Genomic DNA, 57,671 nt, shown 5'->3' on the forward strand with positions numbered 1-57,671 from the left:
CCACGTTCGGCGGCGTGGCCGATCTTTTCGGTCCGATGGACGAACCGATCGGCCGACGGCGGCGTGGCCGCACTCGCGACGACGATCGCGTCTTCGACGTCGCTGTCGTCGAGTTCCTCCGGCGTGCCGTACCCGACGTCGACCAGCGGTGCTTCGACGGTCGCCTCCGGACAGTACGGCAGCGCCCGGGCCTCGAAGGTCCGCTCGCGGTCCCGGCTGTGGACGTGGACTAGAAGTGACGTCTCGCCGCGCGTCCACTCTGGGATCGCGAACGACTCCTGGCGGACGTCCTCGACGCCCACGTCGACGAGTTCGTCGCTCAGGAACTCCGCCGCGCGTTTCTCGCCCGGATGCCCCCCGAGTCGGTCCTCGAACTCCGCCAGCGTGGTCAACACACGCCAGGGTCGGTCGGACTGCCAGACCGTCCCGAGAGCGCGCGCCACCCGTTCGTCCATGGAGGGTGCGTCGAGCGGGGGGACCAAAAAACTCCCCTGGATTCCGAAGCACGTGATAGCGAACCAGCGTGACAGCCCCGGCGTTCACGCGGACTTCAGGATCTCTCTAAGCGCTTCGGTGACACGCTCGACGTCGTTCTCAGTCGTGGCTCTCCCCATCGAAAACCGGACGGCACCGAGCGACAGCTCCGGATCGATGCCCATTTCCAGGAGCACCCGGGACGGGGACGGATCGCCCGAGTGACAGGCTGATCCGCCCGATACAGCGATGTCTCGCTCGGCCAGCGCGTCGATCAGATCCGAACCGGTCCGATTCGGGAAACACAGCATCGCGTACCCCGGCAGTCGCCGTTCGGGGTGGCCGATCAACTTCGCGTCCGCGAAGCCGGTTACTCTCGCGACGAACTCCGCTCGCAGATCGGTCAGCCGCTCGCGACGCTCCTCCAGATCGGCAACTGCGAGATCCGCGGCGGTTCCCATGCCGACGAGCCCTGCGACGTTCTCGGTACCGCTCCGGAGGCCGAACTCCTGGCCGCCGCCGTGGATTAGCGGTTCCAGTTCGACACCGTCCCGAACGTAGAGTGCACCGACGCCGTTCGGGCCGTAGAACTTGTGTGCGCTCAGACTCGCCATGTCGAGGCCGAGGTCGTCCACGTCGATCGGGATCTTGCCGGCCGACTGGACCGTGTCTGAGTGAAAGCGCACGTCGTACTCGTCGGTGATCTCGCCGATAGCCTCGAGCGGCTGGATCACGCCAGTCTCGTTGTTGGCGTGCATGACCGATACGATCGTCGTCTCCGGCCGGATCGCGTCTTCGACGTCGGCGGGATCGACGCGGCCGTCTTCGCCCGGCTGAACCCGAGTGACGTCGACGCCGTTCTCTTCGAGCCAGTCACAGGTCTCGATCACTGCCGAGTGCTCGATCGTCGTCGTGACGACGTGCTCGCCATCGGCCGCGTCGATAGCTCCCTTGATCGCGAGGTTGTCGGCCTCACTGCCGCCGCCGGTGAACACCACGCGTTCGGGAGTCGCTCCGAGCAGCTCCGCGACCGATTGACGGGCGTTCGCGACGGCACTCGTCTCTTCGGTGGCGTAGCTTGCGGATGGGTTGTGGTAGTGCGTCTCAAGGTACGGCTGCATCGATTCGCCGACATCCCGGTGTGGGTGCGTCGTCGCTGCGTGGTCCAGGTAGATCATGTTCTCTGTTCGGCGGGATTCGCGCGGTGACATCCTCCGCGCCGTTCACGGCGCGGCTTCCCCTCACCGCCGAAAGCGGAAGCGTTGGGAACTTACGTTCGCACACCGACGAGTGCAGGGAGTGCCACGCCCCCGTTACTCCTATCCCGTAGGGGATTCGGAGGTACCTTGTTGTTTTCTGTCGGTATCCTCGCCGCTCCCGCAAGGGATACCTTGCGAGAGTCGGGCTGGAATCCCGAAATTGTCCAATTGTCTCGACATGGGGGCGGCCGTGCCGCCTCGGTTGGGTGTGCAAACGGGCGCGGCAGGCAAAAATGTGCCGCTGTGACGCGATTCACGCCCGGCGTAAACGCCGGGATTCTCTCGCTGTTGGAAGATAGACTGCCCTCTTGCTCCTCTAGCTCGCGGAGAGCGACTGCCTGTGTCATAGTGACTGCTGTAACAATTTACCGCTGCGATCGCCTGCAGTCGGGCGGTTGATCCGGAACAGACTTACAGCAGTCACTATCAAACGGGGCGGGAGTGATCGTCTTCACGCTTGTCGCGGCGGCGACCTCGATGGGCAGTCCTCGTAGCGTCCACGTGTTTCTGAGGCGACAGCCGGCAGTATTAGGGGCCCGCCGTCCTAAGGCGGGGTCATGAGTTCGGTACCGGAACGAAGCGACGTCGACACGGAGTACACGTGGGACCTCGAAGCGCTGTATGCCGACGACGACGAGTGGGAGGACGCCTTCGAGCAGGCAAGCGAACTGATCGGCGACCTGGCCGCCTATGAGGGACGAGCTACCGAAGACGCCGCGACGCTGCTCGACACCCTGGAGACCTTCGAGACGGTGATGCGACAGGTCGAGAACGTCGTCGCCTACGCCCGGATGCGCCGCGACGAGGACACCCGTGACAGCGACTATCAGGCACTTTTCGCCCGCTCCCAGTCGCTGCACTCGCAAGCCAGCAGCGCCGCGAGCTTCCTCGACCCGGAAATCCAGAGCTGTACCCGCGAGGAGATCGAGGCGATGATCGCGGAAGAGCCGGATCTCGAAGAGTACGAACACTACTTCGACGACGTTCTCCGGATGAAAGACCACACCCGCTCGGCAGAGGTCGAAGAGTTGCTGGCGGACCTTGGCGAGGTTCTGGGTGCACCGTCCGAGGTGTACAACATGCTGGCCAACGCGGACATGTCCTTCCCGAGCGTCGAGGACCCGCAGGAGGACGAGCCAGTCGAGATCACGCTCAACAACTTCACGACCCTGCAGAAACGCCAGGACCGTGCGTTCCGCCGAGAGGTCTACGAACAGTTCTACGACGAGTGGGAGACGCTCCGCAACGCCGTCGGTGCGGCCCACAAGAACAGCGTCAAGACCGACGTCAAGACCGCGCGGGCGCGGAACTACGAGACCGCTCGCGAGGCCGCGCTGGACGGGCCGAACGTCCCGACAGAGGTCTACGATACGCTCGTCGAGACCGTCCGGGACAACCTCGATGCACTACACCACCACGCTGACCTCAAGCGGCAGGTGATCGACGGCGACGGGTTGCGGATGTGGGACCTGTACGTCCCGCTGACGGAGACCGAGAGCCCCGAGATCGAGTACGAGCAGGCCTGCGAGTACGTCACCGAGGCCGTCGCGCCGCTGGGCGAGGACTACCAGTCGCGACTCGCGGAGGGACTCGAATCCCGGTGGGTCGACGTCTACGAGACCCGCGGCAAGCAGTCGGGGGCCTATTCCGGCGGCACTTACGAGTCCCAGCCGTACATCCTGATGAACTACCAGGACGACGTCGAGTCGATGTACACGCTGGCCCACGAACTGGGTCACTCGCTGCACAGCGAGTACACCAGCGACGAGCAACCCTTCGTCTACGCCGACTACGAGATATTCACCGCCGAGGTGGCCTCGACGGTCAACGAGACGCTGCTGACCCACCACCTGCTGGAGACCGTCGACGACGATCGGTTGCGCCGGCACGTCCTCAACGAGTACCTCGAACGGTTCCGTTCGACGCTGTATCGCCAGACGATGTTCGCGGAGTTCGAGCAGCGAACCCACGAACTCGCCGAGGCTGGCGAGGCGCTGACCGCCGAGCGACTCGACGGGATCTACGCCGACCTCAAAGGCGAGTACTACGAACCCGCGGAGCTCGACGACCGGATCGCTCGCGAGTGGATGCGCATTCCGCACTTCTACCGGGCGTTCTACGTCTACCAGTACGCCACCGGCATCTCGGCGGCGGCCGCACTGGTCGAGTCGATCCTCGACGGGGACGACCCCGACGCGGCCGACCGCTATATCGAGTTCCTCTCGCAGGGATCGCGGGCCTACCCGCTGGAACTGCTGCGCGACGCCGGCGTCGACATGGCCGAACCCGACCCGGTCGAGGCGGCGACCGACATCTACGCCGAGTACCTCGCGGAGATGGAATCGCTGCTCTAGGCCTCGGGCCACCGTGCCCGAGGCTGTTCACTCGCGGTTGCGGTATCGATACTGCAACCGCGACCCAAAGGCACTTTTCCCTGTATCGAATAGATCCACTACCAGATGTCTCGCAGTCCCTCGCTCCCGGACCGACCTACCCTGGATCTCGATCCCGACATGTCGCCGTCCGAACGACTGGCGGCGCTGCACGAACACTTCTCAGAGGTCCAGCGGGTGAACCGTGAGCTCCAACAGCAACTGACCGCGGCCAAAGAGCGCCAGGACGACCTGATCGAGCAAGTCGACAAACTCGAGCGCCAGAACGAGACGCTCAAGACCTCGTCGCTGTACATCGCGACGGCCGAGGAGTTGCTGGACGATGGTGTCGTGATCAAACAGCACGGGAACAACCAGGAAGTGCTGACAGAGGTGTCGCCGCAGTTGCGCTCGGAGATCGACGCCGGCGACCGGGTCGCGATCAACGACTCGTTTACGGTCAAACAGACCCTCGAAAGCGAGACTGACGCCCGCGCGCAGGCAATGCAGATCGATTCGTCGCCCGACGTGACCTACGACGACATCGGCGGGCTCGAAAGCCAGATCCGCGAGGTTCGGGAAGCCGTCGAGGAACCGCTACTCAACGCCGAGCAGTTCCGTGAGGTCGGGATCGACCCGCCCAGCGGCGTCCTGCTGCACGGCCCGCCCGGCACGGGCAAGACGATGCTCGCCAAGGCCGTCGCCAACGAGACCGACGCCACGTTCATCAAGATGGCCGGCTCGGAGCTGGTCCAGAAGTTCATCGGCGAGGGCGCGAAACTCGTCCGGGATCTGTTCGAGCTTGCTTCCGAGCGCGAGCCAGCGATCGTCTTCATCGACGAGATCGACGCGATCGCGAGCAAGCGGACCGAATCGAAGACCTCCGGCGACGCGGAGGTCCAGCGGACGATGATGCAACTCCTCTCGGAGATGGACGGTTTCGAGGACCGTGGTGAGATCCGGATCATCGCCGCCACCAACCGCTTCGACATGCTCGACCGGGCGATCCTCCGGCCCGGCCGCTTCGACCGCCTCATCGAGGTGCCAAAGCCCGACTTCGAGGGCCGCGAGCGGATCCTGGAGATCCACACCCGCGAGATGAACCTCGCCGATAGCGTCGCCCTCGCCGAGTGGGCCGACGAAACCGCCGGGTTCACCGGCGCGGAACTGGCCAGCCTCACGACCGAGGCCGGTATGTTCGCTATTCGAGACGGCCGCATCGAGGTCGAATCCGAGGACTTCGCGGACGCCATCGAGAAGGTCGAAGCCGCCGACGGGGACGTCGGCATACCGGTCGCGTTCTACTAACGCCTGGGTGGCCTGGCCGCAATCTATTGTCTGTTCGGTTATAGTTTCCCCGAACGTTGACGGTCCCTCCGTGTGAATACTCAACTATGGGCAAGCACATTTTGATCCCGGTCGACGGGTCCGAGCAGGCCCACAGAGCGTGTGAGTTCGTCGCCGAGGACTACCCTGACGCCGACGTGACGCTGTTGCACATTATCAATCCTGCGGAGGCCGGCTACAGCGTCCAGGCGGGGCTCCCGACGTTCTCCGAGGAGTGGTACGAGCGCCAGAAAGAGCGCGCCGAGGAGATCTTCGAGGAGGTCGAGCCGGACCTGGAGGGTGGAGGCGGTTCGGTCGACCGGGAGACCGAGATCGGCAAGCCCACCAACACGATCGTCGAGTTCGCCGAGATGAACGACATCGATCAGATCGTGATGGGCAGCCACGGTCGGTCGGGCGTCTCGCGGATCCTGCTGGGTAGCGTCGCCGAGACGGTCATCAGGCGCTCGCCGGTTCCCGTGACCGTCGTTCGGTGACAGCCGTGCGGTGACGTTCGGACTGCCTGCGAACCGAACCCGTCACGCTAATACCCGACGCCGGAAAACGGGGAGATATGTTACTCTCCCTGCGCGCGGAGGTCGAGGACGCCCTCGCGACTGCCTTGGCGGCGCTCGATCTCCCGTCCGACGATCTGGGTATCGAGACGCCCCCCGAGGACGTGCCGGCCGTCCTGGCTTCCAGCGTGGCCTACCGACTGGCGAGCGAAGCCGGCGCGCCGCCGCCCGAGATCGCCGCGAATATCGTCGAGGCGATCGACGCCGCCGACTACGAGTACATCGGCGCGCTCCGCCAGCAGGGGCCGTACGTCAACGTCCTGCCGAGCGACAGGTACCTCGAAGCCACCGTCGAAGCCGCACAGGACGAGGCGTTCGGAACCCTGCCCGACCGGGAGACGAGCGTCGTCGTCGAACACACGTCGGCGAACCCGACGGGGCCGGTTCACGTCGGCCGCGCCCGAAACCCGATCATCGGCGACGCTCTGGCGCGCGTGCTCGAGTACGCCGGCTACGACGTCGAGCGTCACTACTACGTCAACGACGCCGGCCGCCAGATCGCCGTGTTCACCTGGGCCTACGAGACCTTCGACGAGTCGGACCTGCCGGAACCGGACCGTGATTCTCCCGAGTACGAGATGGTCCGGTACTACCGCAAGGGGAACACGTACCTCGAGGAGGCGGCTGATGACGCCGTCGAGGATGCCGAAGCCGAGATCCAGGCGATCCTCCAGGGACTGGAGGACGGCGACGAGGAGACCTACGAACGCGTCTCGGAGGTCGTCGACACGGTCCTCTCGGGGATGACCGCCACGCTGGAGCGGCTCCCCGCCGAATTCGACGAGTTCGTCAAGGAGACGCGGTTCATGCGCGACGGCACGACCGACGACGTTGTCGACCGGCTGCAGGACCTCGAAGCGGCGGTCTACGAGGAGGACGCCTGGCAGCTGGATCTGCCCGAGATCGAGAAGAACCTGGTCTTCCTGCGCGCGGACGACACGTCGCTGTACACCACGCGTGATCTGGCGCATCACGAATGGAAGTTCGACAACTTCGATCGTGCCGTGACGGTTCTGGGCGAGGACCACAAGCTCCAGGCCGAACAGCTCGTCGCCACGCTCGATCTCCTGGACCACGACACGGAGCAGCTCGAGCAGGTCTTTTACTCGTGGGTCAATCTCCCGGAGGGCGGGATGAGCACGCGCGAGGGGACCGGCGTCGACCTCGACGATCTGCTGGACGAGGCGATCGACCGCGCTCGTGAGGAGGTCGAGGACCGCCTGGACGATCGCCTGCGCGACGACCACCTCGAGGCGGACGACATCGAGCGGATCGCCCACCAGGTCGGGATCGGTGCCGTCCGGTACGACATCGTCGCCAAACAGCCCACGAAGGGGATCACCTTCGAGTGGGACCGGGCGCTTGACTTCGAGGCCCAGTCGGCCCCGTACGTCCAGTACGTCCACGCGCGCTGCTGTGGGATTCTCGGCGAGGCTGCATCGGCCGGTCACGAGGTTCCCGGGGAGGTCGACATCGACGCGCTCGAAACCGACGCGGCTCGCGATCTCGTCAGGGAAATCGCCCGCTTCCCGGCCGTGATCGAGGAGGCGGCCGACGACCTGCGTCCGCACGTCGTCGCGACCTACACGCGCGACCTCGCCGAGGCGTTCAACACCTTCTACCGGGAGTGTCCGGTGCTGACCGCGGACGATCCCGAAACGCGCGCCGCTCGGCTGGCCGTCGTCGCCGGGTCCCGAAACGCGGTCGCAAACGCGCTTGACGCGCTCGGCGTGGCTGCCCCCGATTCGATGTAATCCTCGGCAGTCGACTCGTTGTCGAAGTCACTGGAGGCGATCGTCTCGCGCTGATCGGCATCACTGGGAGTCGTCGACTCGCTGTCGGCACCCGTCACGTTTTCGGCGGTCGTGTACGGGCCCTGGTACACTTCGCTCAGCTGTATCGGCGTTCCGCACGCGTTACAGGCGTCGAACTCTTGCAGCTCCGTCGACGGCTGGACGGCAGGTGTGATCGTTGCCGGAGTCAGCCCCAGAACGAGCAAGGCGAGCACCGACACCAACACGACTTCGTAGCGCTGGTCCGGGCCGACGTCCATGCGCGTTCCTACCGGCTCCGGTTCGGTAGGTTTCCAGCCCCGATATCGGGGGCCAAGTGTTCGCAGCCGGTCAGAACGGTGCGCGAGTCGTCTGGATCGTTTCCACACCCGGGAGACCACTCACCCGGACAACACGAACAGTGGTCCTACTTGATTCGCTCTCGAAGGTCGTCGAGTTCGGCCTGCAGCTTGTCGATTGCCTCCGTGGCCTCGGCTTTGGCGCCCTCGCTCAGTTCCGTCGTTTTCGCCCGGAGCGTCTCTATGCTGTCTTCGAGGTCGTCGAACGCTTCGTTCGCCTCGTGTCGCAACTCTTCGCTTGTCTCCTTGGATTCGTCGAGCACCTCGTCGAGTTCGTCTCTTGTCCGGTCCTGCAGTGCGTCGAGTCGATCGTCCAGCCGGTCGATCGTCGTTTGCACCTCCGTGCGGAGTTGCTCGCCGGCCCCCTGGGACTCGTCGACAGCCTCGTTCACTTCCTGGCGCACGCGATCGATACGCTGTCGGAGCCGCTGTGCAATGCTGCCATCACTCATGGGTCAGTTACAATTCGTCCGAGCGAGCTAATAAATGAGGGGGCGATTCACGCCTTGATGTCGGCTTGCCAGTCGCGGATCTGGTCGGCACTCACGCCCCGGACCTGCTCGGCGATCGCGTCGGGTTCGACCCCGGCAAGGTCGGCTGGCGATTCGACGCCGGCCGCGGAAAGTTTCTCGGCGGTCTTCGATCCGACGCCGTCGAGGTCTTCCAGGTCTTCGACGGCGTTGCGAGCCTGATACTCCTCGTAGTTGCAGATCGGACAGCCCAGTTCCCAGGGCTCGTCGTCCCCGTCGACGACGTGCAAGTGCGGGAGATCGTGCTCCTCGCAACGCTCGTCCTGGATCTCGATCTCGCCGCGACGGGGCAAGGGCAGCGAGTACTCACACTCCGGATAGCGGGTACAGCCCACGAGTCGCGAGCCGGACCGGAGGTGCTTGATCGCCAGTTCGCCTCCGTGTTCCGCACCACATTCAGGACAGTCACCGATGATACGGTCCTCGTTCTCGTCGGCGGCTTCGGCCTGACAGCGCGGACAGCCGTGGACGAAGGTATCGCTGCCGGCGAGCATCTTGACCTTGTGGGTGTCGTGTTCTTCACAGACCTCGTCCATCACGAGCGGTTCGCCCTTCGAGGGCAGCGGGAGCGTGTACTCACACTCGGGGTAGCCGTCACAGCCGACGAAGTACGACCCGTATCGCGACTGGCGGATCACCAGATCCGAGCCGCAGTTCGGACAGGAGCCGATCGTCCGGTCTTCCTTGAGCGACTCCTGGAGGTGTTCGCCGACCGCCTCCCGGGAGTCGTGCAGTTCCTCGAAGACGCGTTCGAGCATCTCCCGGGACTCGTCGGTCACTTCATCGAGCGTGGCCTCGCCGTTGGCGATGGCAGTCATGTCTTTTTCCAGCTGGGCGGTCATCTCCTCGCTGACGATCAACTCGGCGAAGGCCTCGGCGGCGTCGACGACCGCCTTCGCCAGCGCGGTCGGCCGCGGTGGATCGCCGTCGATATACCCCCGATCGTAGAGTTTCTCGAGAGTTCCGTGGCGCGTCGCCTTGGTGCCGATGCCCATCTCCTCCATCCTGGAGATGAGCCGTGACTGCCCGTACCGCCGTGGCGGCTGGGTCTGCTTGGCCTGGAGTTCGACGTCTTCGATCGCCAGTTGCTCGCCCTCCTGTACGTCGGGAACGTGGGTCTCGCTGGCGCTGGAGTAGGGGTAGACCTCGTGATACCCCGCCTCGATCAGGCGCTTGCCGTTGGCCTTCAGCCGCAGTCCCTCGGCGTCGGCCACCACCCGCAGGTGTTCCCAGGTCGCGGGCCGGGCGACCGTCGCGAAGAAGCGCCGGACGACAAGCTCGTAGATCTCCCACTCGCCATCGCTGAGTTCGTTCCGATCGGGGAACTCGCCGGTCGGGTGGATCGGCGGGTGATCGGTCGACTCGGTGTCGCCGCGGGTCGGCTCGATGTCGCCCTGCCCCAGCAGTGCCGTCGCGTCCTCGCCGAAGGGGCTCGTCCCGGTGAACGACTCGAGCAGCTCCGCGGGATCGAGGTCGTCGGGATAGACGGTGTTGTCCGTCCGGGGGTAGGTGACGTACCCGGCGGTGTACAGCTCCTCGGCGATCGACATCGCCCGCTGGGCCGAGTAGCCGAGCGATCCGGCGGCCTGGATGAACGCGGTGGTGTTGAACGGCGCGGGCGGGGCGTCCGTCCGGGTTCGCCGGCGGACGCTCTCGACCGTGGCAGTTTCCTGGACGCGCAGGTGCCCGAAGACCCGGTCGGCCTCGCTCTCCTCCCAGATGCGTTCGGCCTCGCTGCCGTCGTCGTCGTAGAAGTACTGCGCCTCGAAGCCGGATCCGTTCTTCGCCAACTCGGCGACGATCTCCCAGTAGTCGTCGGGGTCGAACGCCTCGATCTCGCGTTCGCGATCGACGATCAGCTTCAGCGTCGGCGACTGCACCCGGCCGACAGAGATGAAATCGTCACCCAGCTGCCGAGCCGAAAGCGAGAGGAACCGCGTCAGCGCCGCCCCCCAGATGAGATCGATAACCTGTCGGGCCTCGCCCGCCGCGGCCAGGTCGAAATCCAGATCGTCCGGATTACCGAAGGCCTGCTTGACCTCGTTTTCGGTGATCGAGGAGAACCGCACCCGCTGGATCGGGACGTCGGTCTCCTCCCGGATGAGTTCGTAGGCCTCCTTGCCGATCAGCTCTCCCTCGCGGTCGTAGTCGGTCGCGATGACGGCTCCGTCGGCCTCCCGAGCCAGGCTCTTCAGCGTCGCGACGATGTTCTCCCGCGTGGGGGACTTGACGACCTCTGCGTCGATCAACTCGACGGGCTGGACGTCCCGCCAGTCGTTGTACTCCGGCGGGAAGTCCACGCCGACGACGTGGCCGGACAGCCCGATACAGCGCTTGCCACCCCACTTGTAGACGTTGACGCCGTTGCGTCGCTCGGCGTCGGCCCCGCCATCGCTCAGGATGTCGGCGATCCGCCGCGCGGCGTTGTCCTTCTCGGTAATTATCAACTGCACCGTCGATCACCGTCTCGAACGCGAACACTCATTGTGAGTCCTTACGCAACGACCCGCTAATCAGTCTTTCGCCGGAAAATCGCAAGACGAGAGTCGGACAAGGCGCGCGCACGATGCGCGTGCGTGACGACTGTGCGAGAGCGTACCGAGGACGAGAGACTGGATCGCGAAATCAGCCTTCGAGTTCCTCGCGCAACAGGCCGTTGACCTCGCCGGGATCCGCCGAGCCGCCGGTCTTCTGCATGACCTGCCCGACGAGGAAGTTGATCGCGCCGTCCTCGCCGCTATGGTAGTCCTCAACGGCGTCGGGGTTTTCCTCGATCGCTTCTTCGACGGCTTCCTGGACCGCGTCGCCGGAGGTCTTGCCCAGCCCCTCCCGGTCGACGATCGTCTTCGGATCGTCGCCGTCGTCGAGCATTCCCCGGAGGACGGTCTCGCGAGCGTTTTTGGCCGTGATCTCTTCCTCGGCGACCAGTTCGACCAGCGTCGCGATCTCCTCGAGGCGGTCCTCGATGTCGGTCACGTCCATGTCGCGGTAGTTCAACTCGCCCAGTAGGTTGTCGGCGACCCACGTCGCCACCAGATCGGCGTCGTACTCGCGTGCGAGTTGCTCGTAGAAGTCCGCGACCTGTTTCGTCGAGGTCAGCTTCGAGGCTGCCTCCGCGCTGAGTCCGTACTCCGCCTGGAAGCGCTCCCGGCGGGCGTCGGGCAGCTCCGGGATCTCGATTTCGTCTTTCCAGTCGCTGACCTGTAGCGGAGGAAGATCGGCCTCCCGGAAGTAGCGGTAGTCTTTCTCCTCTTCCTTCGAGCGCATCGCGACGGTGTTGCCGTGAGTCTCGTTGAAGTGTCGCGTTTCCTGTGCGACTGCACGGCCGGACTCGAGTAGCTTCTTCTGGCGCGAGGCTTCGAAGGACAGCGCCTGCTCTGCGCCCTTGTGACTGGAGATGTTCTTGACCTCGGTGCGGTTTGCTTCCTCCAGCACGTCCTCGTCGATCTCGCCGTCGGCGTCCACGTCCTCGGCGTCGACGACCGAGAGGTTCGCGTCGATCCGCAGGCTTCCGTCACGAGTGGGGTCGAACACGCCCAGATACTCCAGGACTTCCTCGAGCTTTTCGAGGAACGCCCGCACCTCGGCCGGATCGCGGAAGTCCGGCTCGGTGACGATCTCCATCAGCGGCGTCCCCGCGCGGTTGTAGTCGATCAGCGTGTAGTCGGCTCGATCGATCGAACACGTCCGGGCTTCCAGGCTCTCGGTCCCCTCGCGGACGTGCTTGATCGAGCCGGGATCCTCTTCGAGGTGGGCGCGCCGGATCCCCACCGATCGGCGCTCGCCCTCGTGGCCGAACTCCAGAACGCCGTCCTGGCAGATCGGGGCGTCGTACTGGGTGATCTGGAAGTTCTTCGGCAGGTCGGGGTAGTAGTAGTTCTTCCGGTGGAAGGCCGTCTCCTCGGGAATCGAGGCGCCGATCGCCTTGCCGACCTTGACGGCGGCCTCGACCGCCCCCTCGTTGAGCACCGGCAGCGCGCCGGGGAGCCCGAGACAGACGGGACAGGTGTTGGTATTGGGTTCCTCGGCGGGTTCGGTCGAACAGCCACAGAAGATCTTCGTGTCCGTCTCCAGCTGGACGTGGACCTCCAGACCGATGACGACCGCCAGGTCGCGTGATTCGGCGGCTTGCGCAGTCATTACACCCGATTCGGGGTCGTGGGGCTTATGGGTAACGAACAGTGTTCCCGCATCGATTCGGCAGCGCCTGAACGGATCGACGGCCCGCTCGCGGCGATCGAAGGCGGTCGATCAGCGAACGAGCACGAACGCGTCCTCGCCGTCGTCGTAGTAGTTGGGGATCGTCCGTAGGTGTCTGAACCCGAAGCGCTCGTACAGCGACCTGGCGCGCTCGTTGCCGGCCCGGACCTCCAGCTTTACCGAACTGACGCCCACGTCGTCGAGGGTAGCAAGCGCCCGCCCGAGTAGCAGTGAACCGACGCCCTCTCCCCGCCGGTCGGGGTGGACCGCCAGATCCTTGACGTGACCCAGCGGCTGGCCGTGATTCGGAACGGTGTCGGCGACGACGTAGCCGACGATTCCGGACTGACCGGGTTCGTCGGGACCGCCGACTTCCGCCACCAGGAAGCCCGGCGAGGCGAGGAACTGCTCGAACGCCGAGTAAGGCCACGGCTGGGGAAACGACGCCTGTTCGATCCGGAAGACCGCGAGCAAGTCCGTACGCGCGGCCTGGCGGACAGTCGGCTCCAGCGCGTCGGTCGGTGCCGTCGTCGTCACAATCTCGATTTACGAATCCCGCGTGTTTATGTCTAACGACCGTGAAAATAGCAGAATAGCCGACACCCTGGCCACAAAGTTCTTGAATACCGCCGTCCAAGCCGAGCGTGCACCCAGTTTTGGGTGCCACCCCCCACCCCCCACCCCCTCTTTCCGTTTTCTCTGTCCGTATGCAGCGCGTCGCCCGCACCCACCGGCTACGCTGAACTGTCTGGCTCTCCGTCCCGAGTCGCTACCTTCTCCAGCTCACCGTTCAGGGCGCGGGCGTCGAAGCTGTGATCGGGCCGGATATTGACGAAATCCAGAAAGTCTTCGGCGGCCAACAGCGTCTCATCATCACAGACGGCCGCAGCTGCCGCGACCGCGTCACTGGCTCCGATGATCGGCTCCAGCACCGCCAGTGCACACGCGACGTCGTAGGCGCGCGCGTCCTGGATCCGCCGCTCGTCGACGGCCGTCGCGTCGATAAAGTACAGTTCGCCCCGCGAGAGGAGGACGTTCTCCGCCCGGAGATCGCCGTGGGCGAAGCCCGCTTCGTGCATCTCTGTCAGCCACTCGAACAGCGGCGCCGCGTGGGCGCGCACGTCTCCGACCGGAGCGTCGTCCAGCGTGATGAACTCCGGGAGGTACTCCATGACGACGACGCCCAGACCGTCGTGTTCGAACGCTTCGATCGGGCGCGGGACGTTGATCCCGAGTTCGCGCATCTGCCGAGCCGCGGCCAGTTCGTGGTCAGCCATCTCCGCCGGCGTCGAAAAGTGCTCGAAAAAGCCCTCGGAACCGCTGGAGAACGCCCCGAGGTTGCGCCCGGCTGTCAGCAACGCGTGTACCAGCGAGTGCTGGCGGGAAATGGCCTTGACGAAATACTGATCGTCGAGCACGAACGGTGCCGACAGCCAGTTGTTCCCGTCCAGCAGCTCGATGTGACCGACCGACTGTCCGTGGCGCTCGGCGACCGCCTGTGCGACCGATTCCAGTCGCTCCCGGTCGATCTGTCCACGCAACAGCCGGCGAAAGGCCATACGTGGTCTGGGTGTTCGAACCAATTAGCAGTTGCGTCCTCGCGCGAGAGCGTGCCGATTAGAACTCCTCGGCTAACAACCCGTACCGGATCACGTCGATGCGCTCCCCGCGTACGTACGCCTGCTCGCGCAGGACGCCCTCCTGCTGGAACCCGACCTTTTCGAGGACGCGCTGGGACGCGGGGTTGTTCTCGTAGACGTTCGCCATGATCTTGTGGAGGCGACGGTCCTCGAACCCATACTGGACCAGCCGGCGGGTGGCGTCGGTGGCGTAGCCGTTGCCCTGGGCCTCGGGATCGATCATGTATCCGAGTTCGGCCAGGCCCCACGTCTCGTTGAATCGGTTGAGCCCGATCGTCCCGACGCGCTCGCCGTCGGCGCAAACGATGAGGTCGACGCTGTCCTTGTCGGTGTCTTCGATCCATTCGCGCTCTTCGGCCTCGGTCAGCGGCTCGACGCTCGCCAGCGACGGCCAGACGTCGGGATGATTGATGAGCCGCTGGAGGAACTGTACGTCGTCTTCGCCCTGCGGATGCAGCGTCACGTCCTCGCCACGGAGGAATACGGGACCGGGCATACGTCGACAGTCGGCGGCGACCCCCTTCAGGATTGTCCGGGACTGTGACACTGTCGCACGGGCCGATGTATACGACACCCACACGCTTTTTCTCGTGCCGTGCAACCAACAGCTATGCTCGAAGCGGGCGATCCAGCGCCGGACTTCTACTTGTCGGCGGCCAACGCTCCGGGTGCGGAGTACATGCTCTCGGCCGCGGCGGACGCCGGACCGGTAGTGCTGGCCTTCGTGCCCGATGACGAATCGGCAGCGCGGCCGCTGCTCGAAGCGCTCGCCGGCGTCGACTGGGCACAGGTCGTCGATCGCCTCAGCGTCTTCGGGATCGGTACCGATCCCGACGCGCTGGCCCGACTCGCCGAGGGGCTGCCGTTCCCGGTACTCCACGATCGCGGCGGCTACGTCACCGACCTCTACGGCGTCGGTCGAACGACTGGCGGACTCCGGCGGGCGCTCGTGGTCGCGGACCCGAGGTGTGTGATCCGCTTCGCGTGGGAGGTCAGCGACGCCAACGATCAGGTGCCACTCGACGAGCTTCAGTCGGCAGTCGTCGAGGCGACCGAGGGTTCATAGCGACGGGACCGGCTCTTTTTGTAGTTGCCTGTGAAGGGCACGTATGAACACGGTCGACCTTCCCGAGCCATCGAGCGGGGCTTCGACGAGCGTCGAAGCGGCGATCGCGACGCGTGCGAGCCGGCGCTCGTTCGCTGACGAGGCCGTCTCGCTGGACACCGTCGCGCAGTTGCTGTGGGCGGTACAGGGCGTCACACACGAACGGGACGGCGTCGACATGCGGGCTGCCCCGAGCGCGGGGGCCACCTTCCCGCTGGTCGCCGACCTCGAAGTCGCCCCGGGCGGCTGTGTGGATCTCGACCCTGGACTGTACCGCTACGATCCGGATCAGCACGCGCTCGAGCGCCGCCTGGACGGGCCGATCCACGACGAACTCGCGGCGGCTGCGCTCGATCAGCCGGTCGTCGTCGATTCGCCCGCGGTCGTCGCGCTGTCGGCGGACTACAGCCGCACCACAGGCCGGTACCCCGACCACGGCGAGCGCTATGTCCACATGGAGGCCGGCCACGCGGCACAGAACCTCCACCTGGTCTGTGAGGCCCGCGGACTGGGCAGCTGTCCGGTGGGTGCGTTCGACGACGAGGCGCTTGCGGACGTGCTGGCGCTCGAAGCGGTGTTCGAACCGCTGTACCTGCTGCCGTTCGGCCACCGGCCGGCCGACAGCGTCTAGCCGCTTTCGAACCTCTCAAGCCTCGGCCGTCCAAGGCCCTCCCATGGGCGAGCCACTCGATTCTCGCGAGGCACAGGCGGCCGAGGTGATCGACCGACTCCACGAGGAGTACCCCGATTCGACCATCTCGCTGAACTTCTCCGACCGGCTCGAACTCCTCGTCGCGGTCGTGCTCTCGGCACAGTGCACCGACGAGCGCGTCAACGAGGTCACCGAGGACCTCTTCGAGAAATACGAGACCGCCGAGGACTACGCCGAGGCCAGCGAGGAGCAACTCGCCGAGGACATCTACGGCGTCACGTTCCACAACAACAAGGGCGGGTATCTCAAGGGCATCGGGGAAATCCTGGTCGAGGAGCACGACGGGGAGGTCCCGGATACGATGGCCGAGTTGACCGACCTGCCGGGCGTCGGGCGCAAGACCGCGAACGTCGTCCTCCAGCACGGCCACGACGTCGTTGAAGGGATCGTCGTCGACACGCACGTCCAGCGGATCACTCGCCGGCTCGGCCTTACCGAAGAGGAACGACCCGAAGCGATCGAGAGGGATCTCGCTTCTATCGTCCCGCGCGAGGAGTGGCAGGCGTTCACTCACCTGTTCATCGACCACGGCCGGGCCGTCTGTACGGCACGGAGCCCCGACTGTGAAGTCTGCGTGCTCGAAGATATCTGCCCATCCTCGAAACTGGACGGAGCAACTGATCTGGCGAGCGGCGAATCCTGGACGTGAGCGAAAAATAGCGTGATCGAGTAGTAACGCCGGTCGTTACAGAAGGGCTTCGATAGCGCTCGTTGCGTTCGCGTCGTCGAGGTCGACGGTCACCTCAGCCATACCGATAGCCAGGTAACTGTCCGTCATCGGATCGACCGTCTCGGCATCTCCGTCAGCGTCGGGGTGGAGCCCGACGACGAGCGTTCCGGTTTCGGCGAGCGGTTCGTCGACCGTCATCGTCAGCCCGCTCGATTCGGGTTCGCTGACTTGCTGGAGACCGATTATCATCATGTCGCTGGAGGCGTTCGTGCCGTATACGGCGACGTAGAACGGTGGTTGTTCGTAGAACGCGTTCGCGACGGCGACAGTCGATCCGTCACTGGTCTGGTCCTCGAAGGTGATCGACGCTTCGGGTGGCTGTTCGACCGCTTCGACAGTCACGTTAGCGGTGTCACTGGCGAGGATTGCCTCGGTGATCGGGTCAACCGTGCTAGCGTTGCCGTCCTCGTCAGGGTGGACGGCGGCGACTAGCATCTGATTCTCTTCGATCGGTTCCTCGAAGGAGACCGTGAGGTTACTCGTTTCGTTGTCGCTGACCTGCGCGGCACCGAGCAGCGTCTCGGGTTCACCGGTCTCGTTGTTCACCGTCCAGACAGCCCCGTAATAGGGCGTCTCATCGTTCGAGATATTTGCGATCGTGACGCTAGTGCCATCACTGGTCTGGTCCTCGAAAGTGACCGAAGCCTCGGGCGGCTGTTCGACCATCTCGACAGTCACGTTGGCCGTGTCACTGGCGAGAATTTCGTCAGCAACTGGATCGACCGTGCTGGCGTTACCGTCTTCGTCAGGATGGACGGCGGCGACTAGCGTCTGGTTCTCTTCGATCGGCTCCTCGAAGGAGACCGCGAGGTCACTCGTTTCGTTTTCGGCAACCTGTGTCGCCCCGAGGAGCGTCTCGGGTTCGCCAGTCTCGTTGTTCACTGTCCAGACAGCTCCGTAGTACGGTATCTCGTCGTTCGAGGCGTTCGCGATCGTAACGCTGGTGCCGTCACTGGTCTGGTCCTCGAAGGTCACCGACGCTCCGGGCGGCTGTTCAACCATCTCGACAGTCACGTTGGCCGTGTCACTGGCGAGAATTTCGTCAGCAACCGGGTCAATCGTCTCTGCGTCGCCGTCTTCGTCAGGGTGGACGGCAGCCACGAGCGTCTGGTTCTCTTCGATCGGCTCCTCGAAATCGACCGTGAGGTCACTCGTCTCGTTGTCGCTGACCTGCGCGGCACCGAGGAGCGTCTCGGGTTCGCCAGTCTCGTTGTTCACCGTCCAGACAGCCCCGTAATAGGGCGTCTCGTCGTTCGAGATATTTGCGATCGTGACGCTGGTGCCGTCACTGGCCTGGTCCTCGAAGGTTACCGACGCTTCGGGTGGCTGTTCGACCATCTCGACAGTCACGTTGGCCGTGTCACTGGCGAGAATTTCGTCAGCAACTGGATCGACCGTGCTAGCGTTGCCGTCCTCGTCAGGGTGAACGGCAGCCACGAGCGTCTGGTTCTCTTCGATCGGCTCCTCGAAGGATACAGTGAGGTTACTCGTTTCGTTGTCGCTGACTTGAGCGGCACCGAGCAGCGTCTCGGGCTCTCCAGTCTCGTTGTTCACCGTCCAGACAGCCCCGTAATAGGGCGTCTCGTCGTTCGAGATGTTTGCGATCGTGACGCTAGTGCCATCACTGGTCTGGTCCTCGAAAGTGACCGAAGCCTCGGGCGGCTGTTCGACCATCTCGACAGTCACGTTAGCGGTGTCACTGGCGAGAATTTCGTCAGCAACCGGGTCAATCGTCTCTGCGTCGCCGTCTTCGTCAGGATGGACGGCGGCGACTAGCGTCTGGTTCTCTTCGATCGGCTCCTCGAAATCGACCGTGAGGTCACTCGTTTCGTTTTCGGCAACCTGTGTCGCCCCGAGGAGCGTCTCGGGTTCACCGGTCTCGTTGTTCACCGTCCAGACAGCCCCATAGTAGGGCGTCTCGTCGTTCGAGATGTTTGCGATCGTGACGCTGGTGCCGTCACTGGTCTGGTCCTCGAAGGTTACCGACGCTTCGGGTGGCTGTTCGACCATCTCGACAGTCACGTTGGCCGTGTCACTGGCGAGAATTTCGTCAGCAACTGGATCGACCGTGCTGGCGTTACCGTCTTCGTCAGGATGGACGGCGGCCACGAGCGTCTGGTTCTCCTCGATCGGTTCCTCGAAGGAGACCGTGAGGTTACTTGTCTCGTTCTCAGTAACCTGTGTCGCCCCGAGGAGCGTCTCGGGTTCACCAGTCTCGTTATTTACCGTCCAGACAGCCCCATAGTAGGGCGTCTCGTCGTTCGAGATGTTTGCGATCGTGACGTTGGTGCCGTCACTGGTCTGATCCTCGAAGGTGATCGATGCTTCGGGCGATGTCGCCTCGCCGAAGATCGCCACTTCGCCACGCATCCGCGTCTGCACGCTGATGATACTATCCTCGCTCACCTGATCGGACCCGACGTCGAAACTGATCTGCTCCGTCTCTCCCGGGTTGAGTGCCCAGGGTCGATACTCGATCAGTTCACCGTCAATACGGAGTTCGACCGCCTGGATCGCTGGCTCCGCTCCGGGATTGTCGATGTCGGCGGTGACAGTGACGTTCTCACCGTCCTCGACGCTCAAATTCGAGACGTTGAACGAGTCGTTCGTCTGATTCAATGCTGTCTGGGCTGCGTTCTGCTCGCTGGCGACGTCCGCCGCGAGTACAGTGCCCGTCAGTGTCGCTACTCCGATCGCAAGGAAAATCACGACTGCTGATGTGCGTTTTACTCTGTCTTCTATCACTATTTACTCACCCTCGTCAGAACCCCACAATTCCTGCGTATGTAAAGGGTAGAGACGCTTTAGAGAGAGTTTTACACCGAATCAGATGCGTACTCACGGTAAGCGACTAGTAGAGAAAACATCGAAAAGTGGATACGTTAGTACGGGCAGCTTTCGGGAATGCGGGCCGCGCCACTCATCTCTTTGGCCCTCTGTCGCCGCCAATCGGGGTGCTGCTTCGGTGTCTTTCCGTCAGTAGTACTCACGTATGTCGTATTTCGGGCAGGATACTCTCTGATATGGACGCCTTTCTCCCGGGCGGGTCCTCGCTCGATTCGGTCTGTGGAGGTCCGAGTCCGATCTAGTCGTGCCCGTCGACGGTTTCCCATCGAGAGTATCGTCGCCGGTCGGGGGATTCCAACCCCAGACTGAACGGTGGAACGCAACTCTCATGGCGAAACCACCGGATTCCTCCGATAACCTCTCACAGTCCTTGACTCGACACTGAACTGGTCTTCTCAGAGCGCAAGAATCTATATCTATTTTTAATGTTCTTTGTATTCCTTTTCTCAGTATGGCCATACGCAGCAGTGACAACGGCCAGACCAGGCGAAATTTCTTGAAGCTCGCTGGCACGATGTCTGCCGGAGCGGTCGTTTCCCGCCACACCGGCGAGATCGCGCAGGCGCTTCAGCAGGCGACAGACGGGCCGGTCGAGGTCGCCTGGCTGCAAGGACAGAGCTGTTCGGGGTGTACGATATCACTCCTGCAGGGACAGTATCCGACTCTGGAGGAGACCTTGAGCGAGTTCCGGATGGAGTTGACGTTCCATCCCACGCTCATGGCGGAACACGGCGAGGCAGCTATCGAGTCGATGAGCAAGTCGCCGGACATACTCGTCCTCGAGGGGTCGGTGCCGACCGATATTCCGTCCGCCGCGACGGTCGCCGAGAAGCCGGTCTACGACTGGGTCACGGAGCTGGCCCCCGAGGCCGAGTACGTGATCGGCGTGGGCAACTGTGCAGCCTTCGGCGGCTGGCCGGCGGCCGAGAACAAAAATCGGCTCCACGACGTCGGCAAGAACGTCACGGGAGCGAAGGGGCTCCAGTTCGAGCAACGTTCCCAACCCGGCGTACTCGGACCGGATTTCGAGGCCGGATCGGGGCTTCCGGTCGTCAATCTCGGAGGCTGTCCCCCTCATCCTGACTACATACTGTTGACGATCGCGACTGTTCTCAACGGCCACATACCGGAGCTCGACCGGTACAACCGGCCGAAGCCGTTCTACGAACCGCTCGTCCACGACAACTGCAAGTGGCGAGGCTACTTCGACCGCGGCGAGTTCGCGGACAAACCTGGCGAGGAGGGGTGTCTGTACCAGGTGGGGTGTGCCGGACCCTACACGCACTGTGACGACCAGACTCGGCTGTGGAACGACGGGACGAGCGTCTGTCTCAACGTGGGCGCGCCGTGTATCGGCTGTATGGAGCCCGGGTTCTGGGACCGCTTCCAGCCGCTGGACAAGTCGGTCGAACGCCAGAATATCTTCGGCGTCGACGTCGAGACGGCCGGGCTAGCCGCGGTCGGCGCCGGCGTGGTCGGCATCGGTGCTCACGCCGCCCGGAAGGTCACCGGATACGGGAAGTCCGAACAGGACGGCAACGGAGGCCAATCGGAAGACGCCGACGCGGAGTCCACGGCGTCAGACGCTGGCCAGCAGTCGGATGCGGAGACCGGGGACGACAAACCGGTGTGATTTATCATGGTAGAAGTAAAAATCGATCCGACGACACGTATCGAAGGCCACCACGGGATGGAGCTGGAAGTAGAGGACGGTCAGATAGCGGAGGCCAGAAGCACGATGAAGATGTTCCGGGGGGCCGAAATCATCACCGTCGGCAGGTCACCTCGGGACGCGGCACAGCTCACGGGAAAAGTCTGTGGCGTCTGTTTCATCTGTCACCGGATCGGCTCGTCGCGGGCGACCGAAGACGCGGCGATCAACGCCGGTGCCTTCGATGGGATTCCGGAGCACGCCAAGATTCTCCGGGACGCGGTCGAGGGCATCTTCTTCCTGTGGAACCACGCGATCCACCTGTTCGCCCTGGTCGGTCCCGACTACAGCGACGCAGTCGCCGACACGGGATTCGAGCGGCTGGACCCACTCGAAGGCGACGGGTATCAGGGAGCGCTCGAAAACCAGCGCAAGCTCATGCAGGCGCTGGCGGAGTTCGGCGGGCGTGCACCCCACCCGCTCGCGTTCGTCCCTGGCGGGGTCGCGACGAATCCGGATGTTTCGACGGTACAGACCGTCAAGTCCCGCGTCCGGGAAGTCAGCAACTGGCTCGGGCCGACCGAGGCGGTTCCGGACGTTCTTGCGAACGTCCAGAACGGCGAGTTCGACCCACAGCTGGGCGAGGGGCTCCACGACGTCGTCTCGATTCTCGTGGCCGCCGCCAGGGAAGGCGCTGCCGACCTCGGATCGGGACCGAACCGCTACTACAGCAACGGGCTGTTCAGGGAGCCCGAGTCCGACGAACGGATTTTCAAGCGCGGCGTGTATCGCGACGGATCCGTCGAACTGATGACGAAAGACGAAATCGTCGCTGCCATCTCCGAAGACACGGAGTACTCGTACTATACCGACGAGTCGGGCGGGAAACCGACCGAGGCGCAACCACCGGAGCCAGACCCCAACAAAGAAGGGGCCTACTCCTGGGGGAAAGCACCCAGATTCGACGGCGAGACGATGGAGGTCGGACCGCTCGCCAGGCTCACGATCTCGGGCTACGATCCGTTCAACCTCCGGGCGGACCTGGGCGGCGGCTCGGACGAGAGCAATACGCTCAACCGCCTCATCGCCCGTGCACAGGAGGCACTGATCGTTCGCGACCGGGTGCTTGATCTGCTGGACGCGTTCGACCCGAGCGAACCGCTCATGGCCGACTTCCCCGACGATTACACCGGGAAGGGGGTCGGCCTCTGGGAGCCGTCCCGGGGGACCCTCTCTCACTACGTGGACGTCAAGGACGGGGAGATCGAACGCTACCAGATCATCACGCCGACGCTGTGGAACATCGGACCGCGGGACGGCGAGGACAACCCGTCGATCATCGAGGGAGCCATCGTCGGCGACGAGGTCGCGGACATCGAGAACCCGATCAACGTGATGCGGACGATCCGCTCGTTCGACCCGTGCCTGGCCTGCTCGGTCCACGTCGATAGTCCGGAGGGATCCTACGAGACCGAACTCAAACCGGCGTCGCCGGGAGGGATGACCGATGTCGGGGACGACTGACGACGCGGGCGAGTCGCCGGCGGGAGAGACCGGCGGCACCTCGAGCCTGCTCGACAGAGGCCGACAGCTCTGGCGGACGGCCCGATCCGACATTATCGAGACCGACGACAGGGTCGCACAACTCGAGACGGCCGAGCGTCGGCCGGTCGAGCGACACTCGCTGGGGAACCGTCTGAGTCACTGGATCCAGGCGATCCTGTTTTTCCTGTTGCTGTGGACGGGACTGGCGATCTGGTCTGGTAATTACTTCCTCCTTGAGTCCGGGATTTGGGGCGGCTACTACGTCGCTTTCGGGATCCACATGTGGACCGGGATCCTGATCGTGGCGATCACGTTCGTCGTCTTCCCCTACTACTACGTCTTGGTCGACAAACACCACCAGCTACTGGAGATGGCAGATATTCAGGTCAGCTTCGACATTGCCGAGGCGTTCGTCGGTCTCAAGAAGTACATGCCGTACTACCACGACGCCCGGCGTGCCTACGACGAGGACGAGGGCGACTGGATCGCTCACCATCCGATGCAGAAGACGTTCTTCTGGTGGATCGCCATCTTCATCGGAATCCTCGCGCTGACCGGCTTCGGCATGTATCGCGAGATGGCGACCGAGTCGACCTGGTGGATCGACGCGCTGGGCTTCATGGCCGGCTGGTTGGCCTTCGAAACGCTCAAGCAGATTCACCTGCTGCTAGCATTCATCACCGCAGTAATGGTACTCTTTCACATCTATTTCGCCGCCCTGCCGAGCAACTGGGACGTTCTCAAGTCGATGGTGTTCGGGGACGTCGACGCGTTTATCGTCCACAGTGAACACGAGGAGTCGACCGGTGACCAGCCGACGACCGGTGACGGGCCAGCCACGGCCGCAGACGGAGGACAGGCCGAGAAGCGGGAAAGCGACGTGACGACCGGCGACGCGACACGCGGTGGTGAGCCGACGGATGAGTGAGCACTCGCATATCGCCGTCGTCGGCGTCGGAAACCCCATCATGGGGGACGACGGCGTCGGCGAGCGCGTCGTCGAGGCGCTTCGTGACGAGGGTCTCCCGGACGGCGTCGTCGCGACCCACGCCGGCACGACGGCGTTTTTCGCGCTGGAAGCGATGAGCGGAGCCGACTACGCGATCGTCGTCGACGCAGTTGCGGTCGAGGACGCTCCACCGGGTTCGATCCATCGGTACCGCTACCGTGAGGGGTCGTTCGACGGCTCGCCGCCCGAAGTGCTGATGCACGACTTCTCGTTTTCGGATGCGTTACAGACCGGAAAAGATCCTTACAACCTGCCCGACGAGTTGCTCGTGATCGGCGTCCAGCCGGCCGACACCGGACCAGGCACGGAGTTGAGTGACGCCGTAGATGAGCGGATCCCCGACGTGATCGAGCTCATTCGCGAAACGATCGCGGCGCGTACCCAACCGGAGGTCGAGCCATGAACACCCGCTGGTACTGCACGGACTGCGAGACCGAGATCGACCGCGAAGAGATCGATGACCACGAGTCGGAGGGCCATCACGTCAAGGGTATGCTCAGGCCCGAACGGTTGCTCTCGAACGACCCCTGGACGCTCGGGAATGAGGTCAGCGACGAACAGTAACTACGACTCACACGCCCCTGTTCGTTCGAGGACGACCGCGTACCCGTAGACGCCGACGTCCTGCGGATCGCCGTACTCGATCGTCCGGGGATAGATTCCGGCCCGGATCACGTTCCAGGTTCTGTCGTAGGGCTCGCCGTCGTCGAGGAACGGCGGCTCCCGTCCGAACGTCGCGGCCACGTCGTAGGGGTAGGGTGCCTGTTCGCTCTCGTACGGTCCGTCCTCGGCGAGCAGATCGCGGACGTACTCGGCGTCTCCCGGATAGGTCCAGCGCTCCGAGAGCCGGCTGTGATTGTCCGGCGCGAGCCAGATCATCGCTCGCTGGTAGTTGAGGACGATGTAGTCGGGACAGCGTTGCTCGACGCGTTGCATCCAATCGCTCCGGAGGAGTCCGTCCGTCCCGGCGGTCGGCCGGTAGATCGTCCAGCCGTGAGGGACCGCAGCCTCCTGGGAGTCCCCCGCGTACGTTTCGACTGTGGCGTTTGCACCGCCGTGGTCGTGCAGCCACCCGACGGCCGCGTCACGCGGCTGGTCGGCGTAGCCGACCGTTCCGACGCCGGCGTAGATAGCCGTCGAGACGAGCAACACGACGGTGAGCACGTGGGCGGCCTGCTCGTACTCGACGTCGAGCCACTGCAACCCGAGTGCGACCAGCAGGATCACCATCGGGAACAGCAGCAGCAGGTGGTGGGTCCGGAAGTACGCCCACGTCGAGAAGACAGTCGTCATGACGGCGATCACCGACAGCGCGAGGACGATTCCGGCCGTTTCGAGCGACAGCTTCGTGTTCCGCACCGACCGGACCGTATCCGGCTGTAGCGTCACGAGTGCCCGTCGTCCCAGCGTGGCGACCCCCACCGCGACGCCGCCGACGGACGCGAGCGCCAGCGGCCAGCCGAGTCCGTTGGCAGCACCGCGGACGTACCACCACCAGGCCGGCCGATCGAGCCACCCGTGCGAACGCGTCTTCTCGTTTGCGACGCGGTCGACTCGGTCGAGAACCACCTCTGGACCGTCCCATATCTCGGACAGCACACCACCGGACGCACCGCTCGGGATCGTGTTGACGACGGCACTCGGGAACGAGAGATACATCACGACCACCGCGAGTATCGGACCGCCGACCAACAGTTCGGGCCGGAACAGCGCCCGTTTCGGGTCGTCCACTCGGCCGGCGCGCAACAGGTACGCGACGCCGAGCAGGATCGCCGTGACACCTGCGGTCGGCTTGAACGCGATCGCGAGCCCGCCGACGGCACTCCCGCCGAGGAAAAGCCGCCGCGAGCCGGCCTCGACGTAGCGCACGGCGAGATAGAAGACCAGCAGGACGCAAAACAGCGCCGGGACGTCCTCGCCGGCTTCGTGTGCAAGGACGATCACGGCCCAGGTCAGCGACAGCAACAGCGCGGCGAGCCGACCGGTCGCCCGGTCGCGCACGTGCGTTCCGATCCGATACAGCAGATAGACGGATCCGACCGCGAACGCGACGTTCGTCAGCCGGGCCGGCAGGACCGTCGCCCACCACAGCCAGGCAGGGATCGCCTGCCAGTGGGCGTAGAGATCGGTCCCGAGCGCACCGAAGATGTCGCCGAACGCGCTCGCGTCACCGATCAGGACGGCGATCGCGATCGCCGGCAGCGCCACGAGCGCGTAGAGATACAGCGTCGGTCCGAAGACGCGCCAGTATTTCGTCCCCTCCTGGAGGGCTTCGAGGCTGAACTCGTCGTTGACGACGAAGCCGGCGACTTCCATCACGTCGACAACCCGCCAGCGCTCGTCTCTGGTCGCGAAGTTCGGCAGCCGGTGCCAGACCCAGAACGAGGAGAGCAACGCCGATAGCAGCAGGATGTACGCGAGGTAGGGATCTGCAGCGAGATCCTCGCGCACTTGCTGGTAGGCTCGTTCGAGCGGGGAGGGCAGCCACATCATCGACAGGTATCCCCTCACGACACAAAAAGACGGGCGACTTCGGACGATCTCTCCTCGAAAAGTCTTTGAGAGCCCCACGGAAACGATCACGTAGTTCACCGAGGAACACTGATGGCCACGCAATCGACGCGGACCGCGACTGACAACGACACTCCGTCGGACGACCGGGACACCGCCCGACCGATGCACGACCGCGACACCGAACTGTCGGTGCTGGCGATCGTCCCCGCGTACAACGAGGCCGGGACGATCGCCGACGTCGTCGCCGAGACGAGTCGCTACGTCGACAAGGTGGTCGTGATCGACGACGCGAGCACGGATGGGACCGAAAGCAGGGCTCGGGAGGTCGCTGATGGCGTCGTCTCACATCCCAGAAACATGGGCGTCGGGGGCGCGGTCCACACCGGCTATCTGGTCGGCGTGCGCGAGGAGTTCGACGTGGTCGTCCAGATCGACGGCGACGGGCAACACGACCCCGCTGACATCCCGCGCTTGCTCGAACGGATCGCCGACGGCGCAGACATGGTGATCGGCAGCCGCTTCCTCAACGACAGCTACAGGGAGTACAGCCTCGTCCGCCGGGCGGGGATCCGGTTTTTCACCTGGGAGGTCAACGCCCTGGCCGGTCTCGATATCACGGACGTCACGAGCGGGTTCCGGGCGTACACGACGGCACTGCTCGCAGACCTCTCCCGGCCGGAGAACAGCCACTGGGCGCTCGAACAGACGCTCGAAGCGTCCCGGAAGGGCTACCGGATCGTCGAGGTCTCGACGCCCATGCCCCCGGAAACCGACGGATCGCAGTTCGATCTCGGGACGTTTCTGAAGTACCCGCCACGGATGATCAAGACGACGATGAAGGTACTCCTGTTCAGATAACGATGTTCGGGTTCTCAGCGATCCACGTGATCGGTATCGTCGCGGGACTGGCGCTGCTCTACCAGAGCTATCGGCTCGTCGCGGCACGCAAAGAGGGGATCTTCGAGTTCTTGCTGTGGGCTGGGTTCGGCGTCGGGTTGCTTGTAATATCGATCGGAAGCGCGCTCGAGACGGTCGACCTGCTCGCCGCGCTCGAAGGCGGGCTCTCGGCGCTCGGATTTGCCCGTGGAACCGACTCCATTTTCTTCGTCTCGAACCTCCTGTTGCTGTTCGTCGTGTTCTACACGTACGTCCAGCTCGTCGAGAGCCGCCGACAGCTCTCCGATCTCACTCAGGAACTCGCGCTGCTGCGCTACGATCTCGAACAGCGGACCGACGACGAGGACTGACACATGACACGCGCCGTCCTCTCGGTCGATTTCGAGAGCTTCGCTCACACGCCCGCCTACCGGAGTGCCGAGGGGTCCACGCCGAATCCCAACGACGTCGGCCCGGACCAGATGGAGCGACTGCTCACGACGCTCGACACGTACGACGCGACTGGGACGTTCTTCGTCGTCTCGGAGGTCACCCAGCGCTATCCGGAACGGATCGTCGCCGCGGCCGACCGCGGCCACGAGATCGCATCGCACACGCATACTCACCCGCTGTTGACCGACTGCACGGCCGCGGAGCGGCGCGAGGAACTCGCTCACTCGCGGGAGGTCCTGGAGTCGGTGACGGACGCGTCGGTGACGGGCTTTCGCGCCCCTGCCTTCGACTTCGGAGCGGATCATTTCGATCTGTTGGCCGAGGTGGGCTACGAGTACGACTCCAGCGTCGCCCCCTGTCGGTCGATCCCCGGCTGGTACGGCGGCGAGTGGTCGGTCCGGGAGCCGACCCTGGCCAGCGATCTGCAGGCGAGTGCACCCGATTCAGTGACCGAATTGCCGATCGCAGTGATGCCGGGACTCGGGCTGCCGCTGACGGGCACCTGGATCCGGTTTTTCGGCGTCCACTACACCCTGCTGGGAATGAAACTGCTCGCCAGACGGGGGATCGCACCCGTCCTGTACGTCCACCCCTGGGAACTCGCGACGCTGCCACAAGTCGAGGGCGTTCCGCGACGAGTGTACGTCCGGACCGGCGAGTGGATGTGGCGCGCGATCGAGCGCATCCTAGCCAGCGATTTCGAGTTCGTCACTGCCCGAAGCGTCGCGGGTGATGCGAGATGAGACGCCACCGATCCCCAGGTGATGCGAGATGAGACGCCAGCGACCCAGGGGTGAGCCGCGATGATCGACCGACGACGCGTGCTGTGGCTGTTGCGCTACGGGGTCGGGATCGCCGCGCTCACCTGGCTGGTCGTGCAGGCCGACTGGGCCGAGGTGCTCGTGACCCTCTCGGGGATGGCTCCCGCGGCCGTCGCGATCGTGCTCGGCGCGTCGGTGCTGGGAACGGTCGCGCAGTTCTGGACCTGGCACGTCCTGATCAACCGGGTGCGTTCGACCCCCTTTCGCGTGGCCGCCGGCGTGATGCTGACGGTCCGGTTCATCAATCACCTCACGCCGTCCCAGGCCGTCGGCAAGTCCCTCGCACCGGCGGTCCTCCGCCAGTACACCGGCTACACCTGGGGGACGGTCGTCGCGGTGGCGACGCTGCACACGGCGCTGTTCGCGGTGCTCTACGGGATCGTCGCGCTGGTCGGACTTGGCGTGTTCGCCTCGGCGCTGTCGCCCGGACTGCTGGTCGTGATCGCCGCCTCTGCGGGACTGTATCTCGTCGTCGGACCGCTGTTGTTCGTCGCCGGCACGCGACTCGGTGGGGCGGCGACGCTGGCCGCCGCGGTCCGCGATCGGATCCCCATCGAGCGACTCCCCTACGCCGAGGCGCTGCTGGCGAAAGCCGTCGGCGCGCTGCCCGACATCGGCGAGGAGACCGCCGAGACGCTGGGTCGACTCCGCCGGGATCCGGTCGCGATCGGCGGCTACGCGGTCGGCTGGGCGGTCGCGCTGCTCGTCGTCCCCGGTGTGCGAGTGTGGGTGCTGCTGTCGGCGGCCGGCGTCGAGTTCTCGCCGCTTTCGCTGTCGGTGGCCGGCGTCGAACTCTCGGTGCTGCTGTTGCCGATCGCACTGGTGACCGCCTACGCCGTGACGCTGCTGCCGATCACGCCCGGCGGCGTCGGGATCGCCGAGGCCTCCGCGACGCTGGTGCTGGCCGCGCTGGGCGTCCCGGCGACCATCGCCGGGCCGACGATCCTCATCGATCGCTTCCTCGGGGTCTACCTCCCCGCGCTCGTCGGGTGGTATCCGACGATGCGACTGGATCCGTCCTGGAAGTCGGCAGAATCGTAGCTGGGTTCGTTGCAGTCGGTGGACCTGCACCCACGGCGGGATGAACAGACATTTGCCGAGTGCCGGGCAACGACCGCTATGACCCGGACGTTCGTACTGGGGCTCGACGGCGCCAGCTGGCGGCTGCTCGACCCCTGGATCGAGGCAGGGGAGTTGCCGAATCTCGAAGCGCTGCGCGAGTCGGGCACCTGGGCCGAGAGTCGCAGTTGCCTCCCGCCCGTGACGTTCCCCAACTGGAAGTGCTACGCCTCCGGCAAGGACCCCGGCGGCTTCGGCGTCTTCTGGTTCGAGCGGGTCGATCTCGACGCCGGCGAGATCACTGTCTGCAACGGCAGCGACTTCGACACGCTGGAACTGTGGGACTACCTCAACGACGAGGGGCAGACAGCAGGTGTGATGAACATGCCCTCGACGTATCCGCCGCGCGAGATCGACGGGTTCGTCGTCTCGGGCGGGCCGGACGCCGTCGAAGGCGAATACCGCTCGATCGAGGAGGGCTATACGTCTCCGCCGGAACTGGCCGGGGAACTCGAAGACCGGTTCGGCTACCGGGTCCACCCGGAGCCGCTGCTGTCGAGCAACGACGAGACCGGCGCGGAAGTCGACGCGATCCTCGAGCTGTTCGAGGCCCGCTTCGAGGCCGCCGTCACCCTCTTCGAGGAGCGCGAGCTGGATTTCATGCACCTGACGCTGTTCTACCTGAACGTCCTGCATCACTTCTTCTGGGACGCAGAGCCGACAAAGCGCGGCTGGAAACTCGTCGACGAGTGGATCGGTCGTCTCGCCGATCTGGAGGACACGGATCTGATCGTGATGTCCGACCACGGCAGCGGCCCGACCCAGACCGAGTTTTACGTCAACGAGTGGCTGGCAGAGAACGGCTACCAGGCACGCACCCAGTCGCTCGGGAGCGTCTTCCAGCAGGTGGGGCTGACCCGGGAGAACGCGCTGGCGATCGCCAAGCGCCTGGGGATGGTCGAGTTCCTCTCGCGAGTCGTCCCCGAGCGGGTCCAGCAACTCGTCCCCCAGGAGGCGGGCGTCAAACGCGGCCAGAAGCTCGACGCGATCGACCTGCCGAACACGCAGGCCGTCGCGAGTTCGCAGGGGCCGATCTACGTCAACCCCGACTACGACGTCGACAGCGTCGCCGACTCCCTGATCGAGGACCTCCGGACGGTCGAGGACGAGCACGGCCGGATCTTCACGAACGTCTACCGCGGCGAGGAGATCTACAACGGACCGTACGTCGAGGAGGCTCCCGACGTCGTGGTCGAGCAGCGCCCCGGCGTCCACGTCAACGACGGGATCGGCGGCGGCGAGATCATGACCGAGCCGGCCCGCTGGGCCGCCGAGAACACCAACACCGGGATCTTCGTCGCGTCCGGCCCCTCCTTCGAGGCCGGCGGCCAGCGCGAACAGATTTCGATCACCGACATCGCGCCGACGGTCCTGGCAAACGCCGGCTGTGCGGTCCCGACGGACATGCGCGGGGAGGTGCTCGACGTCTTCGTCGAGGACCCGGACGTGGAGACGCGTGACCCACTCGAATCGGCTGGCCGACGTTCCGACGCGAGCGAGGAGGTCTCCGAGCGACTCCAGCAACTGGGCTACATGGAGTGACCACTCTATAACCGTTCCCCGATACCATTGTGCGAAGGCGTCCTCAAAATTCGACGGGAAGCTCACGAACTTCCTCCCGGTCGATAGACGTTCGGGGAGTCGGCCTCTTGTGTTCCACTCAGGCCAAAAACCAGTATATATATATATATGACGAATACAAAATAATTCAAGATATATGTACAGAATCGCGATCGCCTGCGTGTTGGTCCTCGCGCTGGGGTTCGCGGGGTGTGTTTCGGATACCAGTCCGACGACCACGGCAAACGGACAGGTCTCGGAGTACGTGAACGCGACTGTCGAGGAGGAGATCATCGACCGCGAATCAGAGCGGGTGCGGGAGATGCTGTCGGAACGCGATCACGCGGAATACGGTGTCGGCGGTGCGGGCAGCCTCGAGACGACGATCGTGAACACGACGGACGATGGTGCGTACGTGCGCGTTTCGATCCCCTACTGGTTCACCGATCAGCGGACGCCATCCGGATCCGGCGGAAATCGGACGGTGACGACGGTCCAGGTCACGGGTGACGCAACCCAGACGGCGGTCTACTTCGTCAACGCGACCGCGATCGAGCGCGTTTCCGGCGGGTGAATTCTGACAGTCGACCTTCACGGGCCCGCGGAAGACTTATACACTTTCATGCGTGAGAAGAACACGCACAGTATGTTCGAACAGTTCTCCCGGGGGTACTATCTCGGACGGCTCTACGTCGAGCCACAGGATCACCAGCTGGCGGCGCTGTGTCGCGAGCAATACGAGCAGATCGCAACGCAACTCTACGCCGAGGAGCGGGGCGCGACACCCGAGCAGCCGCTCGTAATGAAACTCGGGACGCGACACTTCCGGGTCCACGGCGAAGACGGCGTGCCGGCCGACACGCTCGCGGTCCCACCGGAGATCATCGAAGACGACGCGCGGATCCGCAACCCACCCGCGCTCAGGGAGGTCTTCCTCGCGAAGGCCGACCGGGCCGAGCAGCTGCTCGAGATGGAGCAGTCACTGCCGGATCAGACCGGGATTTAAGCGTCCTCGCCTCCCGGACCCGGGTATGTTCGACGAGTTGTTCGGCCGTGCCGAACTCAAAGAGCGCATCGAGACGCTCGAAGACGAGAGGGCCGAACTGCGAGACCGCCTCGAGGCCGAGCAGGAGCGTCGCAAGGACGCCGTCACTGACAGACAGGCCGCCGAGCGACGCGTCAACGAACTCGAAGATCGGATCACACAGCTGCGAGATCGGATCGATCGCCTCGAAGACGGCGAGCAGACCCTGTCCTATCGGCGACGTGAGCAACTCACGGGCAGGCGCATCGAGAGCGTGCTCGACCGGCTGACCTCACTGGAGGGGCAACCGGAGAGTATCCTCACGGCCGTCGTCGTCGACGACCACCAGATCTCGGGAGAACTCAGGGACGGGTTCGGCGAGCGTGCGGCGCTCGTTTCCCGCGCCGCGCCGTGTCTGGCCGTCACCGACGACGCCAGGATGGTGAGCGTCGCCTTCGACGTCCCGAACCCGCCCGAGCCGTTCGCACGGTGGGGCGACAGTGTCGAAATCGATCGGTCATGGTTCGAGCCGACGGGGCGGTTCACGCTCGCGCTCGTCCGTTCGGACCTGTTCGCGATGGGCGTCTACGAGGGTCGCGAGCGGACGGCTTTCCACGGGTTCGACAGCGAACTCAAGAGCAACCACTCCAAGGGCGGGTTCTCCCAGTCGCGCTTCGAGCGGATCCGCGACGGCCAGATCGACACGCACCTGGGGCGCTGTCAGGAGGCGCTCGCCGAGCGGCCGGACGACGCACCGCTTTTCGTCGTCGGCGAGCGCAGCGTCCTCGGCGCGGTCAGCGACGCCGCCGACGCGACCGCTGCCGTCGACGCCACGGGCGACCCCGAACAGGCGCTCGAAGACGCCTTCGAGGATTTCTGGACGGTGACGCTGTACGGGATCTGACAGCGAGGTCATCTACCGTCGGGACGGTTGACATCATCTGCGGTGATCACAACCACTCCGCGAACGAATCGGTTTCCCGACTCCGTCGGATATACTCGCGTTGCATGCGCTCGATCGCCTGCTGGAAGTCGAGGCCGTCTTCGAGGTGCTCGCGCACGCGGGCTTTCTTCCAGCTGCTGGGTGTCGTTTCCGCCCGCCAGCGCGCCCGGATCGGGTCGAGATACGACGCCCCGTCGATCCCCTGGACTTCGAGTCCGTGTTCGGCGTACTCGAACACTTCGGCGAAGATCTCGTCCGGATCAGCCGTTCGGTCGCCGTCGGCGGTCACCCAGGCCAGCTCCCCGTCAAGTCCGTCTCTGGCGGCCGCGTAGAACGCCGACTCGGCGGCCTCCCACGGGAGTTCGGTGATCGGATGGTCGGCGGCGACTAGCCCGCGGATCAGTCCGGCCGTCAGCGCCTGCAGGCCGACGACGTCGGCGACCGTCGGCTGGGTCGGCAGCGGGCGGTACTCGATCCGGACCGAGCGCTCGTCACCGGCCCCATCGACGGGGTCGCCGCCGATCACACATCGGACCCACCGCCAGTACGTGCCGCGCTTGTGCTCGAACTCCCAGTAGTTGTCCGTGTACGCGCTTCCGGAGTCGGCGTCGAGCCACTCGCTGAGAAACGGCGCGACGACGTCGTCCTCGCGCACGTGATCGACGACCTCGGTGACGGTATCGAGATCCGGCGGGACCCGCACTTTCGGGTTCGGCGTGACGTTGACCGACTGCTCGAAGACGGCGATCCGGAGTTCGTGATGGGTTTCATCGAGGAGTCGCTCGGGATCGGCCACGTCGCCGTAGAGGTCCGCGGGGAGAAACGGGGAGTTGCTCGCGAGCGCCACCAGCGGTCCCATCGTCCTGATCGCGGCGTTGTAGTACTCGGGAAACGCCGCGGTCTGTGGGATCTGCAGGTGCGGCTGGATCGATGTCGCCAGCGACTCGAGGAGGATCGTGGGGAACGACTGCTCGACGCCCGGCACCGACAGTTCGATCGAGCCGCCGGTCCGTTCGAGCAGGTCGTTGTCGATCGCGACGTACCGTGGATCAGTCCGCATGTTGGTCGCCAGTCGGACGCCGTCGAGGTCTGTCGTCGCCGAGAGATACTCGACGGCTCCCGACTCCGGCGGAATCGTCCACATCGCATCGAGGACGAGCGCGCAGTGCTCTTTGCCCGCTGCCGCGCGAGCTTTCCGGGTTTCCATCTCGATCGCGGTCGCCTGCGCGTCCAGCCCGGCCGCGTCGAACGTATTCGGATCGGTGTTGATCTCGGCGTTGTGCAACCCCAGCTCCTTGCTGACGGCGTCGGTATCCTCGAAGATGCTTCCCGGGATCTGGTGTAGCCGGCTTCCTTCGGTCGGCTGCACGACCTGCTCGCCGTCCTCCGGCTGGCCGGCGACTGCGTACACTTCCATCTCCAGCCCGATCGCGAACCCCTCGTTGTCGAGTGCGCCTTCCTCGAACTGTCCGTAGAGGAAGTCAGTCTGTTCCCGGACGCGAGCGTCGAACTCTTCGCGCGTGGCCGGATCGAGCGAGCGTGTCACCAGCTCAGCCAGATCTGTCATTGGCGACTCTATGCGAGCATCAGTCATAGTAGTATGTCCTGGAGCAACCGTTGGTCCTCCAGCAGCAAGACGACGAAACCTTAACTGGATCAGCCCCGAGGCTGGCGTATGGATGTCTACGGACTGATCGGGAACCCGGTCGGGCACTCGCTGTCGCCGCCGATGCACGAGGCGGCTTACGACGAGCTGGGAATTGAGGCCAGATACGTCACCTTCGAGCCGGAGGCGGCGGTGCCAGCGATCGAGGCCGCTACGACGCTCGGTGTCGCCGGGCTGAACGTGACGATTCCGTTCAAGCAGGACGTGCTGGACGTCGTCGAGCCGGACGATCTCGCGGCCCGGATCGGCGCGGTCAACACCGTCGAGTTCACAGCTGACGGACCGGTTGGCTACAACACCGACGCCGTCGGCGCGGTGCGGGCCCTCCGGGAGCACGACGTGTCCCTCGACGGCGAGGCAGTCGTCGTCGGGGCGGGTGGTGCGGGGCGAGCCGTGGCGTTCGGCCTCGCCGACGCCGGGATGGGCGTCCGGATCGCCAACCGGACTGTCGAACGCGCACACGACCTGGCCGGGGCAGTTCCCGACGCGAGCGGACACGGACTCGACGACCTCCCGACGCTGCTCGCGGACGCGGACGTGCTGGTCAACGCCACGAGCGTCGGCATGGACGAGGATCGCTCGCCCGTCCCGGCCGACGCGCTACACGGGGACCTGACCGTTCTCGATGCGGTGTACTCGCCGATCGAGACGAGACTACTCCGAGACGCGGCAGCCGCTGGTGCGACGACCGTCGACGGAGCGTGGATGTTGCTGTACCAGGGCGTCGAGGCCTTCGAGCGCTGGACCGGTCGGGACGCACCGGTCGAGGCGATGAACGCGGCGCTTCGCGCCCGGCTTTAAGTGAACCGGGGTCAAACACGCGCACATGGGATTGTCGGAACTACTCGATCGGATCAAGGAGGCGCTCGGGATCGGTGGGTCCCGGGGCCAGTCGGAGCGACGCCCGCCACAGTCCGGAGACGAAACGGCCACCGAACCCACATCGAAAGAGACGACCGTCACCGTCGAGCGCGAACCCTCGACGGAGTCCGAGGACGCCGTCAAAGGGACCGACACCGCGGACGAGACTGAGGAGGACACGGACTCTGTCCCGACGACGGAAGACGCGGAGACTGCTGTCGAAGATGAAGCGACTGCGAGCGATACCGAGGCAGAAACGGACGAGGCAGAAACCGACGACGAGTCGAGCGAAGCGGAAACGGACGAGGAAGAAACCGACGACGAGTCGAGCGAAGCGGAAACGGACGAGGAGCCGAGTGAAACCGGGGCGGGCGAAGACCTCGGGACGGACGAGCCGACCGACGTGATCAAGGGAATCGGCTCGGCGTACGCCGATCGCCTGGCCGACGCGGGCGTCGAGACGGTCGCGGATCTGGCTGCTCGCGACGCCGAGAGCCTCTCTGAGGAGACAGATATCTCCGAAAAGCGCCTGCAGACCTGGATCGAGCGCGCAAAACATCGCTGAGTTCTGCGTTCTGTCAACGTTGCCGGCCTCGCAACCTACAAGCAGCCCCACCTGCTGTGAGCAGACAATGGGCGAACCGCGAGTCGTGACTGATCGTGAGTCCTTCCTGGCGACGGCGACAGAGGTGTCCGAAGACGCACGCGTCCCCGTCGAGGTCGCGGTCGAAGTCGAGGACCCCTTCAAGGCCTACCGACGCGCGCGAGACGGAGATGGAGGCGTCTACCTTGAAACCAGCGGCGGTCGATCGGGATGGGGATACTTCGGGGTCGACCCCGTCGAACTCGTCGAAACCGGCCCCGATGAGGGGGCGCTGGCGACGCTCGAATCGGTCATCGGCGAGGGATCGCTCGCACGCGGCGACTGCGACGTTCCCTATCCGTGTGGTGCGATCGGCTGGCTCTCCTATGACGTCGCCCGAGAGATCGAGTCGCTCCCGGAATCGGCCATCCGCGATCGAGACCTGCCGCGAATGCAACTGGGCGTCTACGACCGGCTGGCCGCCTGGCGCGAGCCGCGCGAGCGTCCGACGACGTTACACGTGACCGCCTGCCCGCGCGTGGGGGCCTTCGACGACGCGGCCGACGCCTACGAGCACGGTCGCGAACGGGCGCTCGCGCTGGCCGAGTCAGCTGTCGACGGCGATCCGACCGTCGGCTCACCGCCGGCTGACAGCGAGGAGGCGACGTTCCGAAGCGACTGTGGTCAGGCAGCCTTCGCCGACCGCGTCCGCAAGGTCAAAGAATACATCCGGGAGGGCGACACCTTCCAGGCGAACGTCTCGCACCGGCTTACCGCTCCGGCTGCCGCACATCCCGTTACCGTCTTCGACGCGCTTCGGTCGGTCAATCCGGCTCCGTATTCCGCTCTCCTGGAGTTTCCGGGCGTCGATCTGGTGAGTGCTAGCCCGGAACTCCTACTACATTGCGAGGACGACCGCAGGGAGTCCTCGAACATAGTGAGCGGGGAGGGACGACCGGCAAGCCGCGAGGACGACCGCAGGGAGTCCTCGAACATAGTGAGCGGTGAAACCGCGAGCCGCGAGGACGAGCAGAACGAGACCGCGGACGGAACGCGACTCGAAACCGAGCCGATCGCCGGGACGCGACCGCGTGGCGAGACGGCGGCGGCGGACGAGCGACTGGAAGCCGAACTGACCAGTGACGAGAAAGAGCGGGCGGAACACGCGATGCTCGTCGATCTCGAACGCAACGATCTCGGGAAGGTCAGCGAATACGGCAGCGTCGAGGTGAGCGAGTACCGGCGCGTCGATCGCTACAGCGAGGTGATGCACCTCGTGTCGCTGGTCGAGGGTCGCCTGCGCGCGGGGCAGACGCTCGCGGACGCGATCGAAGCGGTGTTCCCGGGGGGAACGATCACCGGCGCACCCAAACCCCGGACGATGGCGATCATCGACGAGGTCGAGTCGACCCGTCGTGGTCCGTATACGGGTTCGATCGGGATCTTCGGGCTCGACGACCGGGCGACGCTGAACATCGTCATCCGGACACTGGTCCGGTACGGCCGGGAGTACCACCTCCGGGTCGGCGCGGGGATCGTCCACGATTCGGACCCCCAGCGCGAATATCAGGAGACGCTGGACAAGGGACGAGCGCTGATCAACGCCGTCGACGCGGCCATCGAGGGCGGCCCGGACTTCTCCGTCGGGGAGAGCGACGCTACGACCGAGGGAGAGGAATCGCGATGAAAGGGCTATCGGTGCTGGTGGTCGACAACTACGACTCGTTCGCGTATAATCTCGTCCAGTACGTCGGTGAAATCGTCACGACCGAAGCGTGGTACGAGAGTGGGTCTTCGGGAGGAGCGAGTGGGGCGGTGATCGTCCGGCGCAACGACGCGATCGATATCGAGGGGATCCGCGACCTCGATCCGGACGCGATCGTCGTCTCGCCAGGGCCGGGCACGCCGGAGGAGGCAGGCGTCTCGATGGCGATCTTCGAGCAGTTGTCGATCCCAGCGCTCGGCGTGTGTCTGGGCCATCAGGCGCTCTGTGCAGCCAACGGCGCACCGGTTGGCCACGCACCGGACGTGGTCCACGGCAAGCCATCGACGATCACCCACGACGGGCAGGGTATCTTCACACAGCTTCCCGCGGCGTTCGACGTCGGCCGATATCACTCGCTGGCTGTCGAACGGACGGCGCTCCCCGACAGTCTGACCGAAACCGCCCGGACCGACGACGAACGGTCGATCGTCATGGCGGTTCGACACGAGTCGCGACCACACGTCGGCGTCCAGTTCCATCCCGAGAGTATTCTCACTGACCACGGCAAGCAATTGGTAGCGTCGTTCTTTCGGGAGTACTGCTGATCGCTTTGCCTCTCGCGGTCAGGTCCCGCTGAAGAACCGCTCGCCGATCGCCTCGGAGAGGTCCGAGAGGTAGATCCCGCCCCACAGCGCAACCAGGACCCCACCGATGGAGTTGTAGACGAGGTCCCACAGCGTGTCGTAGACGCCGTACTGGGTCAGCACCGTCGAGGTGCCCAGCTGTTCGGCCGCGATTCCGAGAGCAAACTCCAACAGTTCCCAGAGGACGCCGAACGCGAGGACGAACAGCAGGATGATCACGGCGACGAACTTCGAGGGCAGATACACGTCTTCGGAGTGCTCGTCGATCGCCCGCACCGTCGCATAGCCGGCGGCGGCCACGACCGACGCCGATAGCGCGTGCGTCACGTGGTCCCACCAGGGGATCGCCGAGTAGAACTTCCATCCCAGCCCCGGCACGCCGACTGTTCCGAGCGCGTGGAGGAACGCGGCGCTCGTGATCCACAGCGCGATCCGTGGGTCCAACGAGAGCTGGTAGTCGCGCTCGAGGATGGACGGAATACGTGCCACGAGCAGCGCCACGCCGGTATTGATCATGATGCCTGGGCTCCCGCGCTCGATCCCGATGAAGAACAGTCCGACGAGCGACAGCTCCATGAACCGCGTCAGTTGCGCCTGTCGGCGCTCGGAGAGACGGATCCTGGACCCGAGCCGACTCACGACCGCTCACCCCCGAGCTGGACGTCGTCGATTTCCTCTAGCATGGCTTCGACCGACTTCCGACGTCGACGGAAATACAGTGCGAACGTCACGCCCCCGAGAATTCCCGCTACGGCCGAGTAGAGCCACTCGTACATCAGATCGTCGTTCGTGGTGATGTAGTTGGTGCCGAGGTACACGTCGAATCCCCACTGTAGCAGTCCCCACAGCGCCGCCGACGCAAGCGTTGCGACGACGACGAGCACGACGGCAAACCACGGCGGGAACCGGATCGGTGTGAACGACTGCAACTCGACGGCGATTACCAGTGCGACCGCCGCGATGGCGAAGTACACCGAGAACTGGCCGGACAATCGATCGGTCCCGGTCGCGAGCCCGACGATCGGGAGCGCAGCTATCAACAGTACCTCCCAGGGCAGCATGACGTACGGCGACCGAAACGCCAGTGGCGGGATCAGCGCCAACACGACGACACCGAGCGCGAACACCGACCACAGCGGTCCGGTGGCGACGACGATCCCGACGGCGGTGCCACCTAGCAACACGATCAATAGCCACCCGATGATGGCGTTGTTGCGACTGTCGTGGAGCAGTGCGTCGAGCTCCGAGATTTCCATGTGAAGTCCCTGTGGACCGCTGGGCTTAAAATCCCTCGCGAACGCCGGTCCGATCACGCGACGAAGAGCACGTAGACGACCCCGTAGCTCCACAGGGCGATGGTGACCGCGCCGAGGGCGGCGAAGATCGCCTCGAACGGTGACGGGTACCGATCGAGAAGTCGATCGAGATCCACCGATGGAGCGTAGAGTCGCGGTGGATCCATCCACGAGAGTCGGAAATACCGAGCGGGGTTCCAGCCGGTGATCGAACCCCACCGACCTCGGCGGAGCCGCTGTGCCAGTGCAGACACGGAGCCCGGGAACGCCGCCAGAACCCCGGTAGCCGCGCCGACGCCCAGGATCGTGAACACGAAGTGATACGACACGTCCAGCGTCGGGGGCACGAGCACGATCGCTGCGACGCCGTAGACGACGCCGATCGCGGCGCGCGGGTCGAGCAACACCGTCGGTGATCGGTCGGCGACGCGAGCGACGGCGACGGCTGCGAGCCAGATGACAGACAGCTCGAGTGCGAACGCTCCCAGCAGGTGGATCGTCGGGTCGGCATGCAACAACACGGTCTGCTCGACGACCTGCACGTCGAGCGGATACAGCAGTCGTGGCGGATCGCCGGTTACCAGATCTCCCCACGGGTGAGACAGCAGGCCAGCGGTCGCGACGAGTGCGACCGTCGATCCGGACAGCCCGGTTCGGGTGCGGGCCAGTCTCGCGAGGACAAGGCCCGCAACGACGAACGTACCGATGACGACCGCACCGGAAAGGCCGCTGTAGAGCCACGCCGCCCAGACGAGCGACGCGAGGAACACGCTTGCGATACCGCGGACGGCAAGCCACCGGCGAGACGTGCTCGTCCCGGCGGCCCACGCGCCGAAGGCCGGGCCGGCTGCGAGCGCGATGAGCAGCGAGTGAGTGATCGAGCGATGGACCGCACGGCTGGCGTCCCAGAACACGCTGGGTTGGGTCAGCGTCCCGGCGTTCAGCCGGCCCACGTCGAGCGCCACCGCGGTATAGATCATGTCGACGTCGGGGATCGCAGCGAACGAGCCTGCGACGAGACCGAGCGCGAGCGCGCGACGGGCTGGCCAGCCTCGCCAGTCCGCGAACAGCGTCGCGAGGGCAAACGCCAGCAGCGCGTGTCCGATGAACACGGTACCAGTACGAGGACGAACGGTATAAGTTTCTCGCGGGCTGAAATGTGCTACCGAGTGTGTTCGCAGGGCGTACAGCAATCCGGACCGTCACGGCGCCGATCCCATCTCTGGCAGACGATATCGCGGATATGCCACCCTTTTTGACGGCCGGTAGCGTAGAGAGATGTATGTACGTCCGGGACGCGAAAAACCGCGAGGAGGTCTGGTTGCTCGATCGGATCGAAGAGATGGGCCTGGACGAGACGGCCTTCCGGTCGCGCGATTACGTCATCGCCATCGACGAGGAGACCAACGAGAAGGCCGGGTTCGGTCGGATCCGGATTCACAAGACAGACGACGAGTCCGTGTGTGAACTCACGAGCATCGGCGTCCTCGAAGCGTGGCGTGGCCAGGGCGTCGGCGCGCACGTCATCGAACGTCTGGTGCAGAAAGCGAGCGACGAGGGCTTCGAGATCGTCTACTCGCTGACCGACCAGCCCGAGTATCTGGCGCAATTCGGCTTCGAGGCGACCGACGCGGACGCCCTTCCCGAGAAGTTACGCGATCGGCTGGCCGAGAAGCGCGAAAAGATCCAGCCCGACGCCGTCCCGACGCACCTGCGCGTCGACGACTTCCGGGTCCCGCCTGGTCGCCGCGAGGCGTTCAAGGCGGCCGACGCCGAGGAGGACGACGAGCCGACCGAGTCGCCGGAAGACTTCGGAATCGATCCCGACGAGGCCACCTACAAGTACGATACGAGCTAGGCACGCCCGGGCTTGGCACTCGCAGGCGCCACAGAGACGGCGGCACGCAGGGGAAGTTATTTTACTCGTGGATCGCCTACCGGTGTACGATGAGCGACGAGGGGGTCGACGAGAGCAAGCGGGCGACGCTTCGGCGGTTCGCAGCGCTCGGGACCGCCGGGTCGATCGCTCGCTTTGCGGGTGGGGCCGAAGCCACGGCTGGCGATTCTGACGCTCGTGACGCCATCGTGGGCTATCTCGAAGCGACGCCCGGCGCGCACTTCTCGAAGATCCGCGACGACCTGCACCTGGGGACCGGCGAGACCCAGCACCATCTCCGGCAACTGCTCGAAACCGACACGATCGAAAGTCACGAGGACGGCGACTACCGTCGGTTCTTCCCCGCGGGCCGGTTCGACGACTTCGAGAAGACGGCACTGTCGTATCTCCGTCGGGACACCGTCCGTGGCATGCTGGTTGCGCTGCTCGAAGAACCCGAGGCGACCGGGAGCGATCTCGCCGAGGCGGTCGGCGTCTCCCGGTCGACGGTCAGCAAGTACGCGAGCGAACTCCAGACGGTCGGACTGCTCGACCGAACCGACGGTTACCGGATCGTGAACCCGGAGACGGTACTGCTGTTGCTCGTCCGGTACGCCGATTCGTTCGACGCCGACGCGGAATCGTTCGCCCGGGACGCCGCGTCGGTCGTCACCTACGATCCGTGAGCGACTCGGACGACGAACGATCCGTGAGCGACTCGGACGACGAACGATCCGTGAGCGACCCGCGATGAGGCATCTTTTTGCTCGCGGGGAGCACATCCGGAGGTATGGGAACTGACGCTGACGCCATCGAGTTTGGCACCGACGGCTGGCGAGCGACGCTGGACGTGTTCACGGAACCGCGCGTGCGAATGGTCGGCCAGGCGGTCGCGACATATCTCGAAGACGGCCCTGTCGCGGTCGGTTACGACGCCAGGGACAGTTCTCGGGGCTTCGCCGAGGAACTCGCCCGGACGCTGGCCGGCAACGGGATCGAGGTCCTGCTGAGCGAGCGCGACTGCCCGACGCCCGTGGTCGGCTGGACCGTCCGCGACCGGGAGCTGGCGGGCGCGCTGATGATCACGGCCAGTCACAATCCGCCGAATTACAACGGCGTGAAGTTCATCCCCGACGAGGGCGCGCCGGCACTGCCCGAGGTGACCGATCAACTCGAGGACCTGCTTGCCGCACCCGATCCGGTCCCGGAGTCCGAATACGGCGACGTTACTGAGGTCGACTTCGTCGAGCCGTACCTCGCGCACGCCCTGGAGTTCGTCGACGCCGACCTCTCGGGGCTGACCGTCGCCTACGACGCCATGCACGGCAGCGGCCGCGACGTGACCGGCGACCTGCTGGAGCGGGCCGGCGCGGACGTGATCGAACTCCGGTGTGAGCGCGATCCGGAGTTCGGCGGCACGTCCCCGGAGCCTGAGGCCGATCGCCTGCACGACCTCATCGAGACGGTCACCGACGGCGAGGCCGACCTGGGGATCGCCAACGACGGCGATGCCGACCGGATCAGCGTCGTCACCCCCGATGAAGGGTTCCTGGACCCGAGCCTCCAGTACGCCGTCCTCTACGAATTCCTCCTCGAAGACGAATCCGGGTCTGCCGTCCGGACGGTCTCGACGTCGAGCATCGTCGACAAGGTCGCCCGCGCGCACGGCGAGGAAATCGTCGAGACCGCGGTCGGGTTCAAGTGGGTCGCCCAGGCGATGAAAGACCACGACGCCCTCATGGGCGGCGAGGAGTCGGGCGGGTTCGGCATCACGAGCCACCTCCGCAACAAGGACGGCGTGCTGATCGCGCTGCTCGCGGCCGCCGCCGAGGCCGAGCAGCCGATCGACGACCGCGTCGCCGCGATCCACGACGAACACGGTCACGTCTTCCAGGACCGTATCAGCGTCGCCTGTCCCGACGCGCGAAAGGAGGGCGTCCTGGAAGAACTCGACGGTGCGCTGCCCGACGAACTCGCGGGTGCGACGGTCGCGTCGGTCAACACCGTCGACGGCTTCAAGATCACCTTCGAAGACGACACCTGGGTTCTGGTCCGCCCCAGCGGTACCGAGCCGAAGCTACGGGTCTACGCTGAAGCCGATAGCCCCGAACGCGTCGAGGAACTGCTCGACGCCGGCCGGGATCTTGTCGAACCGCTCGTCTAGACCGTTCGAACACCGTGATACCGTCCTGATTCTCGCTCGCGGATCTCGAATCCCAGCGACTCGTAGAACGGCCGCACGCGTTCGTCGAACTCGGCGACGACGCGCCCGTGACGGTCGATGAGTCGCTCGACCAGCGCCGTCCCGATTCCCTGGCCCTGTCGACGCTTGCGCACGGCGATCGCGTCGAGACGCACGCCACGCTCGGCCGGGAGCGTGACGGCAGCACCCAGCACTCGCCCGTCCTCGACGGCGACGAGCGTCCGCCCGTCGCTGCCGCTCTGTCGAACCGCGTCACGATCGGTTTCGAGGATCGCGGCGTCGAGAATCGCGAGGAGGGCGTCGATTTCTTCCGGTTTCGCCGTTCGCACGTGAACCATGACTAGCCGCCCTGGACGAGCCTGAGAACCCGGACGCGATCGACTTCGACGGGCTGGTCCTCCGGGACGGGCTGGCCGTCGACGACGATCGAGACCTCGTGTCGACTGTACTCCAGCGGCTCCAGCAGGTCCGCGTAGGTCCCACCCTCGCCGACTTCGACCTCGTGGGTTCCCTCGCCGACGACGTCGACGGTGACGCGCATGCCTGTAGGTTCGCGTGGGCGCACATCAGGATAGCGTTCTCGGGAAGTTTATCAGCGGGCGGGGCCACACCACAACCATGAGCGAGGCCGAGTCTGAGTCGCGGGCGGGTCGCGAAGAGGTCTGGATCGAGAAGTACCGACCCCAGACTCTTTCGGAGGTTGCCGGCCACGAGGGCATCATCGAACGCCTGCAGAGCTACGTCGACCGCAACGACCTGAGTCACATGTTATTTTCAGGACCTGCAGGGACAGGAAAAACCACGTCCGCCATGGCTATCGCCCGGGAACTGTACGGCGAGGACTGGCAGGACAATTTCCTGGAGCTGAACGCTTCCGACCAGCGCGGGATCGATGTCGTCCGCGACCGTGTCAAGTCCTTCGCGCGCACTTCTTTCGGCGGCTACGAGTATCGAATTATATTCCTTGATGAGGCCGACGCACTCACTTCCGAGGCCCAGTCAGCACTCCGTCGGACGATGGAGCAGTTCTCGAACAACGTTCGGTTCATCCTCTCGTGTAACTACTCCAGTCAGATCATCGACCCGATCCAGTCTCGCTGTGCCGTCTTTCGGTTCTCGCCGCTTTCCGACGAGGCGATCGAGGAGCAGATCCACCGGATCGCCGAGGCCGAAGGCATCGAGGTCACCGACGACGGCGTCGACGCGCTCGTCTACGTCGCCGGCGGGGATATGCGAAAGGCGATCAACGGTCTCCAGGCCGCTTCCGTGACCGGGAACGTCGTCGACGAGGACGCAGTCTTCGAGATCACCTCGACGGCTCGCCCCGAGGAGATCACCGCGATGGTCGAGCAGGCTCTGGACGGCGACTTCACTGCCGCGCGCTCGGAACTCGATCGACTGTTGACCGACCAGGGAATCGCCGGCGGGGACGTCCTCGATCAGATCCATCGCTCGGTCTGGGAGTTCGACGTCGGCGACGAGGCCGCCGTGCGCATCCTCGATCGCGTCGGCGAGGCCGACTACCGGATCACCGAAGGGGCGAACGAGCGCATCCAACTCGAAGCACTGCTGGCGTCGCTGGCGCTGGAAGAGTGAGGTCGAGCCCGAACACGCGCCCGTGAGGTACCTCGGGGCTTGTCCCCGGGACACTCGCCCTGTTCTGTCCGTCGATCACCGCGCCCGGAGCACGGCTGCGTTTTCGACTGTGGCGACGCTGTCTTCGGTGGCCACTGGCTCGCCAGTGACGACGTCCGTCTCCGCGACCGCTTCAGGGAGTTCGACTTCGGCGGTCCCGTCACCGAAGTGCAGAACGACCAGCAACCGCTCGTCACCGTCCCGGCCGAAGGCCGTCACCCGGTCGGGATCGCCGTCGAGGACCGTACACTCGACCGGCTCGACGTCGCCGTCGATCAGCGCCGGCGTCGACTCCCTGGTCTCGATCAGCGCCCGGACGTATCGGGCCAGTTCGCGATCGCCGCTCACCCAGTTCATGTCCGCTCGCGTCTCCGTCAGGCCGGTTTCCTGTCCGTAGTAGACCATCGGGACGCCGGGTAGCGTGAACGTCGCCGTCACGGCCGTGAGGAGCGCGTCTCGACCACACTCCTCGAGATAGCGGTCCTCGTCGTGGTTGTCGACGTAGCGCATCGGGACGTAGTCCTCGCGGATCCCGTCGACGGCGGGGCTTTCGGCGACGTCGAGCAGGTCGTCGGCCGGTCGCTCGCCGCGGCCGATCTCCCGGAGGCCGTAGTAGTGACCGGTGTCGTAGTGCATGTCGAACTCCAATTCGCCGCCATGTGGATCGCGTGGGACCGTCTCGTCAAGCAACAGGAAGTCGCCGTCGAAGGCGCTGTGTTCGTCTCTGACGCGCTTGCGGACTTCCTTCCAGAAGCCGTGGGGGACGCCCCAGGCGACGTCACACCGGAACCCGTCGACCACCTCGGCCCACTCGTCGACGACGTCGAGGACGTGTTCCCGGACCGCGAGCGAATCGTAGTTCAGGTTCGGCAGCGTCCACCAGTCGAAGTAGTGATCGTAGACCTGCTCGACCTCGCCGGTCGATTCCTCGCGGATCCGTTCGGAGACGAACACCTCTTCGGTGTCCTGCCAGGTGTACCACCCGGCGTACTCGGAGACGCCGCGGGCGCTCTGCTGGAAGGCCGGGTGTTCGCGAGCGGTATGGTTGACTACGAGGTCGAACAGGACGTGGATGCCGGCGTCGTGGCAGGCCGCGACGAACGACTCGAAGTCTTCCCGGGTTCCGAGATCCGGTGCGACGTCGAAGTAGTCGACGATGTCGTACCCGTGGGGGCCGTGCTCGGCGTCGTCGCCCATCGCCGCGCTCCGGGATTCGAGGACCGGCGTCAGCCAGAGCATGTCGATCCCCAGCCACTCCAGGTAGGGAACCCGCTCTTCGAGACGCTCGAACGTGACGCCGCTATCGCCGACGAACGACCGCACGAAAATCTCGTACATCGTCGCGCCCTCCAGCCACTCCGGGGGCTCGTTTGGCCGCTCGACGGTCCCGTCCGCCTCGATCCGGACGGTGTCGCTGACGCCGGGCCGCTGGCCGACCGCGACCGCGTGAACTCGGAGCCGCTCGTCGATCGCCGCCAGCGGACAGCGAGCCTCGTGACCGGCCACTTCGAATTGATCCTCGCCCGGTGCGCGTAGCGCCTCCCGGTCCCTGTCGTCGACGTAGAACTCGACGGACAGGTCCTCTGGATCGGTGTCGCTGTGCGGGCCGGGCATCGCGTCGGCCTCGATCACGACCTCCTCGCCGTCGGGTCCAGACTCGATCCGGGCGTCCAGCCGAACTCGCGGCCGTTCGGGGCCGTCGACAGTCGTGCTCCCCCAGTCACCTCCCATGAAGTCGTCGCCGACGGTGATCGCGTAGTTGTACCGGCCTGGAGGAACCGAGTCCTCGAAGACGTAGGTCTCCTCGACCAGCTCGGGCTGTAGCTCCCCGACGACGAAGTCGTTGAACGTCGTGGTGACCCAGACGTCTTCCGGATCGTGTTCGGGCAGCTCGTCAGCGTCGCACTCCACTCGGAACGGCTGGGTGACGTCCTCGGAGGCTCTGACGGTCAGGTCGTGTCGCCCGTCGGGCGCGTCGAGTTCGAGCTGATAGACCCCCGGCTCGTCCGGAACGAGATGTTCGACTGGATCATCCCCGACGGACGCGTCGCTGTCGGTCGGTCGGTCGCGAAGCGTCCACGAGAAGTTCGCCCCGGGATCCGGACGGCGCGGCGCGAGTTCGACGTCGGTGCCGACGGTGACGAATCGTGGGGGGCCAGGATGGTGCACACGTCCATGCTGTCGTGTGGTTCACTTACCTCTTTCTCGACTGTCCGTGTCCGGCGGTTACTCGATCGCTTCCGGTTCGAACTGCCGGACGACGACGAGCAGCGTCCCCACCAACAGCAGGACTGACACGGGAAGCAGGAACTGGAACGCCGTCAGGAGCGTACTCGACGCCTGGATGCCGAACGCGATGAGCACGATCGGGCCACAGCAGGCGCTTCCCGAGAGGACGGCCGGAACGCCCGCCAGCAACGGTGCCGAGGATTCGCCGACTCCACACGAGGCGGGCTGTCGCCAGGCGACCGTCGTCACCGCCAGATTCAGCCCGACCAGCAGGGCCACGCCGAGGCCCAGGACGGTGTTGAACGAGAACAGGTACGTCAGCGGGCCGATCCGGACGCGCGCGACCGGTTCGAACGACAGCGGCCCGAGCGCGGGCTGGAAGAGCCGCCCGAGCGGATCGGCGACGACGAACACGTCGTACCCGCCCAGTCCGGGTACGAGATGGCCGATCGCCCAGAGGTAGATCACTAGATAACCGACCGTCGTCGCGAGGAGGACGCTCCTCCCGTCCCGCCGTCGGACGGTCAGATCGATCCCGGCCCGCGTCCGCGCGAACGTGGATTCGACTGCTGTTCTCGGAGTGGCGGTTTCAGACATGGACGCTCGTCCAGGGGTAGAAGCCGCTCCAGGCGAACCACATGGCGTCGAACGCGTGGATCCGCTGTAGCGGCAGGTTCTCGGGTCGGTAGTCGGTTCCGTCCGCGGCAGTGACTGTCGCTCCGTCGTGGTCGAACTCGCGTCGCTCGGGGTTCAGATAGACGTACCCCGTTTCGAGCCGCGGGTCGGCGACGGCGAGGGTGGGCGTCTCACAGAGTCGCCCCGTCATCACGCCCGCCTCGAGCAGGGCTTCCTTGCCGAAAGCGACGGCCCCGGCCGGCGTCCGGGCGCCGATGAACACTCGCTTGGGGTGAAACCGGTCGTCCGGATTGAGCCGGGCGAACGGCGTCGATCCTCCCTTGTAGTGCCCGCTCGGTGGGTTGTACGAGCCGTACGGGTCTCGGCCGTAGTTGCGCGCGTATCCCGTGTCGGTCGTCAGGACCCGCGTCTCCGGATGGTGGGTTCGCCACCGCTCCCAGCTCGTCCAGACCAGCCGGACCTCCCGGAGGGATACCGTCGGCGGGTCCTCGTTCCACGGTCCCGGGATCGCCGTCGCCAGCACCTGGGGCCACCAGGCTTCGCTCACGCGGTCGTACATCACGAGGTTGTTGTTGATGAGCCGCCCGGAGACGCCGAAGGTCGTCTCGCCGCGGTCGAACCCCAGCACCGTTCCGGTCAGCGGGCAGTACGTGACCGCGAGCGACTGGTCGCCGACGGTGTCGTTGACGATCTCGTGGTGGACGAGAACCTTCTGGGGGTAGGCCTTCGCGACGTCGTCGCGGACGATCCCGAACACTGGATCGCCCTCGGAGAGGAACCCGACCGAACCCGCGTTCGCGAACGACGGATCGTCGATCGAGGGAATACCGTCTTTGGGTGGCCCGCCGGAGCGCGCCTCCTGCCGGAGTGCCGACGGGGATCGCGGCAGCGGCAACCGTTCGCTGGCGGAGGGGACTGCTGGCGGCTGCTGGCCCGCGTCCGTCCTCTCGATCGGCTCGGCACAGCCGGTCGAGTCCGCCGCCCCTGTCGTCCCGGCTCCGTCGGCGGATACCCCGTCGGGGTCGTAGTTCCCGTACCCGTCGTTGACGGACCCACAGCCGGCGAGAGCAGCGACGCCCCCGGCGGCGAGGTAGCGTCTCCTCGTGATACGGCTCATGTATTACCACAGGCGTGGAACAGTATTAACGATTAAGCGATTGTGTATCCCGGACGCACGAACTGAAATTGGTATCGGTTACTCTATCGCGTCGTGGGACGCCAACGGAACTGATTTAGGCGCGGACCGGGCAAGAGTACGCTAATGAGCGACCTCACCGAGGAATACCGGCTCGAGTATTTCGACGAGCACGGGTTCCATCGCAAGGAGTGTTCGGAGTGTGGGGATCACTTCTGGACGCTCGATGCCGATCGGGAGACCTGCGGGGAGCCGCCGTGTGACGAGTACAGCTTCATCGACGACCCCGGATTCGAGTCGGAACTCGACCTGGGGGAGATGCGCGAGGCGTTCCTCTCGTACTTCGAGGACCGCGATCATACGCGGATCGAGCCCTATCCCGTCGCCGCCAATCGCTGGCGCGACGACGTCTTGCTCACGCAGGCGTCGATTTACGACTTCCAGCCGCTGGTCACGTCGGGCGAGACGCCGCCGCCGGCGAACCCGCTGTGTATCAGCCAGCCCTGCATCCGCATGCAGGACATCGACAACGTGGGCAAGACGGGACGGCACACCATGGCCTTCGAGATGATGGCCCACCACGCGTTCAACGCCAAAGAGGACGTCGACGAGTACGCCTACGAGGGCGAGGTCTACTGGAAAGAGGAGACCGTCGAGTACTGCATGGGGCTGTTCGAGGAACTGGGTGCCGATCTCGAGGAACTCACACTCATCGAGGATCCGTGGGTCGGCGGTGGCAACGCCGGCCCCGCCTTCGAGGTCATCTACAAGGGTGCGGAACTGGCGACGCTCGTCTTCATGCAGTTCGAGCAGGATCCCGACGGCGACTACGAGATGAAAGACGGAAACACCTACTCGGAGATGGACACCTACATCGTCGACACCGGCTACGGTCTCGAGCGGTGGACCTGGGTCTCACAGGGGACGCCGACCGTCTACGAGGCCGTCTATCCGGAGATGATCGACTTCCTCACCGACAACGCGGGCATCGACTACACCGACGAGGAACGAGCGATCGTCAACGACGCCGCCCGGCTGTCGGGCAACCTCGACATCGACGACGTCGACGACGTTGAGGCCGCTCGCGGGGAGATCGCGGATCGGCTGGGCGTCGACGTCGACCGCCTGCGCGAGCTGGTCGAACCGCTGGAGACGATCTACGCCATCGCCGATCACTCCCGGACGCTGGCGTACATGCTGGGCGACGGGATCGTCCCCAGCAACGTCGGGACGGGCTATCTCGCCCGGATGGTACTGCGCCGTACGAAGCGACTGGTCGATACGGTCGGCGTCGACGCGCCACTCGACGAACTCGTCGATATGCAGGCCGAGCGGCTCGGATATACCAACCGGGACACGATTCGCGACATCGTCCGTACGGAGGTCGAGAAGTACCGCGAGACGCTCGATCGTGGGGGCCGACGCGTCCGCCAGCTGGCCGAGGCGTACGCCGACTCCGGCGAACCGATCCCCGAGGACGAACTGATCGAACTGTACGACTCCCACGGGATCCAGCCCGACATGGTCGAGGAGATCGCCGACGAACACGACGTCGCGGTCGAGACGCCAGACGACTTCTACGCGCTGGTGGCCGATCGCCACGAAGAGGGCGACGAGACCGCACGCGAGGACTCGGGGATGCCCTACGACGATCGGCTGGCCGAGTTGCCGGAGACGGATCGGCTCTACTACGAGGACCAGCAGCGCACCGACTTCGAGGCGATGGTGCTCGAGGTGTTCGATCGGGAGGACGGCAACTACGACGTGGTGCTCGATCAGACGATGTTCTATCCCGAGGGCGGTGGCCAGCCGCCGGACCACGGCACGCTCTCGACCGACGACGTCACGGCCGAGGTCGTCGACACGCAGATCTCCGACGGCGTGATCGTCCACACGGCGACCGACGACCCCGGAAAAGGTGAGTTCGTCCGCGGCCAGATCGACGCGACGCGCCGCCGCCGGCTCATGCGTCACCACACGGCGACTCACGTCGTCATCCACAGCGCCCGGCAGGTGCTGGGTGAACACGTCCGCCAGGCCGGGGCCCAGAAGGGAACCGGGTCCGCGCGGATCGACATCCGCCACTACGAGTCGATCACCCGCGAGCAGGTCAAAGAGATCGAACACCGCGCCAACGAACTCGTCATGGAGAACGTCCCGGTCACGCAGGACTGGCCCGACCGCCACGAGGCCGAAGACGAGCACGGATTCGACCTCTACCAGGGCGGGATCCCGCCGGGCGAACAGATCCGGATCATCAAAGTCAGCGAGGACGTCCAGGCTTGCGGTGGCACACACGTCGCCCGGACCGGCGACATCGGCGCGATCAAGATCCAGAACACCGAGCGCATCCAGGACGGCGTCATCCGGATCACGTTCGCGGCCGGCGACGCGGCCATCGACGCCACCCAGCGGACTGAGGACGCGCTCTACGAGGCCGCCGACGTGCTGGACGTCAATCCCGAGGAAGTGCCGGAAACCGCCGAGCGGTTCTTCGAGGAGTGGAAGGCACGCGGCAAGGAGATCGAGGACCTCAAAGAGCAACTCGCCGAGGCCCGGGCGGGCGGCGGCGCCGACGCCGAAGAGATCGAGGTCGCCGGCATCACCGCGGTGATCCAGCGGATCGACGCCGACATGGACGAACTCCGGGCGCAGGCCAACGCCATCGTCGAACAGGGCTCGATCGCCGTCCTGGGCTCGGGAGCCGACGGCGCGACGTTCGTCGTGGGCGTCCCCGACGGCGTCGAGGTCGACGCCGGGCAGGTCGTCGGCGAACTCGCGGGGCGCGTCGGCGGCGGCGGTGGCGGCCCGCCGGACTTCGCACAGGGCGGCGGCCCCGACGCCGAGAAGCTGGACGACGCGCTCGCGCAAGCGCCCGAGATTCTCAAGACCGTCACCGCGTCCGAAGAGTGACTGCAGACGATCGTGCCTTACTGTTCGCAGAGCCTGACGGCTTGCTGTACCGGTTCCGGCCGCCCAATGAAGGTGAGATGGTCGCCTCTTTCGATCTCCTGATCGGGGTGTGGTAGCTGGCTGTTTCCGTCACGGCTGACGAGGGCGAGATGCGCGCCGTCCGGGAGTTCCGCGGAGAGCTGCGCGACCGTCATCCCGACGCGGTCGCTGTCCGTGACTTCGATCTCCTGTACGTCGCCGGTTTCGTCGAGTTCCGTCATCCAGCGGGCGATGGCAGGCCGCTCGATGAAGTTGTCCATCGACCACGCAACCGAGCGCCAACTCGGCACCGTCTCGACGTCGAGATCCTCGAACGCGTCGGTGTTCGTCGGCTCGTTCACCCGGGCGATGACGCGCTCCACGTCGAATCGGTTTTTCGCCAGTTGACTGACCAGCATGTTGACGTCGTCGTCACCCGTCGCGACGGCGACGATCTTGGCGTTTTCGATGCCCGCGTCCTCGAGCGTGCCCCTGTCGGTCGCATCTCCCTGTCGAACGGTGTATCCACTGCCCCGGAGTCGCTCGACGACGTCCGGGTCCGAGTCGACGATCACGACTTCTTCGTCCCGATCTTCGAGTCGGTCCGCCAGTTCCTGCCCGATTCGACCACCGCCGACGATGAGCACTCGCTTGGGAATCACGTTCAGTGCCTGTGCGATGTGTCGTGCGCCACCGCCTTCAAACACGACGGTCAGGACGATGACGAGAAACACCATCCCGACGAGCGTCGTCGCTTCGGGGTTCTGCGCTGCCGGGCTCTGTGCGTTCAGTTCCAGTGCGAAAAGCGTCGCGACCGACGCGGGGATGATCCCGCGTGGCCCCATCGCACTCATGAACGCCCGTTCCCGCAACGAGAAGGTGTCCCCGACCGTACAGAGCATCACCGCGAGCGGCCGGATGGCTGCCGCGATGAGGACCGCCGCCGCCAGGCCGGCCAGCCCGAGCGTCTGGAGGTCGCTCAACGACAGCAGCGAGGCAAGCGTAATGAACACGAAGGAGTTGACCAGCAGCGTCACGTCGCCCTTGAACTGCTCGACCGCCTCCCGGTAGGGGATGTCGAGGTTCCCGAGGACGAACCCGCCGGCCGCGACCGCGGCGATCCCGGCTTCGGAGTGCCCGGTTCCGACGATCCCGGAGAAGAGCAACGTGTACGAGGACTCAGCGGCCCCGTAGGCGATCAGCGCGGTGACGAGCACGATCAGCCGAGCGTTCTGTGGCCCGTTGTCCGAGCGCCCCAGTCGTCGGAGGACGACCCACGCGAGTAGCGCGACGACGATCCCGACCGCGATGCCAGTCCCGAACTGCAACAGGAACCCGCTGACAACTCGCTCGACGCCGCGACGGCTGAGAACGACGTACTCGAAGGTGACGACCGCGAGGATCGCCGCCGTCACGTCGTTGACGACGCCTTCCGTCTCCAGCGCCGAAGCGACCCGCTCGCGGACCATCACGACGTCCATGATCGGCGTGATGACCGTCGGGCCAGTCGCGACCAGCAACGATCCGACCAGCAGCGAGACGTCCCACGCCGCCCCCAGGAGATAATGGACGACGACTGTCGTTCCGACGAGCGTGACGACCGCCCCGACCGTGACGAGCCGGAGCGTCACCCGGGGTGCCTCTCGCAGCCGTTCGGCCTCGAGCGAGAACGCCCCCTCGAAGACGATGATCGCGACGCTGAGTCCGACGATCGCCGGCAGCGCGCCGCTTGCCCCGCCGAAGACCGCCGGCGTCACGAGCCCGATTCCCTCCGGGCCGACGACGATGCCCGTGAGGATCAAAAAGAGGACACTCGGGACTTGCAGCCTGTCAGCGAGAATCTTCGAGCCAACACCTAGTCCGGCGATGGTCGTGACGACTGTGATAATCTCGACGGTGCTGCTCACAGTCGCACCTATCTACGGGGAATCGAATCAACGTGACGACTTGCGCTTCGACCGGGTGGGGTCGCTGACCCACCGGACAAACGAGCACCCGGCGCCACTGGCCGTCAGTACCGGCGTCTCGCGTCTGTGCCTGGCAGTGCCGATATGCAACACGTCCGTGCCGGGATGCTCCTATCCGTGCCCGGAGACGTCGGCACGCTCGACAGCGTCGGGGAGGTCCGCGAGCACGTCCGCCGGCCAGTCCCACAGCGCCACGGTGAACGTCGCGTCGGGATTGGCCGCGACGAGCCACCGGATTCCCTCGGCGGCGGCCGCGTAGGCCTGGCGTTCGAACCGTTCGGGTACCTCTGCGGTCAGCGGATAGGCCTCCGCGAGCGCCGGCGGGTACGGGCCGAACGGCGGGGTGACGGTCCAGCTCTCGTCGAACGTCTCGTCGAGGGCGTCCCGGTCGCTCGCCAGCAGTATCTCACCGTCGAGGTCGAACCGCTTGAGTCGCTGGTGGTGACGGCGGACCTCGGGTCGGCGTGCGCTCTCGGTCGAGACGTGGAAGAAGGCGTCTTTCGTCGCGGGATCGCTCGCCTCCAGCCGGTCGGCGTCGTCCAGCAGGGTCCGGTAGCCGTCCAGCATCGTCGGGTGGTTGCGCGCCCGCGTCTCGACCAGCTCGAAGAGGTTCCCGCGGCGGACGGCCTGTTTCACCCGGCGCATCTCGCCGAAGGAGACGTGCAGGTTGTGCTCGGCGAGCAACCGTTCGGAGCGGTCGTCGTCCATCTCTCGGAGTTCTTCTGGCGTGTGCTCGCTACAGATCGGACACTCACACGGGAAGTACTCCAGTTCGTCGAGATGTTCGGTGCCCCGGACCGTCAGATAGCGCTCGTCACGGGCGTACAGCGCGTAGGCAGCCGAATCGAACAGGTCACAGCCCATCGCGACCGCCAGGGCGAACATCATCGGGTGGCCCGCCCCGAACAGGTGGACCGGCGCGTCCCCGCCGAGGCCACGCTTGACCGCACCGACGATCTCGGCGACGTCGGCGTATCGATAGTTGTTCAACAGCGGGACGACCGCGCCGATCGGGAAGACGTCCAGGCTCGTCCCGTAGGCGTGCTCGGCGGCCTCTGTCCGAAGATCGCGATAGGTCGACCCCTGGATCGGCGCGTTGACCAGCATCTCGCCGACGTCGAGGTCCGCGGCGATCTCCAGACGTTGCCGGGTCGTCGCCAGTTCCCGTTCGGCCTGCTCGCGCTCGACGTCCGGTGGAGTCGGGATGTCGACCGGCGTCCCGACGTCGCTGCCGATCTCGCGCTGGAACTCGAGGATCTCGGTGGTCGTCACGTCGATCTCCCCGTATTCGGCCAGCTGGAACGATCCCGAATCGGTCACGATCGCCCCCGAGAAGTCGAGCAGGTCGTGCAGACCCTGTTTGAGGGCGTCCTCGCGGAGGTCGTCGCTACCGTGGAGGATGTAGCTGTTGGTGATCAGGATCTCCGCGCCGAACTCCGCTTCGAGCCGGGCGGGCTCGATCGTCTGGACGTGCGGATTGACCACCGGCATGAGCGCAGGTGTCTCGACGGTGACGTCGGCCCGTGGCACGTGCAACTCGCCGATTCGGGCCGCCCCGTCGTAGGTCCGGACTTCGAACGCGTCGCGCATTACCCGTCTCTCCGGGGAGTACGTCACTAAGGCTTGCGTTCGGGCGACGCCCGGAACCGGCATCGAGGACGCCGCCGACGCTGCCGTTCACCTGGCCAGCGACATGAGCCTACGTCAACGGCGAATCACTGGTCGTCGACGGCGAGCAAACCAGTACCTGGCCGACAGGACTGTCTGTCGTCGTGACAGCAGTAACTCGACCCCAGGATACCGTTAAGAGGGTTGCTGTATCATATATTGACATGTCTGCCGAGGAGACGTACGTCCCGGGGGTCGTCTGGTGGCTCATCGTCGCCACGGTCGTCGGACTCGTCCTGGTGGCGGCGTTCTGGCGGCCGGAGGCGGCAGTCACGCGTCCGGATCCGTTCGGACTCGACGAGCGAACGTGGGTCGAGGGGGTTGCGTACGGGGTGTTGACGCTGTCCCTCCTCTATGCACTCGCACCGACCGCAGAGCCCGCGGGGATCTCCCCACTCGCTGTGTCAGTGTTCGTGATCGTGCTCGCTGCCCTCGTCGAGACTGGGCAGGCGCTGTCCGGCGTGGCGACGTTCCAGGTGATCGATCTCACCGCCGCGATCGCGTGTTCGGTCGGCGTCGCGCTCGTCTGGGACGCCGGTCGTCGCGCGCTCCGGATGCCGCCGGCGTAGTCTGAGAACATTCCCGCCGGCGTAGCTCGAGATATGCCCGCTGGCGTCGGCCGAGAATGTATTCGTCGGCGTAGCTCGGGATATGCCCGCTGGCGTCGGCCGGCAGTGCGATCGCTAGAGGCCGCCGTCGACGTCGAGCGAGACGCCCCACCGCTCGTCGTTGTACTGGCGCTGGCGTTCGCTGTCGAACTGTCGTTCGATCGTCTGCCGGAGCATCTCCTTGCCCTCGCGATCGATCCGGGCGAGTTCGTCGGCCTTGGCCACGGGTAGCGGCGGGCCCTGCTCGGCGGCGATTTCACCGAGCAGATGGCGTGTCAACTGCTCTCGGGTCTCCTCGTCTCGCGTGATGGCGTAGGGAGCTTCGATCCGGTAGGTCACGTCCAGGCGGGGATCGTAGACGACGAAAAAGGTCACCTCGTAGGCCTCGCGATCGAGGTCCATATCCAGTCCCAGGCCGTCGCCTTGCGTCGAGAGCGGCCGGTCGGTCCCGAGCCGCGACCGGAACCAGTTCGTGCAGGTCAGCGCGTCCGTCCGGAGATCGCCGCCGTCGTCACGGCGGGCCAGTACCTGCGTGAAAAACGCCGCGTCGTTGGCCCACGGGGCGTTGGTCTCGGACCGGACGACCCGCGTGATGGCGTTGCTCGCGCTGTTT

General features: G+C 65.3%; 52 protein-coding genes (2 of these 52 cut by a window edge). 30 read left to right on the plus strand and 22 right to left on the minus strand.

The window, feature by feature from the left end:
• Positions 1-455 carry the start of a M28 family metallopeptidase gene (locus OB916_RS06285; protein ID WP_315908434.1) on the minus strand. 877 nt of this gene lie to the left of the window's left edge, so the window shows 455 of its 1,332 coding nt (coding positions 1-455); it begins with the start codon at positions 453-455; its stop codon lies beyond the left edge, outside the window.
• Positions 456-539: 84 nt separating this feature from the next.
• Positions 540-1,652, minus strand: coding sequence for a cysteine desulfurase family protein (locus OB916_RS06290; protein WP_315908435.1), 1,113 nt, complete (start codon positions 1,650-1,652; stop codon positions 540-542).
• Between the two features lie 638 nt (positions 1,653-2,290).
• On the opposite strand from OB916_RS06290, the gene pepF reads away from it, so the two are divergent.
• The 4 genes from pepF to argS all read left to right on the plus strand — a co-directional run bounded on the left by pepF (position 2,291) and on the right by argS (position 7,760).
• The gene (gene pepF, locus OB916_RS06295; protein ID WP_315908436.1) at positions 2,291-4,087 is read left to right on the plus strand and encodes an oligoendopeptidase F; all 1,797 of its coding nucleotides are present in this window, start codon (positions 2,291-2,293) and stop codon (positions 4,085-4,087) included.
• A gap of 105 nt (positions 4,088-4,192) precedes the next feature.
• Positions 4,193-5,413, plus strand: coding sequence for a proteasome-activating nucleotidase Pan2 (gene pan2, locus OB916_RS06300; protein ID WP_315908437.1), 1,221 nt, complete (start codon positions 4,193-4,195; stop codon positions 5,411-5,413).
• A gap of 86 nt (positions 5,414-5,499) precedes the next feature.
• Positions 5,500-5,928 carry a universal stress protein gene (locus OB916_RS06305; protein WP_315908438.1) on the plus strand — a complete coding sequence of 143 codons (429 nt, stop codon included), beginning with the start codon at positions 5,500-5,502 and terminating at the stop codon, positions 5,926-5,928.
• Between the two features lie 77 nt (positions 5,929-6,005).
• Complete coding sequence (gene argS / locus OB916_RS06310) at positions 6,006-7,760, plus strand: arginine--tRNA ligase (RefSeq protein ID WP_315908439.1); 1,755 nt, start codon at positions 6,006-6,008, stop codon at positions 7,758-7,760.
• 445 nt (positions 7,761-8,205) lie between these two features.
• Here argS and OB916_RS06315 read toward each other — a convergent pair whose 3' ends face one another.
• From OB916_RS06315 to OB916_RS06340, 6 genes are all read right to left on the minus strand, one after another.
• Entirely contained in the window at positions 8,206-8,589 is a 384-nt protein-coding gene (locus tag OB916_RS06315) for a hypothetical protein (RefSeq protein WP_315908440.1), read from the minus strand.
• A 47-nt stretch (positions 8,590-8,636) separates the two neighbouring features.
• Positions 8,637-11,120 (minus strand): DNA topoisomerase I, encoded by a 2,484-nt coding sequence (locus OB916_RS06320; RefSeq protein ID WP_315908441.1) that lies wholly within the window; start codon positions 11,118-11,120, stop codon positions 8,637-8,639.
• A 172-nt stretch (positions 11,121-11,292) separates the two neighbouring features.
• Positions 11,293-12,807, minus strand: coding sequence for an Asp-tRNA(Asn)/Glu-tRNA(Gln) amidotransferase subunit GatB (gatB, locus tag OB916_RS06325; RefSeq protein ID WP_315908442.1), 1,515 nt, complete (start codon positions 12,805-12,807; stop codon positions 11,293-11,295).
• A gap of 111 nt (positions 12,808-12,918) precedes the next feature.
• Positions 12,919-13,404 (minus strand): GNAT family N-acetyltransferase, encoded by a 486-nt coding sequence (locus tag OB916_RS06330; RefSeq protein WP_315908443.1) that lies wholly within the window; start codon positions 13,402-13,404, stop codon positions 12,919-12,921.
• 197 nt (positions 13,405-13,601) lie between these two features.
• Positions 13,602-14,426 (minus strand): RIO1 family regulatory kinase/ATPase domain-containing protein, encoded by an 825-nt coding sequence (locus OB916_RS06335; RefSeq protein WP_315908444.1) that lies wholly within the window; start codon positions 14,424-14,426, stop codon positions 13,602-13,604.
• A 58-nt stretch (positions 14,427-14,484) separates the two neighbouring features.
• Complete coding sequence (locus OB916_RS06340) at positions 14,485-15,003, minus strand: GNAT family N-acetyltransferase (RefSeq protein ID WP_315908445.1); 519 nt, start codon at positions 15,001-15,003, stop codon at positions 14,485-14,487.
• Between the two features lie 114 nt (positions 15,004-15,117).
• Between OB916_RS06340 and OB916_RS06345 the strand changes: the two genes are divergently transcribed.
• From OB916_RS06345 to nth, 3 genes are read left to right on the plus strand one after another with little or no spacing between them, the layout of a single operon-like run.
• Positions 15,118-15,573, plus strand: coding sequence for a redoxin domain-containing protein (locus OB916_RS06345; RefSeq protein ID WP_315908446.1), 456 nt, complete (start codon positions 15,118-15,120; stop codon positions 15,571-15,573).
• Positions 15,574-15,616: 43 nt separating this feature from the next.
• Positions 15,617-16,243: a SagB/ThcOx family dehydrogenase gene (locus tag OB916_RS06350; protein ID WP_315908447.1), complete on the plus strand. Its 627-nt coding sequence runs from the start codon at positions 15,617-15,619 to the stop codon at positions 16,241-16,243.
• 43 nt (positions 16,244-16,286) lie between these two features.
• Positions 16,287-16,973: an endonuclease III gene (gene nth, locus OB916_RS06355; protein ID WP_315908448.1), complete on the plus strand. Its 687-nt coding sequence runs from the start codon at positions 16,287-16,289 to the stop codon at positions 16,971-16,973.
• A 36-nt stretch (positions 16,974-17,009) separates the two neighbouring features.
• On the opposite strand, the gene OB916_RS06360 is transcribed toward nth, so the two are convergent.
• Positions 17,010-19,799: a DUF7282 domain-containing protein gene (locus OB916_RS06360; protein WP_315908449.1), complete on the minus strand. Its 2,790-nt coding sequence runs from the start codon at positions 19,797-19,799 to the stop codon at positions 17,010-17,012.
• A 553-nt stretch (positions 19,800-20,352) separates the two neighbouring features.
• On the opposite strand from OB916_RS06360, the gene OB916_RS06365 reads away from it, so the two are divergent.
• From OB916_RS06365 to OB916_RS06385, 5 genes are read left to right on the plus strand one after another with little or no spacing between them, the layout of a single operon-like run.
• Complete coding sequence (locus OB916_RS06365; protein ID WP_315908450.1) at positions 20,353-21,534, plus strand: hydrogenase small subunit; 1,182 nt, start codon at positions 20,353-20,355, stop codon at positions 21,532-21,534.
• Between the two features lie 6 nt (positions 21,535-21,540).
• Complete coding sequence (locus OB916_RS06370) at positions 21,541-23,076, plus strand: nickel-dependent hydrogenase large subunit (RefSeq protein ID WP_315908451.1); 1,536 nt, start codon at positions 21,541-21,543, stop codon at positions 23,074-23,076.
• Complete coding sequence (locus tag OB916_RS06375; protein ID WP_315908452.1) at positions 23,060-24,025, plus strand: cytochrome b/b6 domain-containing protein; 966 nt, start codon at positions 23,060-23,062, stop codon at positions 24,023-24,025. Before OB916_RS06370 ends, OB916_RS06375 begins: the two co-directional genes overlap by 17 nt.
• Positions 24,018-24,509 (plus strand): hydrogenase maturation protease, encoded by a 492-nt coding sequence (locus OB916_RS06380; protein WP_315908453.1) that lies wholly within the window; start codon positions 24,018-24,020, stop codon positions 24,507-24,509. The genes OB916_RS06375 and OB916_RS06380 overlap by 8 nt, the downstream gene beginning before the upstream one ends.
• Entirely contained in the window at positions 24,506-24,670 is a 165-nt protein-coding gene (locus OB916_RS06385; protein WP_315908454.1) for a hypothetical protein, read from the plus strand. The genes OB916_RS06380 and OB916_RS06385 overlap by 4 nt, the downstream gene beginning before the upstream one ends.
• On the opposite strand, the gene OB916_RS06390 is transcribed toward OB916_RS06385, so the two are convergent.
• Entirely contained in the window at positions 24,671-26,596 is a 1,926-nt protein-coding gene (locus tag OB916_RS06390) for an ArnT family glycosyltransferase (RefSeq protein WP_315908455.1), read from the minus strand.
• A gap of 114 nt (positions 26,597-26,710) precedes the next feature.
• Between OB916_RS06390 and OB916_RS06395 the strand changes: the two genes are divergently transcribed.
• From OB916_RS06395 to OB916_RS06430, 8 genes are all read left to right on the plus strand, one after another.
• Positions 26,711-27,478, plus strand: a complete 768-nt coding sequence (locus OB916_RS06395; RefSeq protein WP_315908456.1) for a glycosyltransferase family 2 protein — start codon at positions 26,711-26,713, stop codon at positions 27,476-27,478.
• 2 nt (positions 27,479-27,480) lie between these two features.
• Positions 27,481-27,867 (plus strand): DUF2304 domain-containing protein, encoded by a 387-nt coding sequence (locus OB916_RS06400; protein ID WP_315908457.1) that lies wholly within the window; start codon positions 27,481-27,483, stop codon positions 27,865-27,867.
• A 3-nt stretch (positions 27,868-27,870) separates the two neighbouring features.
• Positions 27,871-28,692 (plus strand): polysaccharide deacetylase family protein, encoded by an 822-nt coding sequence (locus OB916_RS06405; protein ID WP_315908458.1) that lies wholly within the window; start codon positions 27,871-27,873, stop codon positions 28,690-28,692.
• A 60-nt stretch (positions 28,693-28,752) separates the two neighbouring features.
• Positions 28,753-29,811 (plus strand): lysylphosphatidylglycerol synthase transmembrane domain-containing protein, encoded by a 1,059-nt coding sequence (locus tag OB916_RS06410; RefSeq protein ID WP_315908459.1) that lies wholly within the window; start codon positions 28,753-28,755, stop codon positions 29,809-29,811.
• A gap of 78 nt (positions 29,812-29,889) precedes the next feature.
• A complete protein-coding gene (locus tag OB916_RS06415) occupies positions 29,890-31,431 on the plus strand; it encodes an alkaline phosphatase family protein (RefSeq protein ID WP_315908460.1) in 1,542 nt (513 codons plus the stop codon).
• A 175-nt stretch (positions 31,432-31,606) separates the two neighbouring features.
• Complete coding sequence (locus OB916_RS06420; protein WP_315908461.1) at positions 31,607-32,023, plus strand: hypothetical protein; 417 nt, start codon at positions 31,607-31,609, stop codon at positions 32,021-32,023.
• Positions 32,024-32,095: 72 nt separating this feature from the next.
• Positions 32,096-32,455, plus strand: coding sequence for a DUF5802 family protein (locus tag OB916_RS06425; RefSeq protein WP_315908462.1), 360 nt, complete (start codon positions 32,096-32,098; stop codon positions 32,453-32,455).
• A gap of 25 nt (positions 32,456-32,480) precedes the next feature.
• Entirely contained in the window at positions 32,481-33,377 is an 897-nt protein-coding gene (locus OB916_RS06430; protein WP_315908463.1) for a Vms1/Ankzf1 family peptidyl-tRNA hydrolase, read from the plus strand.
• Positions 33,378-33,423: 46 nt separating this feature from the next.
• Here the strand turns inward: OB916_RS06430 and OB916_RS06435 are convergent, their stop codons facing one another.
• Complete coding sequence (locus tag OB916_RS06435; RefSeq protein WP_315908464.1) at positions 33,424-34,983, minus strand: hypothetical protein; 1,560 nt, start codon at positions 34,981-34,983, stop codon at positions 33,424-33,426.
• Between the two features lie 108 nt (positions 34,984-35,091).
• On the opposite strand from OB916_RS06435, the gene OB916_RS06440 reads away from it, so the two are divergent.
• The 4 genes from OB916_RS06440 (at position 35,092) to OB916_RS06455 (ending at position 38,836) form a co-directional block, all read left to right on the plus strand.
• Positions 35,092-35,883 (plus strand): shikimate dehydrogenase, encoded by a 792-nt coding sequence (locus tag OB916_RS06440; RefSeq protein ID WP_315908465.1) that lies wholly within the window; start codon positions 35,092-35,094, stop codon positions 35,881-35,883.
• 25 nt (positions 35,884-35,908) lie between these two features.
• Positions 35,909-36,508, plus strand: a complete 600-nt coding sequence (locus tag OB916_RS06445) for a helix-hairpin-helix domain-containing protein (protein ID WP_315908466.1) — start codon at positions 35,909-35,911, stop codon at positions 36,506-36,508.
• 67 nt (positions 36,509-36,575) lie between these two features.
• Positions 36,576-38,213, plus strand: coding sequence for an anthranilate synthase component I family protein (locus OB916_RS06450; protein ID WP_315908467.1), 1,638 nt, complete (start codon positions 36,576-36,578; stop codon positions 38,211-38,213).
• The gene (locus tag OB916_RS06455) at positions 38,210-38,836 is read left to right on the plus strand and encodes an anthranilate synthase component II (protein ID WP_315908468.1); all 627 of its coding nucleotides are present in this window, start codon (positions 38,210-38,212) and stop codon (positions 38,834-38,836) included. The genes OB916_RS06450 and OB916_RS06455 overlap by 4 nt, the downstream gene beginning before the upstream one ends.
• Before the next feature lie 18 nt (positions 38,837-38,854).
• Here OB916_RS06455 and OB916_RS06460 read toward each other — a convergent pair whose 3' ends face one another.
• From OB916_RS06460 to OB916_RS06470, 3 genes are read right to left on the minus strand one after another with little or no spacing between them, the layout of a single operon-like run.
• Positions 38,855-39,451, minus strand: coding sequence for a hypothetical protein (locus OB916_RS06460; protein WP_315908497.1), 597 nt, complete (start codon positions 39,449-39,451; stop codon positions 38,855-38,857).
• Between the two features lie 59 nt (positions 39,452-39,510).
• On the minus strand, positions 39,511-40,131 hold the full coding sequence (locus OB916_RS06465) for a hypothetical protein (protein ID WP_315908469.1): 621 nt from the start codon (positions 40,129-40,131) through the stop codon (positions 39,511-39,513).
• Between the two features lie 53 nt (positions 40,132-40,184).
• Positions 40,185-41,282, minus strand: coding sequence for a metal-dependent hydrolase (locus tag OB916_RS06470; RefSeq protein WP_315908470.1), 1,098 nt, complete (start codon positions 41,280-41,282; stop codon positions 40,185-40,187).
• Positions 41,283-41,452: 170 nt separating this feature from the next.
• Here OB916_RS06470 and OB916_RS06475 point away from each other — a divergent pair, with 170 nt between their 5' ends.
• From OB916_RS06475 to OB916_RS06485, 3 genes are all read left to right on the plus strand, one after another.
• Entirely contained in the window at positions 41,453-42,028 is a 576-nt protein-coding gene (locus OB916_RS06475; RefSeq protein WP_315908471.1) for a GNAT family N-acetyltransferase, read from the plus strand.
• Between the two features lie 89 nt (positions 42,029-42,117).
• Positions 42,118-42,732 carry a winged helix-turn-helix transcriptional regulator gene (locus tag OB916_RS06480; protein ID WP_315908472.1) on the plus strand — a complete coding sequence of 205 codons (615 nt, stop codon included), beginning with the start codon at positions 42,118-42,120 and terminating at the stop codon, positions 42,730-42,732.
• 104 nt (positions 42,733-42,836) lie between these two features.
• Positions 42,837-44,210, plus strand: coding sequence for a phosphoglucomutase/phosphomannomutase family protein (locus tag OB916_RS06485; RefSeq protein WP_315908473.1), 1,374 nt, complete (start codon positions 42,837-42,839; stop codon positions 44,208-44,210).
• Here OB916_RS06485 and OB916_RS06490 read toward each other — a convergent pair.
• Both OB916_RS06490 and samp2 read right to left on the minus strand, forming a co-directional pair.
• Complete coding sequence (locus OB916_RS06490) at positions 44,207-44,587, minus strand: GNAT family N-acetyltransferase (RefSeq protein ID WP_315908474.1); 381 nt, start codon at positions 44,585-44,587, stop codon at positions 44,207-44,209. The genes OB916_RS06485 and OB916_RS06490 overlap by 4 nt on opposite strands.
• Positions 44,588-44,589: 2 nt before the next feature.
• Entirely contained in the window at positions 44,590-44,790 is a 201-nt protein-coding gene (samp2, locus tag OB916_RS06495) for a ubiquitin-like small modifier protein SAMP2 (protein WP_315908475.1), read from the minus strand.
• 77 nt (positions 44,791-44,867) lie between these two features.
• On the opposite strand from samp2, the gene OB916_RS06500 reads away from it, so the two are divergent.
• The gene (locus OB916_RS06500; RefSeq protein WP_315908476.1) at positions 44,868-45,845 is read left to right on the plus strand and encodes a replication factor C small subunit; all 978 of its coding nucleotides are present in this window, start codon (positions 44,868-44,870) and stop codon (positions 45,843-45,845) included.
• A gap of 75 nt (positions 45,846-45,920) precedes the next feature.
• Here OB916_RS06500 and OB916_RS06505 read toward each other — a convergent pair whose 3' ends face one another.
• From OB916_RS06505 to OB916_RS06515, 3 genes are read right to left on the minus strand one after another with little or no spacing between them, the layout of a single operon-like run.
• The gene (locus tag OB916_RS06505; protein WP_315908477.1) at positions 45,921-48,053 is read right to left on the minus strand and encodes an alpha-amylase family glycosyl hydrolase; all 2,133 of its coding nucleotides are present in this window, start codon (positions 48,051-48,053) and stop codon (positions 45,921-45,923) included.
• A 57-nt stretch (positions 48,054-48,110) separates the two neighbouring features.
• Positions 48,111-48,710 carry a hypothetical protein gene (locus tag OB916_RS06510; RefSeq protein ID WP_315908478.1) on the minus strand — a complete coding sequence of 200 codons (600 nt, stop codon included), beginning with the start codon at positions 48,708-48,710 and terminating at the stop codon, positions 48,111-48,113.
• Positions 48,703-49,866, minus strand: a complete 1,164-nt coding sequence (locus OB916_RS06515; RefSeq protein WP_315908479.1) for a DUF3179 domain-containing protein — start codon at positions 49,864-49,866, stop codon at positions 48,703-48,705. Before OB916_RS06515 ends, OB916_RS06510 begins: the two co-directional genes overlap by 8 nt.
• A 144-nt stretch (positions 49,867-50,010) precedes the next feature.
• Here OB916_RS06515 and alaS point away from each other — a divergent pair, with 144 nt between their 5' ends.
• The gene (gene alaS, locus OB916_RS06520) at positions 50,011-52,797 is read left to right on the plus strand and encodes an alanine--tRNA ligase (protein WP_315908480.1); all 2,787 of its coding nucleotides are present in this window, start codon (positions 50,011-50,013) and stop codon (positions 52,795-52,797) included.
• Between the two features lie 17 nt (positions 52,798-52,814).
• Here alaS and OB916_RS06525 read toward each other — a convergent pair whose 3' ends face one another.
• Positions 52,815-54,722, minus strand: a complete 1,908-nt coding sequence (locus OB916_RS06525) for a cation:proton antiporter domain-containing protein (protein WP_315908481.1) — start codon at positions 54,720-54,722, stop codon at positions 52,815-52,817.
• Positions 54,723-54,893: 171 nt separating this feature from the next.
• Positions 54,894-56,372: a tRNA guanosine(15) transglycosylase TgtA gene (tgtA, locus tag OB916_RS06530; RefSeq protein WP_315908482.1), complete on the minus strand. Its 1,479-nt coding sequence runs from the start codon at positions 56,370-56,372 to the stop codon at positions 54,894-54,896.
• A 242-nt stretch (positions 56,373-56,614) separates the two neighbouring features.
• On the opposite strand from tgtA, the gene OB916_RS06535 reads away from it, so the two are divergent.
• Positions 56,615-57,019: a hypothetical protein gene (locus OB916_RS06535; RefSeq protein WP_315908483.1), complete on the plus strand. Its 405-nt coding sequence runs from the start codon at positions 56,615-56,617 to the stop codon at positions 57,017-57,019.
• 114 nt (positions 57,020-57,133) lie between these two features.
• Here OB916_RS06535 and OB916_RS06540 read toward each other — a convergent pair whose 3' ends face one another.
• Positions 57,134-57,671: the 3' portion of a DNA double-strand break repair nuclease NurA gene (locus OB916_RS06540; protein ID WP_315908484.1), read on the minus strand. Its footprint extends 722 nt past the window's final position; 538 of the gene's 1,260 nt are visible here — the last part of the coding sequence; its start codon lies off the right edge, out of view; it ends in the stop codon at positions 57,134-57,136.

Source organism: Halapricum hydrolyticum (assembly GCF_025517535.1).
GTDB classification, from domain to species: domain Archaea; phylum Halobacteriota; class Halobacteria; order Halobacteriales; family Haloarculaceae; genus Halapricum; species Halapricum hydrolyticum.

Bases quoted from the DNA above. Each gene is read 5' to 3' on its own strand.
- nth (WP_315908448.1), top strand. From the start codon at position 16,287: ATGGGCGAGCCACTCGATTCTCGCGAGGCACAGGCGGCCGAGGTGATC.
- OB916_RS06390 (WP_315908455.1), bottom strand. From the start codon at position 26,596: ATGTGGCTGCCCTCCCCGCTCGAACGAGCCTACCAGCAAGTGCGCGAG.
- OB916_RS06515 (WP_315908479.1), bottom strand. From the start codon at position 49,866: ATGAGCCGTATCACGAGGAGACGCTACCTCGCCGCCGGGGGCGTCGCT.
- OB916_RS06490 (WP_315908474.1), bottom strand. From the start codon at position 44,587: ATGGTTCACGTGCGAACGGCGAAACCGGAAGAAATCGACGCCCTCCTC.
- OB916_RS06385 (WP_315908454.1), top strand. From the start codon at position 24,506: ATGAACACCCGCTGGTACTGCACGGACTGCGAGACCGAGATCGACCGC.
- OB916_RS06450 (WP_315908467.1), top strand. From the start codon at position 36,576: ATGGGCGAACCGCGAGTCGTGACTGATCGTGAGTCCTTCCTGGCGACG.
- OB916_RS06480 (WP_315908472.1), top strand. From the start codon at position 42,118: ATGAGCGACGAGGGGGTCGACGAGAGCAAGCGGGCGACGCTTCGGCGG.
- OB916_RS06410 (WP_315908459.1), top strand. From the start codon at position 28,753: ATGATCGACCGACGACGCGTGCTGTGGCTGTTGCGCTACGGGGTCGGG.
- OB916_RS06365 (WP_315908450.1), top strand. From the start codon at position 20,353: ATGGCCATACGCAGCAGTGACAACGGCCAGACCAGGCGAAATTTCTTG.
- argS (WP_315908439.1), top strand. From the start codon at position 6,006: ATGTTACTCTCCCTGCGCGCGGAGGTCGAGGACGCCCTCGCGACTGCC.
- OB916_RS06435 (WP_315908464.1), bottom strand. From the start codon at position 34,983: ATGACAGATCTGGCTGAGCTGGTGACACGCTCGCTCGATCCGGCCACG.
- OB916_RS06460 (WP_315908497.1), bottom strand. From the start codon at position 39,451: ATGGAGCTGTCGCTCGTCGGACTGTTCTTCATCGGGATCGAGCGCGGG.
- samp2 (WP_315908475.1), bottom strand. From the start codon at position 44,790: ATGCGCGTCACCGTCGACGTCGTCGGCGAGGGAACCCACGAGGTCGAA.
- OB916_RS06535 (WP_315908483.1), top strand. From the start codon at position 56,615: ATGTCTGCCGAGGAGACGTACGTCCCGGGGGTCGTCTGGTGGCTCATC.
- OB916_RS06350 (WP_315908447.1), top strand. From the start codon at position 15,617: ATGAACACGGTCGACCTTCCCGAGCCATCGAGCGGGGCTTCGACGAGC.
- OB916_RS06340 (WP_315908445.1), bottom strand. From the start codon at position 15,003: ATGCCCGGTCCCGTATTCCTCCGTGGCGAGGACGTGACGCTGCATCCG.
- OB916_RS06315 (WP_315908440.1), bottom strand. From the start codon at position 8,589: ATGAGTGATGGCAGCATTGCACAGCGGCTCCGACAGCGTATCGATCGC.
- OB916_RS06290 (WP_315908435.1), bottom strand. From the start codon at position 1,652: ATGATCTACCTGGACCACGCAGCGACGACGCACCCACACCGGGATGTC.
- OB916_RS06375 (WP_315908452.1), top strand. From the start codon at position 23,060: ATGTCGGGGACGACTGACGACGCGGGCGAGTCGCCGGCGGGAGAGACC.
- OB916_RS06380 (WP_315908453.1), top strand. From the start codon at position 24,018: ATGAGTGAGCACTCGCATATCGCCGTCGTCGGCGTCGGAAACCCCATC.
- OB916_RS06400 (WP_315908457.1), top strand. From the start codon at position 27,481: ATGTTCGGGTTCTCAGCGATCCACGTGATCGGTATCGTCGCGGGACTG.
- alaS (WP_315908480.1), top strand. From the start codon at position 50,011: ATGAGCGACCTCACCGAGGAATACCGGCTCGAGTATTTCGACGAGCAC.
- OB916_RS06345 (WP_315908446.1), top strand. From the start codon at position 15,118: ATGCTCGAAGCGGGCGATCCAGCGCCGGACTTCTACTTGTCGGCGGCC.
- OB916_RS06465 (WP_315908469.1), bottom strand. From the start codon at position 40,131: ATGGAAATCTCGGAGCTCGACGCACTGCTCCACGACAGTCGCAACAAC.
- pan2 (WP_315908437.1), top strand. From the start codon at position 4,193: ATGTCTCGCAGTCCCTCGCTCCCGGACCGACCTACCCTGGATCTCGAT.
- OB916_RS06395 (WP_315908456.1), top strand. From the start codon at position 26,711: ATGGCCACGCAATCGACGCGGACCGCGACTGACAACGACACTCCGTCG.
- pepF (WP_315908436.1), top strand. From the start codon at position 2,291: ATGAGTTCGGTACCGGAACGAAGCGACGTCGACACGGAGTACACGTGG.
- OB916_RS06510 (WP_315908478.1), bottom strand. From the start codon at position 48,710: ATGTCTGAAACCGCCACTCCGAGAACAGCAGTCGAATCCACGTTCGCG.
- OB916_RS06305 (WP_315908438.1), top strand. From the start codon at position 5,500: ATGGGCAAGCACATTTTGATCCCGGTCGACGGGTCCGAGCAGGCCCAC.
- OB916_RS06485 (WP_315908473.1), top strand. From the start codon at position 42,837: ATGGGAACTGACGCTGACGCCATCGAGTTTGGCACCGACGGCTGGCGA.
- OB916_RS06370 (WP_315908451.1), top strand. From the start codon at position 21,541: ATGGTAGAAGTAAAAATCGATCCGACGACACGTATCGAAGGCCACCAC.
- OB916_RS06445 (WP_315908466.1), top strand. From the start codon at position 35,909: ATGGGATTGTCGGAACTACTCGATCGGATCAAGGAGGCGCTCGGGATC.
- OB916_RS06455 (WP_315908468.1), top strand. From the start codon at position 38,210: ATGAAAGGGCTATCGGTGCTGGTGGTCGACAACTACGACTCGTTCGCG.
- OB916_RS06475 (WP_315908471.1), top strand. From the start codon at position 41,453: ATGTACGTCCGGGACGCGAAAAACCGCGAGGAGGTCTGGTTGCTCGAT.
- OB916_RS06415 (WP_315908460.1), top strand. From the start codon at position 29,890: ATGACCCGGACGTTCGTACTGGGGCTCGACGGCGCCAGCTGGCGGCTG.
- OB916_RS06430 (WP_315908463.1), top strand. From the start codon at position 32,481: ATGTTCGACGAGTTGTTCGGCCGTGCCGAACTCAAAGAGCGCATCGAG.
- OB916_RS06425 (WP_315908462.1), top strand. From the start codon at position 32,096: ATGTTCGAACAGTTCTCCCGGGGGTACTATCTCGGACGGCTCTACGTC.
- OB916_RS06405 (WP_315908458.1), top strand. From the start codon at position 27,871: ATGACACGCGCCGTCCTCTCGGTCGATTTCGAGAGCTTCGCTCACACG.
- OB916_RS06440 (WP_315908465.1), top strand. From the start codon at position 35,092: ATGGATGTCTACGGACTGATCGGGAACCCGGTCGGGCACTCGCTGTCG.
- OB916_RS06500 (WP_315908476.1), top strand. From the start codon at position 44,868: ATGAGCGAGGCCGAGTCTGAGTCGCGGGCGGGTCGCGAAGAGGTCTGG.
- OB916_RS06420 (WP_315908461.1), top strand. From the start codon at position 31,607: ATGTACAGAATCGCGATCGCCTGCGTGTTGGTCCTCGCGCTGGGGTTC.
- OB916_RS06335 (WP_315908444.1), bottom strand. From the start codon at position 14,426: ATGGCCTTTCGCCGGCTGTTGCGTGGACAGATCGACCGGGAGCGACTG.
- tgtA (WP_315908482.1), bottom strand. From the start codon at position 56,372: ATGCGCGACGCGTTCGAAGTCCGGACCTACGACGGGGCGGCCCGAATC.
- gatB (WP_315908442.1), bottom strand. From the start codon at position 12,807: ATGACTGCGCAAGCCGCCGAATCACGCGACCTGGCGGTCGTCATCGGT.